Here is a 57671-nt window from a genome sequence, read left to right on the forward strand (position 1 = left end):
CTCCCCCCGCCATAAAAACCGTGTCAGCCGTAGGACCACCTATAAGTTCCCCACTAGCCCGACGAATAGCGAGAACTAATGCTCCTGTTTGCCCGCGCAATCTTGCCTGTCCTAGACTTTGACCAACAAAAGGACAGCTTGTCGGGTCAAGAACAAATTCTTCCATATAAAGCTGTCGATCTGTTCCAGAGAGCATACCATCGACAAAGTCCATCACTTGAGGTCTAAGGGCAGCAGCAGCCATCCGCTTTCCACCTGTAATGTAAGGAGAAACCACAGCATCTGCACCAGCACGCTGTAACTTTTGTAATGCCTCTTCGTTACTGGCTCTTGCGATCGCCCGAATACGTGGATTTAATGTTTTAGCTGACAGAACTACATACAAATTTTCTGCATCTGAAGGTAGTGCCGCTACGATACAAATTGCCCTATCAATTCTAACTTTCAATAAAGTTTCATCGAAAGTAGCATCCCCTTGGTATACAATAAAACCTTGAGTTTGGGCTTTTTGTACGGATTCTAGACGGGAGTCAATCACAACAAAAGGGACACCCTCAGATGCAAACTCTATCGCAATTTGGCGACCTGTTCGACTAAATCCACAAATAATGTAGTGTTCAGATAAGGATTCCATTAAACGCCTCTGTCTTCTTAGCCGAATTCCTTGTTGAAAATAACCTTCAATGACAGCTTCTGTAAATCTATTAACAATGTAACCAATACTAATAACTCCCATTAAAATCAAGGCAATGGTAAACAACCTGCCTCGAGCTCCCAAGGGTTGGATTTCACCGTAACCAACAGTGGCCAAGGTAATGATAGTCATATAGGCTGCGTCTTCCCAAGACCAGCCTTCTATGAATTTGTACCATAAAGTGCCAACTAAAAAGACACCCGCAAGGGCGATCGTCCCTGCGGTTAACTCTTTTTGAATACGTTTGTACTTTTGCTCAAGGGTAGAATACACAATTTTTTAATATAAGTCACTCGTTTGAGAATATCTGAGAGCTAGCTTAAGATGGTGTGTGTACGAAGATTTTTTGCAGGATTCTCATAGAGAATAGCAATTCGCTGTAATATGAAGAATTTTCAGGAGGTGGCAGTGAGCGCACAAACTCTAGTTGACCAAGCGATAATATCATCTAGCCCCTTTGATACGGAAGGTTTTGATCGATCTGTGATGTCCACTTACGCACGGTTCCCTATTGCCTTAGAACGAGGCAATGGCAGTCGTGTTTGGGATACACAGGGGCGAGAGTATCTCGACTTTGTGGCTGGGATTGCCACTTGCACTCTAGGACACGCCCACCCGGCTATGGTGGAAGCAGTAACTCGACAAATACAAAAGATACACCACGTTTCTAATTTGTACTACATCCCAGAACAGGGAGAGTTGGCAAAGTGGTTAATTGAACATTCTTGCGCGGATCGTGTCTTCTTTTGCAATTCGGGGGCTGAAGCTAACGAAGCGGCGATTAAACTGGCGCGGAAATACGCTCATACAGTGCAGCAAATTGAAAAACCTATCATTTTGACAGCACAAGCAAGTTTCCACGGCAGGACTTTAGCAACAGTGACTGCCACAGGGCAACCTAAGTATCAAAGAAACTTTGAACCTTTAATGCCTTGTTTCCACTATGTACCTTATAACGATCTCAATGCGGTAGAAGTCGCTATTAGCGAACTTGATGAAGGGGATTACCGCGTATCGGCAATTTTATTAGAGCCATTGCAGGGAGAAGGGGGTGTTAGACCAGGAGATATTGCTTACTTCCAAAAGCTGCGAGAGATTTGTGATGAAATCGGCATTTTGCTGATTTTCGATGAAGTCCAAGTTGGAATGGGGCGTACTGGTGAGTTTTGGGGATACGAATATCTTGGTGTTGAGCCAGATATTTTCACCAGTGCCAAAGGCTTGGGCGGTGGTATTCCGATTGGGGCAATGATGTGTAAATCATCCTGCGATGTTTTCCAACCAGGAGAGCATGCCAGCACTTTTGGTGGAAATCCTTTTGCTTGTGGTGTCGCCCTCGCGGTTTGCCAAACGTTGGAACAAGAAAATATCGTGCAGAATGTGAGAGAGAGGGGCGAACAATTGCGTGCTGGTTTAAGAGCGATCGCAGCTAAATACCCGAATCAAATTATAGATGTGAGGGGCTGGGGTCTAATCGACGGTATGGAATTGAGCGCAGATATTTCCACGACTGCTGCTGATGTTGTCAAAGCTACAATAGATGAAGGCTTGTTGCTTGTGCCTGCAGGTCCTAAGGTCGTGCGGTTTGTTCCACCTTTGATTGTGACTGAGGCGGAAATCAACACGGCATTGCAAGCTGTTGATAAAGCGATGGCGACAGTGACAAGATAACTTTTTTTAGCTCTTTGTCAACAATAAACCCAAGTCAAGAAACTCCTCCTTGCCTTGGGTTAAGTTTGTCACAATAGCACCGAAATCACTTATATAAATGCTGTCGCAGTACAAAAAGAAAGTAAACAAAGGCAAGTTTTTATGTTGGCTGTAGAATTTCAAGCAAACATCCAGAATGGTTTAGTTGAGGTTCCCGAACGTTACAGACAGGAATTGGAAAACTATAAAAATGTAAGAGTTATTATTCTTGTCGATGAAACACAACCTCAAGTTGATATGATTGATTATCTGCTAGAGCATCCTATTAAAGTAGATAATCAAACTCCTTTGAAGCGAGACGAAATTTATGACCGTAAGTAGACCTCAGCCAGTCTATTTTATAGATACAAATGTATGGTTTTACGCTCTAACAACTGCTTCAGATGACGAAGATTCACGAAAATCTGAAGTAGCAAAATCTTTACTTCAATTACCAAACATAGTACTAAGCACGCAGGTAATTAATGAAGTCTGTACAAATTTGTTGAAAAAAGCACGTATCCCTGAACAGGAAATATCCAATTTAATTACCAGCTTTTATAGAAAATATAGAGTAGTTAACTTTTATTGCGAGCCTTTATTAGAAGCGTCTAATTTACGCACTCAATATTATTTCTCCTTCTGGGACAGCCTACTTGTTGCAAGTGCTTTAGATGCAGGAGCACATATTCTTTATTCTGAAGATATGCAAGACGGTCTATTAGTATTTGGAAAGCTGCAAATAGTTAATCCCTTCAAGTTATAGTCTTTCTGAAACACTCATCCATGCTCTCTGTGCTCCTCTCCTCTGTGTTCTCTAGACCTGCTAGGGACGAAGGCGAAGTACTCTTCATGTATCTACTGGGTGTTGCCCGTAAAATGGTAGCGCTTCTGACCAATTGGGACGTATACCTTTTTGCCAATCTAAATATGCCAGTTGCAACACGCTTGTTACAGTTGCGGCTAACCCAGATGTTGCTTCAACAAGTTGATACCTGGTGTTCCAGTTGGCTAACTTTTCTTGCCATACCTCTGGTGCGATCGCAATATCTGGTAGGAGAACATCTAGCCCAGAAGCATTGGGACTGGGTTGATAGATCCCAGCAAAAACTTGACCCCGTTGGGCTGGCATCTGTACGGCAATAACAGGTTCCTTTAAACTTTCCGATCCTTCTGCCTGCGGGGATAAAATCTGTAACCATGCTACAGCTGCCAAATTGGAAACAGCAAATACGGGAATGCCCAACTGTTGACCCAAAGTACGAGCAGTCACAACCCCAATGCGAGTGCCTGTAAAACCGCCCGGTCCCTTAGCTACTGCAATAAACGCTAAGTCTGCCCAAGTTTGAGGCTTGATAAATTCAATTAAATACTGGTGTAAATGACTGGATAACTCACGGTCTAAATACCAGACATGAGAACGAGTGTCTCCAGCAAAGTTGCTGATGGCCAAGCCCAGTTCGCGGGTGGTAGTGTGGAGTGCTAGTCCGTATTTTGTTGGTGGCAGGTGTTGCAGTTGAATACTCAAGTTAAGTATAGATAAAGATCGGCTTTTGTCCCGTGCCGGGATTGTGTTAACTAAAATATTAATACAAAAATTTCTCTCAGTTTTATTGAACGAGCCGTATTTCTGCTGAGCGAAGTGTTTGATGACGACAACATACTCAACATCAGTCTATACCCGATCGCACTCCGGTTGTATTTTTAAAGCATGACAGCTTCACCATTAGATATTAGGTTACAAGATACTGACCACTGGGAGCAACGCAGCATAGCAATGAACAACCATTTATCCCCACGAGGGGTTTAATTTTTACAAAGTTGGTGCGATCGCAGAACTTTTCGGTCTACTGACAGTTGTTGATTGAAGTTAATCAAGATAGCATATACTCCGATTAACAACAGGAAATTTAAAATGATAATTTTTGTTCCAGGTCGTCTTTGTTTGTTCGGAGAACACAGCGATTGGGCAGGAGAATATCGCCGGATTAATCCTCAAATCGAAAAGGGCTACACCTTAATTGTTGGTACTAATCAAGGAATTTATGCCGATGTCAAACCTCATTCTACTGAGTTAATTATTCGTCCTTCTCTCAATGAAGGCAAGCGTTATGAACCGCTCAGATTACCAATGGAACCTAATACCCTCAAGTGCGTAGCAGCAAAGGGCGGGTTTTTTAGTTATGCTGCTGGTACAGCTTATCAATTTCTGACTCACTATGGTGTTGGCGGACTTGAAGTTGATAATTATTTAACCGACTTACCCATCCAAAAGGGATTATCTTCAAGTGCTGCTTTTTGCGTTCTCATGGCTCGTGCTTTTAATCGTCTGTATGACTTGAAGATGACAATTCGTGAAGAAATGGAGTTGGCATACCTGGGAGAAAGAAGCACCCCTAGTCTTTGTGGTCGTATGGATCAGGCTTGTGCTTATGGAAATCTCCCAATCTTGATGATATTTGATGGGGAACAAATCGACCATTACGAGCTGAACGTTAGCAAAGATTTGTTTTTTTTGATTGTCGATCTCGGCGGTAGAAAAAACACACAAGAAATTCTCAGACGATTGAATGAGTGTTACCCTTTCGCTACTAATCAAATTCAGCAAAATGTCCAAAAATACTTGGGTTCTATTAGTGCGGAAATTACCTGCTCAGCAGTTGAAGCAATACAATTTGGAGATGCCCAACTTCTTGGAGCTTTAATGACAAAAGCCCAAACTGAATTCGATCGCCACGTAGTTCCGGCTTGTCCTTCTCAATTAACTGCAAAGAAACTGCATCTCCTTCTCCATCACGAGCCTCTGAGTCCTTATATCTTCGGAGGAAAAGGCGTGGGTTCTCAGGGTGATGGCACTGCACAACTGATTGTTAAAAATCAAGAGAGTCAAAGAAAAGCTATCGAAATTATTCAGCGCGATTTTCCTCAAATGCAAGCGTTACATTTAACTATTTCAAGACTGTCCTTATGATTGACTTAACCAAAAATAAACCGCATTAAGCGTGACTGCTGATTTTTAATTTAATGTATATCAATCAACAAAAAGAGCAATTTATCATTACTTATAACCTTGCATTTTTATTATACTAGCAAACACGCAGGTTTAGGCAGTTAGTATAGTGCAATCTGCCATACTTGTCCCTAGCCTCAAGTACAGTTTTAAACTAGCCAAAAGACAAGTTGTGAACTCTCATCATTCCCAATTTATACGGAGGAACGCCATAAGAGTCAAGCATCCCTTTGAGACCATACTGTGTAAAGCAGCACATTCTTATACTGTCCCACAGAACCGAGACTGCGTTATCTATATGAGAGCGATCGCCTGAATTCCCATTGGCATCTCCACAAGTTCTTCATTTTCTGACTGTACTTTGAATAGTGTGAACCGCCAATGAGGAACCAGCAATGAATTTTGTTTTTGATTTTATCTATCGCTTGATTGGTCTAGAAACTGAAGATTCCTACTTAAACGATTCCTACAAGTAATTCGCTTTTTGACGGATTCATATATGTAATTTTTAAATTAAATCTAGCCAACTGAATATTGTACTCTGGTGAGTGATGCTCTGTATTTTGCAGGGCATTTTTTATTTTGCAGTAGAAGCACCCCAAGTTGCGATCGCACTTTTCATTTTACATGATGTGACGAATTGCGCGTAGCGCTTGACTCTTCACTGCTAGGGAGCGCTCCAACAGAATCCCAAAACCGAAAAACTTTTATCTGTCTGAAGATATATTTTTATGTTTTTCTTGTTGTATTTTTAGATTTTGATTATCCTTTATGGGAAAATAATTCTCATGAATTTAGGCGGTGTCCATTTCATAAAGCAAATTGCAATGTAAAAGGGAACGACGGGGAACAAGAACTGCATATAGTGGGGGCGAGTAACCCCCAAAGACCGCTAACCACGCTCTTGAGTGTCCCACTCAATATAGTATGGCGTTGCGCTCCTATCTTAGCTACAAGGGAACAGGAAACAGGTTGTTTCTTCCTGTTCAAAGTTCTCTGTTAAGATTTGCCTTCTTGTTAATGTTCCACATTTTTTGGGAATTTACCTGAACATACAAAATATTGTTTAAGGAAAAAATTTCATGACAACTATCAACGGAACCAATAACGACGATTGGATCATCTACCAAGCTTCTGAGAACCCGATCGCCTATGGTTATGATGACAATGACTCTGTTTGGAATAGTGGCGGTAGTAATGATTCTTTGTACAGTGGCGATGGCAATGATACATTTTTAAATTGGTACGGCAATAACTACCTTCCTGGTGGTAATCGTATTGATTATCTTGTTGACGGGTTTGCTAACGCCATCCTTGATGGCGGTGCTCTTTCAGATACTTTTGGTGATGTAGGCAATAATTACCTTCTTGGTGGTGATAATCCGATTGACGATCTTGTTGAAAGGTTTAGGTTTGGTAACGCCATCCTTGATGGCGGTGCTCTTTCAGATACTTTTGGTAATGTAGGCAATAATTATCTTCCTGCTGGTGGCTTGGTTGCAGATGGCAGCTAGGAATTTAACTGGGCTAGTTGACTCAACATAACAAGCGTGATAGATTTCATCTTCAAAAAACGTGTGGACAAGGTGCAACCAAAGCAAAACCTCTCAGTAACGAGTGCTGGAGGTTTGGGTTGCAATTCTTGTTTGGTGGCGATCGCTCTTTTTTCCCTTGTGGAACAGACACAGAGATCCTGCCCGATACGCTCGTTTTTACGTTACAGAAGTGCGATCTGGCGAGCAATTACGGTTTAGTCCCGCTATCAAACATGAGTGCTCGCTACAGATAAGCTTCTGTTAGACTGTGCAACACCGCACAGAAAAGTTTTCGTTGGTTAAGAAAGTCACCAGATATCTTCTCAAAAATAAAAAACTCCCTGAGAATGAGAACTGGTGGCCAATACCAACGGAGGGTGCGATGTTTGAGGGGTCTTTGAGTGGGCGCTGGTTCTGTAGATTGGGGATTGCTGTGTGGAGTGCGATAGTTTTGTCACCAAATTGTGCGTTAGGTCAAATTATCCCAGATGGGACTTTATCCAACAACACTATAGTCACACCAGATGCCAGCACTTTCAACATCACTGGCGGCACCCAAGCCGACGGTAATTTGTTCCATAGTTTCAAAGACTTTTCCGTTCCTACTGGAGGCACTGCTTTTTTTAATAATGGTACTGAAATTGCGAACATTATCAGCAGGGTAACAGGTGGGTCAATTTCTAATATTAATGGGTTAATTCGTAGCAACGGTACAGCTAACCTGTTTTTGCTCAACCCAAGTGGGATGATTTTTGGTCTGAATGCCAGTTTGAATGTTGGTGGTTCATTTTTGGCAACTACAGCTAATGCAATTCAATTTGGCGAGCGAGGTTTTTTCAGTGCCTCCAATCCAGAAACACCAACACAATTATTGGCGATCAATCCATCAGCATTACTCTTCAACCAAATCACAGCACCTATCCAAAATCAATCAATAGCACGAGCAGGACGTGACCCTGCAGGATTTAATGCATTTGGTCTACGTGTCCCAGATGGTAAGAGTCTACTGCTAGTTGGCGGCAACATTAGCATGGATGGTGGTCAACTGAATGCTTATGGTGGAAGAGTTGAGTTGGGAGGATTAGCAACACCAGGAACAGTAGCGCTCTCGGTAGATGGTAACAATTTGGTAGCTCTGGGCTTCCCTACTCAAAGTACTAGAGCAGATGTATCTTTGACTAATAGAGCAGGTGTATATGTAGAAGCAGCTGGTGGTGGGAGTATTGCAGTCAATGCCCGTAATATAGAGCTTTCAGGAGAAAGTCAACTGACTGCCGGCATAGGGCAAGGGTTGGGATCGGTTGGCGCTGTTGCGGGAGATATTACACTCAATGCCACAGGGGAAATAAAAGTGGTAAACAGCGCTCTATTCAATGTTGTGCAAACCCGAGCAGTGGGCAATGGGGGAAACATCAATGTCAGCACTGACTCACTCTCGCTAACTGATGGTGCTCAACTATTTGCTAGCACCTACGGACAGGGAAATACAGGCAATGCGAGCGTTGATGCAAGTGGTAGTGTCTCTTTTACTAATAGTAGCGCGGCTTTCAGCACAGTAGAATCGACAGGAGTTGGTAAAGGAGGGGACATCAAAATTAGCGCTGAAAGTTTGTCTGTTACCAATGGCGCTCAACTTGTTGCCAACAGCCGTGGAAAAGGTGATGCAGGCAATGTGATTATTGATGCGCGTGGCAGTGTCTTTTTTGATGGCACTTCTAGCAATGGTAAATTGCCTAGCGCGGCTTTCAGCAGTGTCTCCTCGACAGGAGTTGGTAAAGGAGGGGACATCAAAATTAGCGCTGGAAGTCTGTCTGTTACCAATGGTGCTCGACTATCTGCCAGCACCTATGGACAGGGAAATGCAGGCAGTGTAATTATTGATGCGAATGGCAAAGTCTCTTTTGATGGCACTTCTGGCGATGGTGAATCTCCCAGCGCTGCTTTCAGCACTGTCTTCTCGACAGGAGTTGGTAAAGGAGGGAACATCAAAATTAGCGCTGAAAGTCTATCTGTTACCAATGGCGCTCAACTTCAAGCCAATACCCAAGGAAAAGGTGATGCAGGCAGTGTGATAATTGATGCTCGTAGCAGCGTCTCTTTTGAGAGTAGAAGTAGAAATGGTAGATTTACTGCTTTAAGTGGTATAGGAGAGACTGGAGTTGGAAAAGCTGGGGATATTCGCATTACTACAGATCAACTATTTCTTACTAATGGTGCTTACTTAAGTGCTGGTACCTCAGGAAAAGGAGATGGGGGCAATGTCATAATTAATGCTCGCAAAGTTTCTTTTGATAGTGGAAGTAGTGTCAGAAACAATGTAGAACCAACAGGTGACGGAAAAGGTGGAAACATCAAAATAACTACAGATGAACTATCTCTTACTAACGGTGCTTTTTTAAGTGCTACCAGTGCAGGGAAAGGGAATGGAGGAAGTGTGATAATTGATGCTCGCGCAGCTTCTTTTGATGGGATCGATGTATTTAGTGTTGTAGCTGAGACTGGAGTTGGAAAAGCTGGAGACATTCGCATTACCACAGATGAACTATCTCTTACTAATGGTGCTCAAGTACTTACATACACCTTCGGAAAAGGAGATGGAGGGAGTGTGATAATTAATGCTCGCAATGTTTCTTTTGATGGGCGTAGGGATAATCAATTACCTAGCGGTGCTTTCAGTGGTGTGGGCGAGACTGGAGTTGGAAAAGCTGGAGACATTCGCATTTCCACAGATGAACTATTTCTTACCAGTGGTGCTTCCCTAGGGGCTGATACCTCAGGAAAGGGGGAGGGAGGGAGCATAATAATAAATGCTCGCAAAGTTTCTTTTGATAGTAGTAGTGTCGCGAGCAATATAGAAAAAACTGGTGTTGGAAAAGGTGGAAGCATTCGCATTACTACAGACGAACTATCTGTTTCCAACAATGCTGGCTTAAGTGCTAGCACTTCAGGAAAAGGAGATGGAGGAGGTGTGATAATTGATGCTCGCAAAGTTTCTTTTAATGATAGTGTTGCGTTTAGCGTTGTGGGCGAGACTGGAGTTGGCAAAGCAGGAGACATTCGCATCACTACTGATTCACTTTCACTAACCAAATCTGGATTACTTGCCACCACTGGAGGAAAAGGGGATGGAGGGAGTGCGATCGTCAATGCCACTAGGAGCATTTCCTTGGATAATGTCAGTGCTATTAGTAGTGGAGTAATAGACACGGGACAAGGAAAGAGTGGGGATGTTTACATCACCACTGATTCGCTTTCCCTGAAAGACTCTAGCGTCACAACTAACTCCTTTGGAAAAGGAGATGCAGGCAATGTAATTATTGATGCTAGGAGCGTCTCCTTGGATAACAACAGAGGAATCTCCACTAGTATAGAAGAAAAAGCTCAAGGAAATGGTGGAAATATTCGTATTAACACTGATAAACTTTCACTTTCCAATGGTGCTCAAATTAGAGCCTATACTGCTGGTCAGGGGAATGCAGGAAATGTAATTATTAATGCTCAAAGCATTTCCTTGGATGGAACAAGTAGCGATGACTCTCCTAGTCTTATCTCCAGTAATGTAGAACAGACAGCACAAGGAAAGGGTGGAAACATTCGTATTACCACTGATTCGCTCTCACTGACCAATAGCGCTCAACTACTAGCTAGCACCAGTGGGCAAGGGGATGCGGGAAATATTCTAATCAACGCTACTTATTCCGTCAGTGTTTCTGAAGCTAATTCTATCAATGGACTTTCTAGTGGGTTCTTGACACAAACATCTGCCAATTCTAAAGGCAAGGGGGGCGATATCTCTGTAAACACCAATGTCTTTCGCTTATCAGATGGTGCCATATTAAACGCACAAACCAGAAATGATAGCAATGGCGGCAATATTGTAGTGGGTGCAAAACTAGTTGAGGTGAGCAATGGAGGACAAATTCTGACCACAACCTCTGGTAGTGGACGTGCAGGTAAGATTACGGTTAATGCTACTGACCAGGTAATTGTCACTGGGAAAAATGTAACTTTCGATACGCGACGTAATAACTTTAGCGACAAGGTTGTAAATGTAGGAGCAGCCAGTGGCTTATTTGTTCGTTCTCAAAGTTCAGGGGCAGCAGGTGACATTGAAGTTAACTCACCCCAGATTCGTTTAGACAATAGCGGAAGGTTTATTGCTGAATCTGCATTAGGTAATGGTGGTAATATCAATCTCTTTGTCAGCGACTTACTGCTACTACGCCGTGGAAGTCAAATCTCTGCCACTGCGGGGACTGCACGGCAAGGTGGGGATGGTGGTAACATCAACATCAACTCAAAATATATCATCGCGATTCCAGAAGAAAATAGTGATATCACCGCAAATGCTTTTCAAGGTAGAGGTGGTAACGTCCAAATCAATTCTCAAGGTATCTTTGGGATAGAGTCACGTCCACGGCAAACTGAGAACAGCGATATTACAGCCAGTTCTGAATCAGGCGTTGCAGGTGTTATAAATCTTATTACACCTGACAACAGCGCTCTTCAAAATAGCCTCAGCGAGTTACCGCAAAACTCTATTGATACTAACGCCCTCATCGCCAATAGTTGCATTGCCCGCACTCGCTCAAATGAAGGCACATTCACTATCACAGGTTCTGGTGGTTTACCTCACAGCCCTGGAAATCCATCCATTTCACTCTATTCCACGGGAGATGTAAGGCAAGTCGTACCTAACACCTCAACTTCTTGGAAACAAGGTGACCCCATTGTCGAACCAACAGGAGTTTACCGACTGGCTGACGGACGATTGGTCATGAGTCGAGAGTGCCTTTGATTTAAGATGCTGAGAATTCATCACATTAGTCATCAGATCAGTAGCCGATCGCAGTTGAAACTATATCCAACCAGACATCGTTCAGTCATCGCTCATTGATGACCTCAGTCGCATTGTATCGCGAGCGCGATACAATGCCTCTCTTTCCGTTGCTCTTCGTTCTCAATCAGTAATTGCATGTTTATACATAATATATTCCGTTAAATTTTTACCAAAACTTTAAATAAAAACTCTTACATCCATCTAAAGATAGATCTAAAATCAGTCTAAAGAGATAAATTTTGAGGAAAAAACTGATTTTTAGCCTAACGATGCCTTGAAATGTTTCTGGTTGAAATTTTAAAAGGCGTCAAAAAAATTTTATTAAGTAAGAGATATGGAAATTAGACTCGTAAAAACAGAGGAAGAGAAAGAAGCTGTATACCGTTTTCGCTATCAAATATATATTGAAGAAATGAGATTCAAGCAATTCTATGCAGATCGCGACCGTCAAACTATTCGCGAGCCTCTTGATGAATTTGGATACATCTTTATTGCTTTACAGGAAAATAAAGTTGTAGGTACAGTTCGCGTAAATTATGCTAATTTATCAGACCTTGGATACTACCTTGGGTTGTTTGACATGGAATCTGTTGGACATTTTCATCCGCAACGTACCTCTATAACGACAAAACTAATTGTCAGTTCAGAGTTTAGGTCAACAACCTTAGCTGTTCGTCTGGTTTTAGCAGCATACCAACAAGCCATTAAAGACAGGATCAAATACGACTTTATAGAATGTAAACCAAATTTAGTTAATTTCTTTCTTAGAATTGGCTATAAACTTCACAAAGAGCAGATAAATCATCCTGATCGTGGTAAGTGTATTTCGATGATTCTCAATCTTGAAGATTTTGAACATTTTGAGAGGATAGGCTCACCTTTTCTGCGTGTTCTGGTTAAACAAAACTAGGGTTTACCCTGGTGGAGTAGTAACATTCTCCTCTAAAGTTCGATCGCTTGTGAAATTGCACTCGCAGGCAACTCCTAGAGCGATCGCTCTTAGGCAAAGACTCAGCATAGTGCAATCTGCTATGCTTTGTCCCTAACCCTAAGTACAGTTTTAAACTATCAAAAAGACGAGTCGTAAACTCTCTTCAATGCTGACAGTGGGCAATCGCATCTCTATACTTATATCAAACATTACAAATTATTGAAGTGAAGTCATCAAATATCAGGGTCTTTTGTACGCTACAGATAGTGCTAGTCTCTTATAAAGTCGTCCAACTTTCGGTAACAAGTAAATATGAATCAAGAAAAAGGGGATGCTTCTGAACTATTTTATTCTTTTTTCTCGTCAATTAAACCACGCCAGCATAAAAACACGTCTGGTCAAGATGAGTGGCAGTCTCATGTTTTACCTCATGGTGCGATTGAAGAACTAGCACCAAGTCTTTGGCACGTGACCGGGACTTTGCCTAGTTCGACTATAGTTCCGCGTGAAATGGTGCTTTATAGATTTGCAGAAGATAGCCTACTGATTCACAGCGCGATCGCCTTAAATGAACCAGAAATGGCAAAACTTGAGTCATTAGGTACGCCTAAAATCCTGATTGTACCTAACCGCATCCACAGACTTGATGCTAATGTATATAAACAACGCTATCCTCAGTTAATAGTTGTTTGTCCTGCTGCAGCAAAACCGCATGTCGAACAAGTGGTGGCAGTCGATGGAATTGCAGAGGAAGTTTTACCTACATATGGAATTATTTGTCACGAACCTATTGGTATCCGCCCTCAAGAACTTGTTTATGAACTGTCACTACCAACGGGGAAGGCACTAGTGTTTACAGATATTCTATTTAACTTAAACAGGTCATATTTTCAGCAACACTTACCCACGGGAGAATTTTTACTTCAGTGGCTAGGAACAAGTGTCATTGGATCGAGTGGATTTTTCGGTATCACTGGCTTAGGTAAACGGTTTTTTATGAAAGATCGCAATGCCTATCGCCAGTGGTTAGAAGCATTAGCTGATAGCATACCTGATTTGCAGGTAATTTCTGTTGCTCATGGTAGTCCAATAGTTGCTGATTGTAACAATCGATTGCGTGAGGCAGCAAAACGCCTGCTGTAGAAATTCTGATTTGATGTTTTCAATAAAGCTTTACTCATGCTAAAGTATACCTAAAACTACTCCTCCAAAAACTCGGCTACCACTGTCAGATCTTCCATCGCCCGGTTCAATCGATTGAGCATTGCCTCTGCTACTTGTGGTGAAGCATTAACTATTTCTAACTTTTTACGTAGATCGTAATCCAAGGCTTCTATCCACAGCGCCGCTTCTGTATGACGAATTGCTTTTAATAACCCCATATTGGTCAAAACAGCTAGCTGAAATCCTGTTTGGTCTTGTCCACCATAACCATAGTATCCATCTACAAGTTCCAATTTTTCTGGAGTGAATTCCTCATACTGGTCAAATGCAATGCCAGTAGGTTTTAGCTGGGGTTGTGGCAATGGAGGTTGGGAATTAGTCATAACTTAAGATGAAGAACGCTACACTGCCTATGTTTACATATAAGCGCGATAAGCTTCGCTTAACGGCTTCAGCCGTATCGCACTCCATGACGACATCCACTTGGAGCGCACAACTGCAGCAACAAAAAGTGGTATCTCCACGAGTTCTTCATTTTCTGACTGTACTTTGAATAGTGTGAACCGCCAATGAGGAACTAGCAATGAAGAAGGTTTTCGATTTTATCTCTCGCTTGATTGGTCTAGAAACTGAAGATTCCTACTTAAACGATTCCTATAAGTAATTCGCTTTTTAACGGATTCATTATATGTAATTTTTAAATTAAATCTAGCCAACTAAATATTGTACTCTGGTGAGTAATGCTCTGTATTTTGCAGAGCATTTTTTATCCCGATATGCGATCGCACTTCTGCTACAGAACTGACAAAGGAAAGCAATCGCTCTTCTCACCATCTCCACTTTCCCTTAGGAACAGACAAGGGACTTGGCGTGATGTGACCGTTTTTGCGCTTTAAAGCGTGCGATCGCATTAAACATAAGTGCTTGCTCTTACAGATAAGCTTCTGTAATACTGTGCAAGTTGCACAGAACAGTAAACGTTGATTAACCTCTTTTATTAATCTGGAGAAAAAAAATACTATACCTCTTTTGAACAACAGACATAATCAAGCTTTTGGCGATGCGGAAGCCACCACTTCGTGAACGCATCCCCTTAATTGTCATTTAACTCTCTTTGTTGCGAAAGTTCTTAATAATAAGGATTGTAGATTATTGTCCAACAAAAGTGATAAACGAGGGTTAAGAAAGTCACCAAATATCTTCTAAATAAGGTTCTTCCGTACTTAGTGGGCTAAATCATTAATTAATTTTGATAAGTTTGCTTTAAAACCAATGCTTACAGGTGGTTGTAGTCGAAATTTAAGTAATCTTACATAAAATACAGTGAAGAAGGGCTTTTATGTTTGCCCAGCAAGGGTTTTAAGCTATTTATCAAATGTTTAGCCCACTAAGTACGGAAGAGCCCGGTCATCGAAGGTTTTTTAACCCTGTACGAGTTTTTCTCCACTTGTTATCTGGATTGTGGGAAAAACGCGACATGGTAAACGACGAAACCTACCTCATCAACTCTGACGATGTTAGGGACAACTTGGAAGATTTGAGTGAGGAAGAACCGTCTTCACCTGATGAAGACCGTAACTAACTAACCCGATAGCTCCTAGAATACGCTCTAGGAGCTTTTCTCCTAGTATACCTTAAGATAAATTATGCAAAAATCAGAAACTCTCATTTATCCAGTTCATTATCGATTGGTTGTACGGCGGAATGACACTTGGCATTTCACTAAAGGTGACGTATTTGTTAATTTATTTAATGTTCCAATTCTTGAACAAAAAGATTTATTTGCTGTTTTCGGTACAACTATGAAAGAAGTTGCTAGCGAGCTTCGACGAATCAATAACGGACATCCCGGCTTTTACATAGCAGACATTAAAAACAAAAAGTACTATTACTGTGGTCCTCAATGGTCGGATGTCAAAGCTAAACTTCAAGAATTGGGAATTGGTAGACCAGACCCCATGGAAGCTTGAAAGCAAAGCGCGATACGGCCTCATCCGTTAAGCTTCGCTCCAGAACTGGAACAAGATACGCGATCGCTAATCGCTTTACAACTAATTGTAAAATTTTGTAAGAAACGGGAATACATACAACGTGCGGTGTAGGCGATCGCGCTTTGGTTTATGTGGATCTCTCTTCAGCTATTGTTCTTGTTGTTACGAATTGCACGCAAGAGTTCTCTTGGAGTTTAAGCGCTACGCAAATTATACTTAGTTTCTAATGTATCGTATTGCACGTCAAACAGTTCTGGAGGAATTTCGTGTGCTAAATATTTGTCTAATTCTCAAATTTTTTTTTCGCTGTCCATTTTCTCAAATCATTGCGTTTTCTTTAGGACAGGAGTCAAATGTTCTGGAAATCCAGCTAACCGAATCGCGCTGCATCCAAACTGGTAAGCAAACTCAATGGGTTCTCCAGCACCCAACGCCGCATAAAACCCAACTGCAAACTCAATTGCCACTTGATCTCCAATCTCTTTATTCATCCCAATAACGTAAGGGATGTGTTGGGCGATCGCACTTACAATGACCGTGTTGCTCGATTTGGCACAGCTGCACCGATTAATTCTAACCCTGGCTTGTTTGTTCTTGCTCAAGGTTCTGGAATCGCAGGAAATATTGAAGTCATCTCACCCCAAATTCGTTTAGATAACACTGGAACCATCAACGCCACATCTGCATCTGGTAATGGCGGTAATATCAATCTACGAGCCAGCGATTTACTAATTTTACGCCGTGGAAGTCAAATCTCTGCCACTGCGGGAACTGCACGGCAGGGTGGGGATGGTGGTAACATCGACATCAACTCGAAATATATCATCGCTGTTCCAGATGAAGATAGCGATATCACTGCGAATGCTTTTCAAGGTAGAGGTGGTAACGTCCAAATCAATTCTCAAGGTATCTTTGGGATTGAGTCGCGTCCACGGCAAACTGAGAACAGTGATATCACAGCCAGTTCCGAGCTAGGGATTGCGGGTGCGATCGCTCTCATTGCACCTGACAACAGCGCTATTGTGAATAGCCTGGGCGAGTTACCGCAAAATCCTATCGATACCAACGCCCTCATCGCCAACAGTTGCATTGCCCGCACTGGTAGACTTGAAAGTACATTCACTATCACAGGTTCTGGTGGTTTACCTCACAGCCCTGGAAATCCATCCGCTTCACTTTATCCTACAGGAGATGTACGGCAAGTCATATCTAACGCCTCAACTTCTTGGAAAAAAGGTGACCTCATTGTCGAACCAACAGGAGTGTACCGACTGGCTGACGGGCGATTGGTCATGAGTCGAGAGTGCCTTTGATTTAAGATGCTGAGAATTCATCACATTAGTCATTAGCTCAGTAGCCGATCGCAGTTTAAACTACATCCAACCAGACATCGTTCAGTCATCGCCAATTGATGACCTCAGTCGCTATGTGTAAGCGATCGCGATACAATGCCTCTCTTTCCGTTGCTCTTCGTTCTCAATCAGTAATTGCATATTTATACATAATATATTCCGTTAAATTTTTACGAAAAATTTAAATAACGGCTCTTACATCCATATAAAGATAGATCTAAAATCAGTCTAAAGAGAGAAATTATGAGGAAAAAACTGATTGTCCTAACGTCAATTTTAACTAAACCATTTAATTTGCCCCTAGGAAGAGACAAGAGACTAATTGTTGAGAGATAGACACAGCAAGCGTTTCTAGCCTCTATTTCCGTTTTTGCACGGATCTCGGCTCAACCTCGTTTTCGCTTCAATCGCACCAAAGCTTAAAATAACTCCAGCTGTTGCAACTACTACTTTTTGGCACAGGCAATTCATTTAACTTAACCTCTTAAAAATGGTTTGTTAGCAGTTTGCACACCTGAATGTCAGTAAGTTCAACCAGTTAGAACGTAAAGTGACTCCATAACTTATCGGCAGTCACTAGAGAATTTACGTAGAACCGGGAAAATTTCAAAATTTCTTAACATTGTCTTGAGTTTGAGCAAAAGCGACAGAATTTATTCTGATTACCGCCTTGAAGTTACTGAATATCGAAGTTTGGTCGTCTATGCGATACGGATGGATGCCGTTAGCGCTTACGCTATCGCACTCCATCCATTACGGCACCCATCAGGAGCGCACAACTGGCGCAACAAAAAGTGGTATTCTCCACAAGTTCTTCATTTTATGACTGTACTTTGAATAGTGTGAACCGCAGATCAGGAACTAGCTATGAAAAAGGTTTTTGACTTTATTTATCGTTTGATTGGTTTAGAGAATGAAGAATCTCGGTTGAGTGATTCTTACAAGTAGTTCGCTTATGGGTGCAGATGACAAAGATCGCCACGCTCCAAATGGATGTATTAACTATACCGAATAGGTCATCTTCAGAGAAAAATTACAAGTATGATATTAAACTCAATCAAAAGATATGTAATTAAAATACAAACTGAAGAGAAAAACAAAAATACTAAGGACGTTATGAGTTACAATATCACAGAACTGGAATTTGCAAATATGTTTAAAGCTTTGACAGAAGAGCGATTGATTACAGTGATTGGGGATCGGGTTATTTCAAGCTCAATAGTAACCCTTGAGGGAAACATTGTAACGAATGTGGGAACAGATTCCAGCATTGCAAACCCAACTACTAGAAAACTGTGCCAATACTCTGCTCTTAGTATCGCAGAGGTGAGAGCAATTGCCTCTGATTTCATCTCCTTATGTTCTTTATGGTCGATGATTTTTGTGGTGTGGTTGTTATTCAGCACACCCTGTGTATTAATTATCTATTATTTCCTTCACCTGTGAGCGCTACTAACAGGATGAAAAAATGATGCGATCGCATTTGTAAACCCTGCAAAAGAACTATAATCTTTAGAAACGATAGACACATCTAAGCCTAATTTTTTTGCATTGGCTGCTGTGTAAGGTCCAAAACAAGCTATAGTGCAATTTTCATAATCGCTTTTTGAATTAAACATTTTTAAAAACCCCATAATTTCAGCTGTGCTGCTAAAAGCGATCGCATCTATTTTGCCCTGACGAACTAAACTTAATTCAACATCGTAAACAGTTTTTTCCAAACAGCGAGTCATGTAAGTTGGGACGCGAGTCACATTCATCCCCAACTGTTTCAACCCTGCAACAAAATTTGGAACTACATCAGGTTCTGGTACGCCCAATACTTCAGGAACTGGTACAAGTACTGTTTGTTTGGCAATATTAGAAATCTTAGCTAGCTCAGCAATAATTCCTGCTGGGCTAGGTTCTTTTGGGACTATATCAACTTTGAATCCAAAAGCAGCTAATTTTTCCGAATCTATGCCAATTGCACACAAACGACACTTTGCCAATATCAATGGGTTGATTTGTAACTCATCCAAACGTTGTAAAAATGCCTCAATACCATTTCTACTAGTAAAAGCAATCCAATCGAATTGCTCAATTTTTTGTAATGCACTATCTAATTCAGTAAAATTTTCCAGAGGACAAGTTTCTATAGTTGGCATGAGCAATGGCAAAGCACCTTGGTTAGCAAGCTGGTTAGATAATCTCAGAGCGTAGTTCCGAGGTGCAGTGACAAGAATTCGCTTCCCGTGTAAGGGAAGTTGAGCAGATGATGTTAGCAAGATAACCTCTAAAAAAATATGAAGTATAAACGATAAAGGATAAAATAAATCAGAGATGGTCTATTTCGGATACAGTGTAGAGATTGACCTTACCTTCACACTTTATCCTCGATCCCTCTTCTGTTTTAGCACTTATTTTTTGAGTGTTGTAGAGAGATTCTTGATGTTTTTTAATATTAGGGTGTGTTTGTTTCATCAATAAGGTTAACAACGACTATAATTTAGAGACATATTATTTAATTTATAAGCCCTAAGTATTTTTATCTTTTGGAAGATAATCAGGAGAGCCATTTTGCCGCATCCCATTCAACTTGCTCAACCACCACTAGAGTTCATTCCACCGCACTACAACCCACTTGTACGCTATATGATGCAAGTGATTTTGCCTGTTGTGTTGCGCTTAAGGTTGCGACCCTGGTTACCAACTGGTATCGCCCAAGTTGAAACTGTGAATGTTGAGGTGTTAGCCAATCTCTACCAAAAATTTCAGGCTGGCAAAATCCGCTTTTTAATCGCCTTTCGCCATCCTGAAGTAGATGACCCTCTGTGTATGTTTCATCTAGTATCCAAAGCTGTATCAGAAATTGCTCGTAAAAAAGGGATTTCGCTGCAATCTCCAATCCATTCTCACTTTATTTACGAACGGGGAATGACTTTATGGGCGGGAAATTGGTTGGGTTGGCTGTTTTCTGGATTGGGGGGCTTACCAATCCATCGTGGTAAGCGATTGGACAGAATTGGAATGAAGACAGCACGGGATTTATTTGCTAATGGTAAAATTCCCATTTCTGTCGCTCCTGAAGGAGGAACCAACGGACACAGTGAAATTGTCAGCCCTTTAGAACCGGGTGTTGCTCACATGGGCTTTTGGTGCGTGGAAGACTTGCTCAAAGCCAATCGGACTGAAGAAGTTTTTATCGTGCCAATTTACAATCAATACAGCTATATCAATCCGTCATGGAAAAAACTAGATTGGCTTTTAGGAAAGTTAGAAGCTGATTGCGGTTTACCAGTGCAGCAAATGAGCCAAGCAACTCTCGTTGACCGAGAAAAATTTTTTTATGAGCGGCTGTTTCATCTGGGTGAACATATTCTTTCCCAAATGGAAAAATTTTACGATCGCTTTAACCATCAAAGCACTGCGATCGCCCTTGGCGCAAGCTGTACCCAGCTTATCGCAACACCAACCGATCCATCTGCTAGCCGCAATCAGATACTGGAAAATCGTCTTCAAACATTGTTAGATAGATCTTTAAAAGCAGCCGAGCAGTTTTTTGGTCTTAGCAGTGAAGGCGCGGTAATTGACCGATGTCGTCGATTGGAAGCAGCATCTTGGGATGATATTTACCGCAAGGATTTGCCCGATCTGCAGACACTATCACCCTTAGAACGGGGGTTGGCAGATTGGATTGCGGAAGAAGCATCTTTGCGAGTACTGCATATGCGTTTGGCGGAGAGTTTTGTTGCAGTTACGGGAAGCTATGTTTTGGAAAAGCCTTCTTTTGAGAGATTTGCAGAAACTTCTCTGATTTTATTTGACCTCATTGCTCGCATAAAAGGAGAGAAAAGCCCTGCACGACCTCGACTTGGTTGGAGAAAATCTCGGATAACAGTGGGTGAACCTATTTCTGTAACAGAACGTTGGTCAAATTATCAGCAAAGCCGTCAAGCAGCTAGACAGGCGGTTATTGATTTGACGCAAGATTTACAAACGGCGTTGGAGAAGATGATTAAGCTGTAAGGTAGTTAATTATCTCATATTGACCGAGGGGGTATCTTGAAAACTCACAAAGTTCAACAAAGTTGTGGAATTAAGGGGCTTGTAACCCAACGGTTAATTATTAATTAGGGTCTGATTCATGTAGTATAATATTACCAATACGAATACGTTGGCTAGCTTTGTGGTTTGCCGGTGTCAAAATCTGATTCGCTTCTGCCAAGAGCAATTTTGCTGATATCTATAGCAGCACAAACAATACACTCCTTTTGCAAACGATCCATTACCTGCACCCGCAAACTAGATTTTCCCGTTTGCCTACAATTAAGTACATAACAAAATTCTCCTGCTTTTAGACTTTCATAAAGCTCTTGGTCTGCTTGTCTTTTAACGTAAGTCTGTGCGTTACTTGGTAGAGTACCTCCGACGTGATATTCATAATAAGATGGGCTAGGCAATATATTCATCTATCAGAAATTAATCAGAAGTAGGTTAGCTATGTCTGCGATTACGAACATCACCAAGGCTATTGGATTATTTGCGTAACACAGATGTAATAATGAGCGTCACAGTTGCACTTGCAATCAAACTGAAAGCAAGATTAACAACTTGAGTCGATGCTTTTTGATAAGTTTCAACTTTGTTGTTAGTCTCTCTCAATTCGGTGTTAGTCTCTTTCAACTCTTGCTCTATCTTACTCAACCGATGGTCAATATCTGCTAAGGTTATTTCATTATTGCTGGCTTGTGTCATAAGTATAAATTTACTACTACCCATAATATAGCAGTTCTAACATCATTCGTGAAGACTTAGATCCCCGACTTCTTCAAGAAGTCGGGGATCTAGAAGAGTTCCATCTCATTACTTTAGTCATGACTGATTCTTCTATAACCCAAGTTATATTATATCCGAACGAGAAGCGCTATCGTTACTATGATTCAGTCTCGCTGTAGACATTCCCAAAGTTTACCTTTTGGTATTGGGCAGTGTATCACTTACATTGCCATTCTCAGTTATTTGGGCTTGTGTACCGCTTGTGGTACTCTCAAAGCCGAGGATAATACTGCTCCAGAAACTCCCGCAACAAGCCCTAATGTGACCAATCGGGTGGTTGCGTTAGGAAAATTGATACCAGAAGGAGATGTGATTAAGATTTCGGTAGCAAATGCTCAAGACAGCCGCGTTAACCAAATATTTGTCAAGGAAGGCGACTTTGTTAAAGCCAATCAGGTCATCGCCACCCTTCAAGGAAGAGATAGAGCCGAACAACAACTGAGGGATGCTCAAGCCAATGTGACAGTCAAGCGATCGCAATTGCTCAAAATTCAGCAAGGGGACTTCAAGCAGGGCGACATTGTTGCTCAACGCGCAGCCATTGCAGAATTAGAAGCCCGCATCCGCACTGAAACCAAGCAGAAACAAGCCGCAGTTACCCAAGTAGAAGCCACCCTCCGCAATGCCAAACTGAAATACGAACGAAATCTTGCTTTATCCAAAGAAGGTGCTATCAGTCTATCTGACTTTGATAATGCGCGAGAGGAATTTGACAAAGCCAAAGCCACTCTTCTACAAAGTAAAGCAGAGCTAGAAAACACCACCACAACTTTACAAGCACAACTAGAAAAAGAACAAGCAAATTTAAAGAAATTGCAAGAAGTCCGCCCAGTTGATGTTGAAATAGCCAAAGCAGAGTTAGAGCAAGCCCTCATTCAAGTAGAACAGCGCAAAGCCGAATTAGACAATACCTTAGTTAGAGTTCCCATTGCAGGACAAATATTGAGAATCAACACCCGTGTAGGCGAACAGGTAAACACCCAAGAAGGAATTGCAGAACTTGGAAAGACAAACCAAATGTATGCGATCGCAGAGATATACGAAACAGATATTACCAGAGTTCGGTTGGGACATCAAGCAACAATCACAAGTGAATACGGCGGTTTCCAAGGCGAACTCAAAGGAAAAGTCGATCGCATTGGTTTGCAAATTGGCAAAACCCGCCTCAATCAAGACCAAACCAATCCCACAACAGATGTCAATGCTCGTGTCGTAGAAGTCAAAATCCGACTTAACCGAGAAGATAGCCCTAAAGTAGCCGCCTTAACAGGTATGCAAGTAAGAGTCAAAATTGATACAAAATAATACCATTTTGGATTTTGGATTTTAGATTTTGGATTGGTATGGAGCATGAGAAATTAGATAAGAGCTATCATTCATTCCCTCACTCCCTCACTCCCTCACTCCCTCACTCCCTCACTCCCTCACTCCCTCACTCCCTCAGCGCCCTCTGCGCCTCTGCGGTTTTTTATTTAAAAATCCTTACAAAAGCAAAAATATAATGAAACTTCCCCATCTTATAAAATCCCTACAAAAAAACATTGACTTCGAGACACCCCTAGCTTGGGCGCAATTATCCCATCAAAAAGTCCGCCTTGCTGTCGCCACAACAGGCGTTTGCTTCGCCAACATTTTAATGTTTACCCAGCTAGGACTCCTAGCAATGCTAACAGATGGAACCACAAAACTTCATGAAAGCCTGACAGGAGATTTATTGTTAGTTTCCTCATTCAGCCCAAGTTTATTGTTTAGGATATCCTTTCCCCGTGCTTACCTTTATCAAGCTGCTTCAGTCGATGGTGTCGTATCAGCAAGCCCAATTTATCTAGGGAGAGCAAATTGGGTAAACCCCAATCAATTATCTTCGCTACAAGCTAATGCTAGCAAACCCAAAAGCAGAGAACCGCGAATATTTGGCAATGAAGTTAGAATCATTGCCTTTAACCCAGCCCAACCTCCCGTATTGAGCATACCAGAAGTGAACCAACAGATAGCAAAATTAGCTGTTCCTGATGCTGTCTTGTTCGATCGCCTATCTCAATCCTCTCTTGGGGACATTCCAAAACGGCTGGAGAAAAGCGAAGAGGTAGCAACTCTCATGGACAATCGCCGCACTTTTGCCGTTGGGCTTTTTAGTATGGGCAGTACTATCAGTGATAAAGGTAATGTTATCATGAGTGATTGGACTTATGGTCAGCGTTTTGGACACAATAATCTCAAACAAATTAGGATTGGCGTTTTGACTTTAGAGAAGGGAGCAGATATTAAAACATTGCAAGAAAGACTGCGCGATCGCCTTCCTGATGATGTTGCTGTACTCACTCATGAGGAATTCATTCAAAGAGAGAGACAATTTCATGAATCGCAACCGGAGGGAATTATTTTAAAGTTTGGAACTATTGTAGGTTTTGTTGTTGGAGTTATCATTTTATATCAAGTTCTTTACGCTGACATTAACGACCATCTATCAGAATATGCCACCCTTAAAGCCATGGGATATTCAGATAAATCGCTCCTCATGGTAGTCCTTCAGGAAGCAATTATTCTTGGTTTGATGGGTTTTGTTCCTGGCTTTATTTCCTCACTAGGCATCTATCAATTGTTGGCAACACTGACTAGAATTCCATTAACAATGAAAGTCAGTGTTGCCTTGCAAGTTTTTATTTTGACTTTGATAATGTGTTCTATTTCTGGAGCAATTGCCACAAGTAAACTTCGTTCTGCCGATCCAGCAGATGTGTTTTAGCTCTCCTGCTCATTAAACACCCACTCAAACTTTTGTTTCAAGTCATTGTAGTAACTTGGCGGTAAAACTCCATCGTGCTGAAGTCTCCCAAGCACAATTCCTGGTGCTATACCGATTTCAGTCGCAAACTGCACGATCCCTGCTTTATTCCTTTGTCGATCTGATGCCAAAAAACGCTTTAACTCAGCCGGAGGAATGAGAATATCCGCAGCGAATTTATTTGCTTCCTGCTCATGTTCTTCTTCCTCAACACTTTGAACGCTTTTACCTTCAAGAAAAACATCGCGCTTGCCATGTAGCAAAATGTGTCCAGCCTCATGGAAAAACGAAAACCACAGATGATCGTCAGTCTTGTAGCGTAGGCTCAGTTGAATCAGCGCCTTATTAGGATTCAACCAACGAGTCGCAGCATAGGTTCGTGTCTTGGGAAGTTGCGGTACAAAAACTACAGCCACTCCAGCTTCAGCACACAACTGCACAAGTTCTTGTTGAAAAATTTCCAGTGGTTTTGCAGTTAGAGAGCGGATTTGTTGTAACACTGCTTTAAACTTGTTGGCATCGTAGCTGGTACAAGGAATCTCAGCAGCTTCAATTTCTCCGCGACGCAACCAAGCAGTAACGGCACCCAAGTCACTTTGGAACGCTTGCGATTTGCGGAAAAATACGTCAGTTCTACACCATATTGCCTCCCATTGTTCAGGGGAGGCGACGGCGAAAAAATTTAATACTTCTCCTAGTTGTTCAACCTTATCTTGATAGCACTGAATCCAGCCAAGCTTAATCATGGTTTTAACAGGAAATGCGTTGAGCCAAGCAACTTGCTTTTGTAGGCGCTCTTGTTCTTCTATCCTTGCTAAAGCTTCCCGATAATGTCGTTCGCGGTTATTCCAAAAACTAGCTGGAATTCCTAAAACCCGCTCTAACTGTAATGCTGTTTCCGGAGTAATTGCTGCTTTTCCATTAATGATTTCGTTAATCGTTTTTTTTGGTCTACCTGTTCTTTCTGCCAGTTCTGCCTGGGACATCCCACGTTCCTCAAGGACTTCTTGAAGAGTATCTCCGGGAGGAGAAGCGTAGTTTGGCATATACTGATTTTGAATGTTGTTACTCATGTGTATCTTCTACTCCGAGTATTCTCACGGCAGTGACTTTAGTCCAGTCGATACCACCATCTGATTTCGTAGGAATTGGCTCATCTGCTGGTTCAAATATCAGCCGATAGGGATGATCCAAATCCAACGATAACTGACCAGCGCGGTCATGAAGCAATTCGTGGCAACGTCCTGGAAAATTTCTCATCTCCTCAAGTACGTTGACAGCGCGTAAATCATAAAGTCGCTGCAGAATACGTTTTGCTCTATTAGTACCGTACTTTTTCTCAAGAAGCCTTTGGTCATTGCACTCTTTTTCGAGTTTTTTGTTTTTAAACGTTATGTCCATATTACCACAGCTTCTAAAAACTTGTTAACCCTAGAGGTTAACACATTTCTCAACCGTTAAGCTAATGTACAATTGGAAACATTGGAAACATTATCGAAACATCGAAAAATTTTGTTGACCCATCAGTAAGGGGGTGTCAGTATTGGTCACACAAAGGCGAATAAAAGGAAAACCGATGAAAAAAGTTACCAGAAATAGAGACAAAATTCTGGAGGCACTGCGAGAATGGTTTCGTATCCACGAACAGGCACCCACTCTAGAAGAGTTGTGTGTTGAATTGGAAATGCAACCCCGTCAGAAAGCCACGCTTCAACGTTGGTTGCAGACAATGCGAGGCATTGATGTGGAGTGGGACGATAATGTCGCCCGTAGTCTTCGCTTGCTAAACCCTGAGATGGAAATTGAAGTTAGACTACAGATACCCGTAACAGAAACATTGCGGTATCTCGCAACCGGATTAGCAGAGTGGGAAAAACGAGAATTTATGAACAGAGCGCATATCCCAAAAGCTCTTCGTCTCGGAATGTCCCAAATGTATTTAACGTCTTTACTGCAAGGAGATGAACAAGCTCCCGCGAATATCCCAGAATTTTTTGACTGGGCAAAAAATCCAGTCGCTGAATGGAAACCCGCAACAGAGATTAAACATCTTTCGTCGGAAGTCACCTTGATAGAAGACGGCTTGGTTTCCGACTTTGCCCTACAGTGGCAGGTTACAGGTTCTGACGTAGAAATGCAGGTACAGGAAAAAGTTCTGCAAGATGTTTGGGAATACTGCCGCGCAAACCAGCTAGAAGAGCAATACGTAGCTTTGCGGAAGCTGATTATCGAGTGCCCCGTTCTTCCTTATCCTGAATTCCGTCGCATCCTATCTTCAACTGAGCTGAGACCCCTGCGCGATTTTTTGCTGCAAATCTATGTCGATTTAGTCGATTTTGTAGAAGAAAAAACCTATTACTTCTGTCCGCGTTGCAAGTATGTTATGTATCAGTACAAAAATAGTTATATCTGCCGGAGCCACACCTGTGAACAAATCAGCGCTCAACGCCCTCTTGCTCCGTTACCGACTATTTCCAGAGATGATGCAGACACTTTAAAAGTTGTCAACCCTGGCGTACATCGCTATGGAACTCTTCCAGGACTTTGGGAACTAGAATTAGCACAAGCACTGACTCAGCGAGGCGTGCGCGTGACTCTTTGGCCCGAAATTGATGAATTTGATTTACTTGCCGAGTTTAGTAGAAAAGTCCGTTGGGCGATTGATGTTAAAGACTGGTCATACCTGGATGAAAAACGTTTGGACAAAGTAAAACAGAAATTACAGTGTCGTTCTGATTTTACAGAAACCTTTGTTGTTTTTCCGAATGAGCGAGAACAAGTGTTGCGAGTTAGAGTGCGACGGGAACAACTTGAGCCTACATTAGGTGGTTTGCGCCTACGGTTAATTAGTGAAATCATCGACCAAGCTGATAAGATTCTGAACAAGAACCAATATGCGTAATATTTCTAACTGGAGCAACGAATTATGTAAAGCTCTGCGTCAATCAGAGGACTTAAAAAATCATGTGCAACTTAATTTACGTGATGCTAACACCAAAGTACAGCAGCGAGAGATATCGCGTTTGGCTCGATTGATTGCTGATGTGGAATTGGGGATAACTTTACTGAGGGAGGTAGCTCCAGAAGATCCAGCGACTTCTGTATCAGCTTTGCTGTCGGGATATCGTTTTCCTGTTCCTGCACTTGCAAATGATGAAAATTGGCTACTGGTACAAAAAGCCCGCTTTTATCTTGTGCGTCGTAAGGGTAAGCAATGGGAACACTGTCTTTCTGAATACATTAACATCCCTGAGATGATTAGAATCTTCAAATTAACAGACAGCAGTGATGCCCCGCAATTGATTCCATGCAGCACCTATCCCAATCGCTTACAACTGTATCGCCGAAGCCTCTCCACAACTCCACCGCATCAAACACGAAAGGTTAAACTAGCCACTTCTGGATATTGGTATGCCAAGATTTTTCATAAGGGAAAATCCCCTATAGAGGTTCCTATCAATATTTCTGAAACTATTGCAAATCTCGCTCTTTCGCCACAAATATCTTTTCAACGTACACGCTCTCGGAGGAATCATTCTCACACAGTTAACTTAGAGGAGTTGCGACAAGATGCTCGGGAAATGGATGCAAAACTTCTCCAAGCAGGGTACGACTCAGAAAATTATGATGAGCGCCTCCGAGGAATTGCCCTACAACTATACAATAGCTTGACAAATGAATTTCAATCTGGTAAAAAGTTTCAACTAGAGCAACTACTCCACGTTGTTGGTTTATTGAACGTGGGCAAATCCACACTGCTGGAAGTTCTCATTTACCACTTTGCCAAACAGGGGTATCGCTGTGCATTGATTGTTAATGATGTTGTCACGGCTGTGCGCCTTGCATCCCTATTTTGGAGAGGGTTGGGGATTCCTGCGGCTCCTGTGTTAGGTAGCGATCGCTTTCAACAACTCGAGAAAGTCTATAAATCAATTTTGGTCACCAAAGGAGAGGAGATTGAAAAAGGAGCCAACCATCCAGCATGGCGATGGTTTAGCCCTGTTTGTCCCATACTCGCTTTGGTACAATCCGAGGAGAAATGGGAGTTTGGGAACGAACCATGTCACAATCTTTACCAAAAATCTAATATTCCTCAAGATCTCGAAGATGAAGATTTAGAAGAGTGGGCAGAAGATGACACGGAAGATAAATATACGTGTCCTTTATACTACAAATGTCCGCGTCATCAGCTAGAACGGGATATTGCTACAGCTAAGTTATGGGTATTAACCCCAGCTAGTTTCATTCATACCCGCGTTCCCCGTCAATTATTTGCTGAAAAATTTACTTTTGCTGAAGCTGTTTACCAAGAGTGTGAATTTCTCTTTGTTGATGAAGCCGATCGGGTACAAGTGCAGTTAGATGAAGCTTTTGCGCCTGATGAAGTGTTGTTAGACAACTCAGAAAACTCATTTTTGAATAAGTTGGGACTAAATCTGGCACCTATTTACAATTCAAACCGTGTCAGTATGACGGCGTCGTGGTTTGAAGCGTGGACTAATGCCCAATATGATGCTCAAAAAGCCATTAACCGAATTTGTCCCCTTGTCTATAAAAAAGCAAAACTTGTTGAATGGCTCGGACACGATCCTTTTACTGGTCATTCTCTGTTTGCTCGCATCATCGGTGAACTTGTTAACCAATCGCAAGGAGAAACCCAGATAAAAAAATCTAAGCAAACTCGCAGTCAACGCAACAAAGCCCAACAGTCAAAAGTTTTAGCTGGGTTAACTTCTGTTGCACAACGGAAACAGCAACAACAATACGTCGAGGAACTTGGGGAATTTCTGCAAGCACCTCTTAGTCGCAGTCGGGGAAAAGAACTAGCAAACATAGCTTTAAGCTTACTCAGCACCGAAAGTGAAAGCTGGGTATTACAAGAAGTGGGCGAATGGTGGTTGCGATGGCTGCAAACACACAATTTACCAATACCAGATGAGATTCAGTTTGAGGAACTCAAACTCAAGACTCACTTTGCGATTCTTGTCACAGTATTGCACAATAGATTGGTCTTTTTAGTTGATAACTTAAGCACAATTTATCGCTTTATCGACTTACATGACACAAGCCTCGCGCTTGTATATCGCCCATCTCGGGATTACTTACCTGTTATACCATCTGCTCCTGTTGGCAATATTTTGGGCTTCAGGTATACACGCGATCGTGCCAACAAAGGTGGTAAGTTAGAGTACTTTCGCTACGTCGGTGTAGGTCGCTACTTGCTCCTTAATTTTCCTACACTTTTTGCTGTTGACGATTGGGATGGACCGCATACAGTACTCATTTCCGGCACCAGTTACGCTCCAGGAAGCCCAGCTTATCATATTCGGGAACAACCTAAGGTATTGTTAGAACCAGCTGCCCGCGCTGCTGGTGATGCAGGAATAGGCAAAAGCGAATTTTTCTTCAGTCCTCAACGTAATCCAGTCAAAGAGTATATAGCTTTGTCTGGATTACCACCAACTGCTAGAAAAAAAGCAGCTGGGGAGATGGTGAAAGCCATTTGTTACAAACCCGGACAAGCAAAAAGCTTTCTTGATGAGTTATTGGAGACTTTAGAAAAAAAGGAACAGGAAGACTGGGAAAAATGGGGAAACAGAAAGCGCCTTTTGCTCCTTACGAACAGTTACGACGAAGCGGAGTTAGTTGAAACCATTTTAAAACCGCTCTACTACCGCGTCGAAAACATTGATGACATTGCTGTCCTGCGTCGTGACAATGCCCCGGCTGAGTTGAGAGGTATCCGTCGGAATCAAATTCGGGAACTGAAAGAACTCCCAACACGGATTGTGATTGCACCTTTGATGGCGTTGGAACGGGGTCACAATATTCTCAACGATAGGCGGATTGCAGCATTTGGGGCGGCAGTGTTCCTCTGCCGACCTATGCCTGTCCCCGATGATTGGCAAACGACTGTTCAGCAACTTAATGACTGGGCGTTGCAAAATGCTTCCAATCCCAGTCTTTATGATGCGCTGCTGACCTCTGGTGAACCTCTAACCTTAACAAAAGTCGAAGACAAATTTTACCAAGCAGCGATCGCGGAAATGATTGAATTGAACTGTCGGGGAATGTCCTTTAAGCAGTTGACTCCAAAAGAGCGTTCTGTTCTTTGCTGGACTCAATTGGTAAGTATTTGGCAAGTTATTGGTCGCTTAGTACGTGGTGGAGTCCCCTGCATAATCCATTTTCTAGATACAAAATTTGCGCCGCAATCAGCTGAAGATGAACAAGATAACGAATACACCTCCCTTTTGGTTGGCATTCTTAAGGAACTGCAAAACGCAGTAAACCCACAAGGAAAATCTCCTTGGGAAACTACTCTGGCAACATCGCTCTACGGAGCATTTTTAAATGCACTTAAACAAACAAAAAAATTAGATTATGAGCAAAGTTAGCAATATTCTCCCTGGAGCTTGGGAACCAAAGCAAGATGATGTGAAGTACGAAATTTTTTCTCTCCACGTTCCTACCGCATGGCAGCAAGTCGCTCAATCTTTAGCTTCCAAGCGTGCTAATGGGGGCTTTTCAAAATATTCGTCTGTTCCAGTTTCCTCTGTTGACCGCATTATTACCGCTAGCTTCCCCCAAATTATCAAAACCCAACGTTTTGGTTGGCAACGTCCTGGCATTCCTTGGTTGTTTGCAACCGAAACTGTTAATATCGCCTCGTTGCCAATGTTTGTTAAAGATTGGTTGCGAGAGGAATTTAGTTGGTGCTTGGGGGAAGAAGAGGTTGATTCTCGTCTTGAAAATCTCAATGATGATGATTGGTGTTGGGAAGAAGAACCAATTACCAATCCTTTCTGGTATCAACAAAACAGTGAATATAAAATTGATTTTCGTTTTCAGGTTTTACCAGATTATCTTGCTAAAGAATTCCTCAAAAACCCAACTGTCTGCTTCGATGGAAATGCTCAGTATCAACTCACGTTTTACCAAGTCGTAAGGCTCGACCAAGGAGCCGAACTTATGTCATGGCCTCCTTATCGGGTTCCACTCATTAAGGTTGTTAAAGAAGAAAATATCAACCAAGAACAAGTAATAGGCGAAGCATACATCTCGTTTGTTATTCAATTCAAACTACACACAGTTCCTTGGCGGAGTCAGCCGATGATTTACCATCAGCTTTCAATTCGACGTTGGATCGCTGAACCTTTAGAACGCCTCCCTTACCGAGGTGCTAGTGCATACATTGGCGATAATCGACGCTGGTTAGATGGCTTAGACCAACCATTTTGTTTTATTCCTCTAGCTATGAAGCGCCCAGGAAAGAAAGCACAATGGTCTAGAGCCATTAGCGAACTGTTGAAAATTAACGACTCCTCACTCCCTGAGCCTGAAGCTCTAGCACAACAACCAAAGTACAACTGGTCAGCATTTGGTGAGAATCCCATTGGTATACAAGTTGCGATCGCTTACGATACCCGACATCGCGGTGATGCTCCTTGTATACCTGGTGTGAGTCCATTGGACTTAGCTAGTTTGGATCGAGCTATTCAAGAACGTCTTCCTGTTCTTCGAGTAGGTGAAGCGGTCAGAATAGAACCCAAGCAACCAGATTTTTGGCAACTTACAAGCTCGCCTAAAACTCCGATGCTGCGTCCAGAAATCGTTACACCTGCTGTTTTTCGCTCCCCTGAAAATTCTCCAAACACGATACTGCTTCTATGGGAAACACAAGAATGCCGAGACGCGCTGATTAAAGAACTCTGCCGATTACTTTCTCTGTCAGCAAGCGAGCAAACTAAAACTTACACAACTATGACAGGAGTACAAGGCGAAGCGGCTATTTACAAAGGAAAGCATGGTTCAATTTGTATTAAAACTCAGCACGTCCAAGACTTAACCCAAAGACTTGATATCGATCCTTCGGATAAAAGCAAAAGCCGACAGCAAAAACGCATTCATTTAATGGATGAACGTATTAAACATATAGTTTCGTCCTTACCCAAACCAGAAGGACTAAGTGGAGCATTAATTGAAATTAGACCAAAGAAATCATACTTTCCACCAGAATCCGATCCCAAATTGGCATTACGAATTGGAGCAATGAAAGCTGGTTATGTTAATCAGCATCTTCATGCCGTGACAGCTCGTAAAAAGACTGGTGAAGAATATGTAACTCCATCTGCTGCCAATCGAGTGCAAAGAGCGGTATCGGACTTGCTCCGGCAATTTGGAATTTTGCCTGCTCCTTTAATCGCTTTTGACAAGGATGGCATAGAACCCAATGTATGGTTAACTTGTTTTTACGTTTTACGCCGCACGCGAAAAACAACAGCCAGTAACAAGGCTACCACAGTGGTGTTGATGGTACGAGTTAACCCTGTTGCAGGAATAGTACAACTGACCACCCCTTCTTTATTTCCCACATGGGTATCGTATCCAGAGGCAATGGAAAACCTAATTTATGAAAAATGGGATACTGATTCCTATGTTAATGGAACGACTACTGAAATTAATGATGAACAAAAGTCTAGTGATATCAAACAAGAGCAAAAGCTACTTAATCAATTTGTTGCTGATTGTTTAAAAGATTGTTTGAGTACCTCAATTGAAAAGGAGCAAAATCCCCGCGTACTCTTTATGGTGGAAGCACAAAACGCCCGCAAGATGTTGACATGGCTTCAGAACCCTGAATTTCTAGCCAATGTTTTACTTGAAGGACTTGATTTAACAGAACAAGAGAAAAATCGTTTGTGGGTGGTGCGATTGAGAGTGGCTAACAATAGTGAAGTTCCGGTTGCTATTGTCAAAGATTCTCCTGGTAGCAGAAGTAGTATCGGTGGTGTATTTCGCTGGCAAAATGTTTGTGACAGTGCTAAAAATACAGTCTATTTAAGTTTACGTAAACTCCTAAACACAGAGCAGGTTTTATTACGCCGATCGCAGTCTCGGCTGGATAATGGTAGCAGACCAGCTGGAAATCCTAAACTTTTAGAAATCGCTATTGTACATTATCCAGGAATTGAACGCGATCAACTAGCTGGTTTGGTTCATAGTCTTAGAAATCGCTGGCCTTATTTTGCAGATGATGTTTCTTTGCCGTTTCCTTTTCCCTTTGCTACATTAGCCAAAGAGTATGCGGTCAGCGCTAAGGATGAGGTGGAATTAGAAGATTTAGAGGAACTGGAAGACGTGGAGGAATTTCTTCAGTAACAGGTAGGGTAGTAGTTAGTCATTAGCCATGCAGACTGCCGAGTCGTGAAACTAGGGGTAGGTAGAGCTGAGCTTACCAACATCGAACGTGTGGATCGCCCTACCTACAAAAATAGCTAACAAAAGTACATATCGACATTGGTTTCATCTTCCAACATCGCAATTTGCTCAAGTGTCTCACTGCCTGCGATAATGTCCGTATGTCCCTCAAACTGCGTCCTGAAATTCTTCTTTTAGGCGCGATGACTGGGTATACTCATAGTGGCAGTAGGCACTTTCAATTTATGCAAATGTCGATTTTGAACAAACCGTGTCGCTAAAATTTGATGATAAACAGCCTCATAGCCATCTGTCATGTTTTGAACGTTAAAGCGGTTTTCAACATAGGTACGACAGGTGTAACGGTCTATCTCCGCGATTTTGCTGACAGCTTGAACGCACTCTTCTAAATTATTGCACAAAAAGCCTGTCCGCTCGTGGGCAATGACCTCTGGCGTAGACCCAATGTTCATTGCAATGACTGGTGTACCCGCTACCATTGATTCAATCATAACTAAGCCAAATGGCTCTCGCCAGGTAATGGGAAATAGAGTTGCGATCGCACGACCCATAAGTTCGTTTTTTTGATGGTGGTCGGCTTCACCCAAATACTGAATTTGCTTTCCATCAATCAGAGGCTGAACTTCTCTTTCAAAAAAGTTTCTATTAAACTCATCGACTTTACCTGCCATTTTCAATGGTAAACCCACCTGTTTGGCAATAGCAATTGCGAGATGCGGTCCCTTTTCTTGTGACATTCGACCTAGAAAAGCTAGATAAGGTGGGTTATCTGGAACGGGATAAAATTTATGGCTATTAACATCAATAGCATTGTAAACTGTTGCAGCATAATTGAGCTCTAAATTTGATTCTCGTTGCGAATTGGAAATACTAACGTATGGTTGAGAGCGTGCGTGTTGAAATAACTTTTCGTTATCAGGTGTAAAAATTCCATGTAATGTATGTATTGTAGGTGTTTTTACTAAATTTGCATAGCTTAATGCAGCGTAGCCCATGTGAGAGTGAATGATGTCGAACTCCTGTGCTTGCTCGTATACCCAACTCAGTTGTAAGGACTCATAAACACCGTATTCTTTTACCTTGGGATCGAGTCTTATAGCAACGGGATGAACGGATTGTAATTTAGCAAGAGTCAGAGAATCTCCTGATGCAAATAGCGTGACTTCATGTCCGCGTCGAACCAGTTCATCAGTCAGTAGCCCCACCACTAACTCAATCCCTCCGTAAGCTGGAGGTGGAACCCTTTCCCATAAAGGGGCGACTTGAGCAATCCGCATAATCAAACTCCCAAAACGTAGGCGGAGATAAGACAGGAAATTTTGCTGAACGCAAGTCTTATCAAGCAATTCTTGCTGCTTGATAAGTGAGTACAAGATTTCACAAGTTCGTAAGAGCGATCGCTTTTATTTCCTGACATTAGGCAATCAAGCGAGCGTGAATTTGCGAAATTTTGTAAAATTCAGTAAATCTTGAATATTGTAATATGAACTTTATTTTTTTTCATATACCCTTATCTACTCCTCAAAGAAAGAGACTCCACTAAGTCCTAAGAATGAAATTATTATTGGAACCTCTTCCTTAAAGATTATGCCATTAGAGGATGTTTGAAAAGTGGTTAGTTGTGATTTTAATCACATTAATTACCCTCCTTATAAAGGGTGGAAACAAGAAAAATCTAGTTCCCAGACCAATCCATCGGTCCGGGCTAGGGTGGGGTAAAAAATATTTGAGACATCAATCGTGACTTTTCAAACATCCTCTTAGGTAAAATTCTTTCTTTTCTTAGCGCTCTTTGCGTCTTAGCGGTTAATAATTTCCATAACTAAAAACAGGACAGCCATAGTAATTCATCCTATTTAATTTTTCAACTACAAGTAGGTAGGGCTAAAGCCCACCATTAGAGTTTTATAGTCAGTTAATTTAAGTAGTAGTTAGCCATTCTACTCACTATGGAACCAACTGTAGCTGCTTTAAATCTGAACTATGCTTTTGGTCAAGGGGCTTTGCGTAAACCCGTGCTGAGTGATGTGAACTTGGATATTTACCCAGGAGAGATTGTCATCCTCACCGGACCTTCTGGAAGCGGTAAGACGACATTACTCTCTCTTATAGGAGGACTGCGTACCGTACAAGAAGGTAGCTTGCAAGTCCTAGGTCAAGAATTACAAGGGATCGGTAAAAAACAGCTAACAAAAGTCCGCAATAACATTGGTTTTATCTTCCAACACCACAATTTGCTCAAGTGTCTCACCGCCTACGGTAATGTCCGTATGTCCCTCAAACTGCATCCAGAAATTCCTAAACGGGAGTACCGAGAAAAATCAGTTGCTACACTGCAAGCTGTTGGTTTAAGTGATAAAGTAGAGACGTAGCTAGTAACGGTTTCATGGAACAAGTCGGAATTAGTGTTAATTTTAAGATATCTAATACTATTTCTGAGTTTATGCCTTATATCAGTCCTAAAGACGCCGCAGAACTAACAGGCTTTCATCCAAAAACTCTAGCTAAGTGGGCAGACGCCGGGAAAATTGACTTTATCAAAGCTGAGAGTGGTTATCGCCGATACGATGTGACCTCCCTCAGAAAGATGATTGGGGAGGACGACCGAGCAGTCATCATATATGGACGAGTCTCAACGCATTCTCAAAAGGATGATTTGCAACGGCAGTTAGATTTTTTACGCTCGCGCTACCCTAAAGGAGAGATGATTTACGAAGTAGGTTCGGGGTTGAACTTTAAGCGGAAAAAGCTTTTATCGATATTAGAAAGAGTGATTAATCGCGAAGTAAAAGAAATAGTAGTAGCTTATTCAGATCGGTTGGTCAGGTTCGGTTTTGACCTTGTAGTTTGGCTTTGTGCTCAATTTGATTGTAAAGTTATTGTGTTGAATCAAGTCGTGCTTTCTCCTCAACAAGAGTTAGTGCAAGATCTGCTAGCAATCATGCATTGTTTTTCTGCAAGGCTTTACGGCTTGCGAAAGTATGAAAAACCGATCAGAAAAACTTTAGAAGTAGAAAAATTAGATGAAGATTCCATGAAGAATGATGTCTAAATCGGAAATGTCGGGGACATTTTTGTATACTAAAACAGTCAAGCGAAGGAGGTGATACAACGTGGGGCGAGTCAAAGGACATATTGAAGTTCAAAAGACAGTGATATTAAGAGCTAAAAGTGAAACTGCTTACAGGGAAGAAATAGTTAAACATATTATTACTACCAAACAATTGTACGCAGATACAACTGAGTTTTATGTTTTGGTATTTCTGGAGAATTTAGAGCTACTCAATTTAAAATCTGATGACTTGTATAGCGTTGTAGAGAAATTAACATTAATTACCAAACAAAGACCCTCCCCGGAAATTCCCTTGCAGATCAACACAGTTCAAGACATGCGTCGTTCTTGCATTAAAACCGCTTTTGGTATAGCAAAGTCTTGGGACTCGAACTATAAAAAATGGGAGTTACGTAGAGATAAGCATGAAGAAAAACAAGCCAAGAAATTAGCCATTTCTGAAGCTAAGGGCCAGAAATACACTCCGAAAAAGTTCACAGATAAACCACCGCTACCACCTCGTAATTATACAAACATTCATCCTACTTTCTATCGTGGGATGTACAAGGAGTTTGACGGTTCATCAATCATATTAAAACTGTGGACAGGCAACAGATGGGTTTTTATGAAGCAGCCTATCAACCTAGAAGGTAGAGAACTTCCTTATGGTTATGAATGGGGAAGTCCCACGCTGGTTTTAAAAGATAGGTTACATCTTCATGTTCCTGTGATTAAACAAGTCAAATCCAACGGGAAACTGGCTCAACAAGCATTGAACCCTGATGGATTAACAACTTGCAACGTAGATCTAAATCTTGATGGTGATATAGCTGTAGCAACAATTCTACACTCCGACGTTACGGGTAGCGTTACCGAGATTGCCACTCTCTTTGTTAAGGGTAATGATACTATCCAACATCGTAGGAAGCGTGAGTTAGGTTTAATTGCAGTAGCTAGTTCCAAGACAAATAAAGGTTTTGGAGTTAAAAAGATTGGTGATAATTCTCAACGCTTTGAGAAAATTAAGAATAGAGATAATTACGAATCTCATCGAATCTCTAAACGTATAGCTGACTTTGCTCATCAGTATGGAGCGACAGTAATTGTATTTGAGTGTTTAACTAATCTTCGACCCGATAGAGCGAAATTTAGCCGTCGTTCTAATCAAAAAAGAGCTTATTGGCTCTCGTCGAAAATTCGGAAACGAACCAAATACAAAGCTTTTCAGTCTTATGGAATTATCACGGCTCAAGTCTCACCAAAAGATACAAGCAGGCATTGTGCATTATGTAATGGCAACGAAGAAGAAGATTCGTTAGTTTCCAGAATAGAAGCTCAATTTAGTACTGATGTCGCCAGACTTTTTCAAATAATCATGAATAAATCATTGGAGAAAGTTGATTACAGTACGGGAGCGCCAAATTATATTTGTTCCGACACCGTTGAACATAGAGGCAATGCCGATCTGAACGCCGCCCGAAATATAGGTCTACGTTTTTTTGCGAGATATTACCAAAAGCCCAGGTTGAAAGTTGAAAAACAGGGTTTACTTGCTACCCAAGCAGCCAGAAAGGCATTTGGCATGGTAGCTGTGTAAGGGTTAGTGGTTCTACCCATGCGTTCTCGACGTGTTTGGATTACCCGTGCATATATAGTAGCAGCAAGCCTGCAAAGCTATTGACGAGGCATACCCATCGGGAGCGAGAAAAGGAGAGAGAAGTACTAAAAATTCCGATAACTTCCATCTCTCAGGATCACGCATACCCGGCAAATTTATCAGGAGGACAACAACAACGGGTTGCGATCGCCCGTGCTTTGGTTGCTCAACCTAAATTATTGCTTGCTGACGAACCCACTGCATCACTAGACAGCAAAACAGGGCGAGATGTAGTTGATATTATTCAACGCCTTGCTAAAGAAGAGGGATGTTCTGTTCTCCTTGTGACTCACGACAACCGCATCCTAGACATCGCCGATCGTATTGTTCGCATGGAGGATGGTAGAATAGATAGGGAGTAGGGAATAGGGAGTAGAGAGTAGGGGAGGAAATTTTGTCATCGGGACTGCCTTTTGGCTTTTCTCAACGATAAATATTTACGCCCACCTACTTAATAGTGGATAAATAAGACAGGATTCAAGAAGTGAAATTTGAGCTTGAAATATCTGATATAATGCTATCCACTCGCTTTTTTCGTTTCTTTTGCCACCTGAACAGGAAAACACTCAGACAAGTCGTTGTGGAAACTGGCAAACAACGATTGCTCGGTCTATCAGCAGAAATGGCTTACAACAACCTCTTGGCACTGTTTCCCAGCCTTGTGGGAATTTTAGCTGCAATTGGGATGTTGGCAATTTCTCAAGAACAAGTTGACTTTTTACCACGCCAAGTCCTAAGCATTGCACCCCAACCAGTCTTAATCTTAATTGAAGAATTTATTAGTACAATCAAACTCCCTCAAGGTGAAAAAGTAGTTTACATAAGTTGTGCTGTTGCACTCTGGGTTGCTTCTGGTGCTATCAACACAGCTATGAGTGCTTTAGACCAAATTTACCAGATCCCATTTAAGCAGCGACGCCCTTTTTGGTTAGCTAAAATTATTGCTCTCGGTCTCACACTTGGTACGATTTCCTTAGTCATATCTGCCTCATTTCTGGCATTTATAAGCGATTTGCTGATTAAGTTTGCACTGGAGATCGGTCAAATTCCAGCATCTGGTATTCTATCAGCGTGGAAACTTTTTGGTTGGGTTTTAACACTCATAATGTTAGCTGTTGCCTTTAGTTTAGTCTACCGATTTGGTCCGAGTCGATGGCGAAAAGGAACCCCTTTGCTACCAGGCGCAATTATTAGTGCATTGCTATGGGAAACTGTTTCCAGATTATTTCGTATTTATATCAATCATTTCAGTGATTACAATGTTACATATGGAACCCTAAGCGCGGGAATTGTGTTGCTTCTTTGGCTGAATTTAAGTTCCTTATGTATGCTGCTTGGAGCACAGTTGAACGTGACTGTTGGCAAAGCTATGAGTAAGGATAATGCGGTTGGTTAAGCTTGCTTCCGTAGCCTTTCTAAGTTCTGTTTATGCAATTCAGGAAAGTTTTCTAAATCTTCTATTGATTGTGGGGCAGGAAAGATTACGGTATCTTCAGAAGTAAATCTATCTAAATAAGTTTGAAAGGCTTCATCATCTTCTCTATGGTCGAGAATATATTGACGCAATTCAGCACGGGGCATTGTTTGAAAATCAGGTTTAATCATAAAGTTTCCTTTCATTTCGAGTAGCGGGACGAGCAGAAATTGTGCGGTTGCGCTTACCCCCGAATGACCCGCTGTATCCTTCGATACCTCGGGGATCTGACCAACTGGGGCTGCTAGATCCCCAACTTCTTAGAGGATACAGCTGGCGAATGATGGGTTTGACCCCTCACCCCAACGATTTTATAGGCGTTTCGAGACGATACTCGGAATGCGATCGCGTCCTGAAATAGCGCTGAAATAGCTTATTTCTCGTCATTGGGGGGTGTCACCCCCTAATCGCCAGCTGTATCCTTAGAGAAGTCGGGGACTTAATTAACTACCGTATTTTACAGAGCAACCATAGGGCTGAGTCGTAGAATTTGCTACAGCTTTTCCTTGTAAAACGCTATTGACAGCATCCGATACATAGTTTTTAGACGATTTGACATCAGCACTATTAGTACTGGGCTTGTCGTCGATCGCACCTGCATATTGCAACACCCCTTTCTTATCTATAACAAACATATGGGGTGTCGTCCGGGCTTGATAAAGACGCCCAATTTGACCATTCGGATCTAAAAGTACGGCTGTCGGACTAGCATTACGAGTCTTTGTTTGTTCATTGGCTTCTTGTGGAGTCAGGTATCCTTGTTGTCCTTGTGCTGACGAGATCACAGATAACCAAACTACACCTTTACTGGTAGCATCTTTTTGAAGTTGCTGCATATTGTTGCTCTCGTAGTGCTTGCGGACAAAAGGACATTGATGGTTTGTCCATTCCAACACAACAGTTTTCCCCTTAAAGTCGCTCAGTTTGTGACTCTTGCCATTACTATCAGTTGCAGTAAACTCTGGTGCGGGTGAACCAACACGCACGGGAGTTGCTGCTTCAGCCGCATTTTGTAAGACCGTAGGACTTTTCTGACTCACTGTGGGAGAATTTTGGCAACCTGTCAACGCCAGGGTAAAAGCAAAGAAGCTAGCTGTAATGAGTTTTTTCATGTTTTTTGTTAGTTGTTAGTGGTTTAGAAACCATTCCCCATTCCCCATCTACAAACTTTTTACCTTTTCTTGTACCTGTTGTGGAGAGAGAATTTGAGGTAAAATCTGTGGTGTATCGGAATTAGCTGGATACAGTAAATATAAAGGCACACCACTGCGTCCAAAAGCTGCTAGAGCTTGAGTAATTTCAGTGTCGCGGTTTGTCCAATCGGCTTTGAGAAGAGCGACATTTTTCTCTTGAAAAGCAGCGATCGTATCAGATTGGTTAAGGGCGACGCGTTCATTGACTAAACAAGTAATACACCAAGCTGCAGAAAAGTTGACAAAGACTGGTTTCCCAGACTGGCGTAACTCAGCTAATTTTTGAGCATTATAAGGTTGCCAATTGAGAGAACTAGAAGTGGCTTGTTGAGTATTAGAGTTAGCAACATTAGGAGCTATGCTACTTGGTAATTGTGCCAAAGTCAGGGCAAATCCCAATACTATGAATGCTGCAATACTAGCAAAGCGTCGCGTCCAACCAGAAATCATGTAGGTTTTTTGATGCAACCAAGCAGCAAAACCTATAAGTACCAACCCAAATAAGGCTGCGGCTAAACCAGTGCTTCCTGTTTGCTGCGCCAATACCCAAACCAACCAAGCTGTTGCAGCATACATTGGAAATGCAAGAAACTGAGCAAATGTCTCCATCCATGCACCAGGTTTGGGTAAAACTTTTTGCAAACCAGGAAGAAAACTGATGAGTAGGTACGGAAACGCTAAACCCAAACCTAATAGTAGAAAAATAACTATGGCTACTATTGGTGTCTGTGTCAGTGCAACTCCAATAGCTGTCGCCATGAATGGTGCTGTACAAGGTGTCGCGACAACTGTTGCAAAAACTCCTGTGAAAAATTCACCCCACAAACCGTTACGTGCTGCTAAATCTTGTCCCATACCCATTAGGGAAGCGCCAAAGATAAACACCCCTGACAAACTTAAGCCGACAGCAAACATTAAATACGCCAACAAAGTGACAAACACGGGTGATTGTAGCTGGAATCCCCACCCAATTTGCTGTCCCAAACTACGCAGTACGATCAGTATTGTGGCTAGGGCTGTAAAACTGATGAGCACACCTGCTGTAAATACAAGTCCCCTCAAGCGAACTTCTTGTTTGCTAAAGTTTGATTTTTGAACAATATTTAATGCCTTTAGTGATAGTACGGGGAAAACGCAAGGCATGAGGTTGAGGGCAATTCCACCAAGCAATGCCAATCCCAAAACCTTCCATAATGCTGGGGAAGTGGGTTGTGGAGTTGTTGCTGTTTCTATTTGGGTTGCGATACCGCCTGAGCCGTTCAACCCTGGGCTTATCGCAAATGCTTGATTGGCAATTTGTCCGTCTAAGACTTCTTGCAGAACGATGACACCACTGACTTGTTTGACATCACTGCGATTTCCCCGTTCTAATTGGACAGTTAAGCCATCTTTATCGAAGCTTGCTTTTTGGGGAGATGCATTATTGATAATACCATCTTCATTAGGGAAGAATACGACTTCCTTAATCTGATTTGCTTGCAATTGCCGTGCATTCACCCTGAGGATCAAAGTTTCCCCATTGATACGAGCAGTACTTTGCCACGGCGAGTCTTGAGGTAAAGCCGCCCGCGTTTTCTCAAAAACCTTCGCCCACTTGGTGTTAGGAATAGGTGTTGCTTTCGCTATTTCTAAATTAAGATTCAGCGTCGCATTTTCTGGAATACACTCTTGTTCGCATACCAGCCAGTCAGCTTTAGCACTGAGTTGAATCGGCTTATCGGTATTGATATTTGCTGGAGTCGTAATTTGACTCAACAGCATGACCTCATTTTTATAGCCAAAATTCATCAACCCACTCGTAGGTAGTCTCTCAGGATAGGGATACACCAGTTCCCCTGCTGAAAATCCTGATGGTAATGTCCAAGCAATACTGGGCGCTGCACCAGAGTCCCCTGGATTTTTCCAATAAGTATGCCACCCTTGCTTGATTTGGAAATGCAACCCCACCCAAAACGGTTTTCCTGGTTGGATGCTATTGACTTCACTCACCAATTGTGCTTGTACGCGCTCGGTTTTCACCGGATTTGCCCAAGCAGTTAAAGGTAGGAGCGTGAGAAAACTGAGGATGAGCGTAATGATTTTTATAGCTATTTGTGTTGGTTCAGGCATATACTAAAGCCCAATCTGTACTAACAAATTTTGCTGACGTTTGCTGAATGGTACAACATCTCTAGTTGAAAAATTACATATGAATATGTACTCCAATGTCCGAAATGGGCAGAAATGCTATGAACATGGTTCATCATACTTAACAAGTAAGGTCATATATTATACAAATATTTTCATGTTTCTTAACTAGAAGTTTAGTAGATAATTATGACAACATAATGACAGTCAGTAAATTTCTCCAAGATACATATTTAAAATAAGAATTTTTGGAATTATCTGCCGATAACACAGCGGAATTTATGCATCTAATTTTTACAAGGTTTATGAGAATGCCGCTCCGTGTAGTTCTGGTAGTCCCTTTTGTAGTGCAAATCTTTGCTTCTGTGGGGCTAACAGCATTCTTCTCCTTAAAAAATGGGCAGAAAGCTATTGATGAGATTGCTCTTCATTTGAGAAATAAAATAGCAAATCGGATTCATCATTACATTACTGATTACATGGAGCAACCCCAACTCGTCACTCAAATTAACGCCAATGCCATTCGTTTGGGTGGGTTGAATTTGAAAGATAGCAAAAGTGTAGAACGTCATTTTTGGTACCAAATGCGATTGTTCAAATCTCTAAGTCCGATCGCAATTGGAAGTGTACAGGGAGAAATTTACTCGGTAGATCGTTTGAATGATGGTTCGCTGGTCATCAGAAGCAAAAATCGCTCAACGGGTGGTCAGTACCATACGTATACCACTGATAGCGAAGGTAATCGCACTCAATTAATTCAAGTTAGCACAACCTTCGATCCCCGCACTCGTCCTTGGTATACAAAAGCTGTGAAAGCAGGGAAAACGACTTGGACGGAAATTTACCCGTATTTTTCTTCATTAGGTCTAGCAATCAGTGCTACTCGACCTCTTTATGGACAGAAAGGTACCTTGTTGGGTGTCACAAATGCAACCTTATCTCTCTCCCAACTCAGTAAGTTTTTGCATAGTTTAAAAATCGGGCGTTCGGGAAAGACATTTATTATTGAGCGTTCTGGAAACTTGGTAGCCAGTTCAACAACTGAAAAACTTTTTATACTTCATCGCCAGGAAGGAGGGGAAAAGCGCAAACGTCTGACAGCTCTGGCTAGTAGCGATCGCGTCACTCGTTTGACAGCACAGTATTTGCAAGCAAAATTTAGTAATTTTAATAACATTCACTTCACCCACCACATCGACTTTAAAATTGACGGTAAGCGACAATTCATACATATAATGCCATTTACAGACGGCTGCGGACTAGATTGGGTCATTGTCGTAGTGATTCCAGAAGCTGACTTTATGGAACATATCGAAGCAAATACACGAACCACTATTTTGCTGTGTTTGGGAACATTGATAGTGACTACAGTGACAGGCGTGCTAACTTCTCATTGGATTACCCAACCAATCACCCGCTTGAGCTTGGCTTCCAAGGAAATTGCTTATGGAAAATTAGATCGGACTGTTACAGTAGAGGGTATTCAAGAACTAAGAGTTCTTGCTGAAGCTTATAACCAAATGGCTACTCAATTACAAGCGTCATTTGCTGAACTATTAAAGACTAACAACCAATTGTCGCATAACGCATTTCACGATGCACTGACAGGTCTACCAAACCGAGCGTTGTTTATGGAGCGCTTAACATATGCACTTGAGCTAGCTAAACGGCAAGAAAACTATTTATTTGCTGTGCTATTTATCGACCTAGATCGGTTTAAAGTGATTAATGACAGTCTTGGACATATCATGGGAGACCAATTCCTACTGATTATTGCTAGCAGGCTGAAGGTGTGTCTACGTCCCACGGATACTTCTGCGCGATTTGGAGGAGATGAATTTACAATTCTACTCGAGTACATCCAAGACGCATCAGACGCTATCAAAGTCGCCGAACGGATTCAACAGGAACTGGTATTACCTATTGAACTTGACGGACAAGAAGTATTCGCGACGGCAAGTATTGGCATTGCTTTAAATTCAACAGTAGATTATAATCAACCAGAAGACCTGCTCAGAGATGCCGATACGGCAATGTACCGAGCCAAAGCACTAGGCAGAGCACGCTATGAGCTATTCAACTCCGATATGTATGCTGATGCTCTAGCCAGATTGCAATTAGAAGCTGATTTGCGCCGCGCAATTGAACGTCAAGAATTTCGAGTTTATTATCAACCGATTGTTTCGCTCTCAAGTGGCTATATTTTGGGTTTTGAAGCTCTGCTGCGCTGGCAACACCCAGAACGAGGTTTGCTTAATCCGACAGATTTTATTCCTTTAGCAGAAGAAACTGGACTAATTATCGAGATTGGTTACTGGACATTGCATGAAGCGTGTCGCCAAATGCAAGCTTGGCAACTGAGCAAACATCCTAACTTACTGGAGAAAATTATTGTTAATCTCTCTCTTAAACAATTTTCTCGCTCGGATTTGACTCAACAGATTAAACAAGTTCTACAAGCAACTGGTCTTAGCTCTAGCAGTCTAATTGTAGAGATTACTGAAAGCGTCATTATGGAAAACGGCGATGAGACTACTGCGACTCTCTCACAACTTCGAGAGTTGGGCGTTGGAATATCAATTGATGACTTTGGCACAGGTCACTCTTCATTGGGACGTCTTTCTAGCTTTCCAATTAGTTTGTTGAAGATTGATAAATCTTTTGTTAGCCCTGTAGATGCTAATAGCAGAAATTTAGAAATTATTGAGATCATTGTCACGTTGGCACATAAACTAGGTGTACATGTCACCGCCGAAGGTGTAGAGACAAAAGAGCAATTGGCTATGTTAAGAAAGTTGAACTGTGAATATGGTCAAGGATATTTTTTCTCCAAACCATTGAAGAGTTCAAATGCGACAGCATTACTTGTGGCAAATCCTCACTGGTGATGGGGTTGCTTACTCTGTGTTTAGAAGTGGTGAAAATGAGATCTCTATTTACGTCTTTTTGTATTGGCGTATTCGAAATGTATAAGATTTTTTAATAAAAGTTTTTGGTCTAGCAATAGAGAGAGGGAAGTTAACACTTCTCTCATCCCCAATCGTTAGTTAAGTACGCATGCGTCTCTTATACCGCTTGGATCTTGCCACTGCTTGAGCTTTACGCTTATTTTTTTCCAAGGGTGTTTCAAAGTGACGATTTTTCTTCAAATCTGGGAGAATTCCTGCTTTGGAAACTTCTCGCTTAAATCGGCGTAAAGCTGACTCAATCCCTTCATTTTCGCCCACAATTATTTGGGTCATTCTATCTCCTACTTCATTTTGGATGGTGGAAAGCAATGTAATATCATAATTATAAGGACAAAAAAGGGCAGACTCTTTGCCCGCCCAAGTGACCTTAGAGTTTAACAGACTTTTGTCTCAAATCTCTAGTATCGGCGAGAGTATCCACCACCATTATTTCCCCGTCTACCACCACCACCAAATGAACCTCTGTTATCTTCCTTGGGCTTGGCTTTATTCACCTTGAGATTACGACCCATCCATTCAGCCCCATCTAGGGACTCAATCGCAGCAGCTTCTTCTGCCTCTGTTCCCATTTCCACAAAAGCGAACCCGCGAACACGACCTGTTTCCCTATCTGTAGGCAACTGAACGCTCTTAACCGTTCCATACTCAGCAAAAACCTGTCTGAGGTCATCTTGTTCTACCTCATAGGATAAGTTACCAACATAAATCGACATTAGACTATCTCCAGAATCAGAAGGTGTAGAGATTTTAGATTCGGAGATACGCTTGCCATAGTATTAAAAACAAAGTGCATAACCGAATAGAACCCTAGAAATACAGGATAGCATAACTTTACAAGTAAGTTACTCAATATTTGCGAAATTTATCAAAACGACTTAAGTAGCAATCATGTAAAAATGAGCAATGGGCAATGGGCAATGGGCAATGGGTAATGAACTATTTCTTACCATGGCCCCATACCGAGTGTTTATCATAGTTTTAATTGTTATCCAAGTGACAAATGAGCCATCTTTCTATATGTTTGGTAAATAGGATTGACAGTTAGTTATTCTGTTTTCTAATTCTTTAGAATATAGGATTTCACAGCTTATCTATAAAGTCCAAAAACCTACTGCTAAGCGTTTATCCTAATGTTATGTTTTTCCAGCTACGGCAGAAAAATATGTACGAAACTTTTATAGTACTGTCAAATTGAGTAATGTCCCTTATTATAGCAAGTTAGAATAATTGTTGTTAGGCGATCGCAATCCTCAGATTTTTGGAGCGATGACGTAAAAATTATAACATTACAGACACTGAAATTTCAAAAGGGTATTTTCTATATATTTGGAAAGTAAATCTTAACCAACCAAATATAATATGTTGGGTACCTCTAGCCTCGATCCTCTATTAATTTATGGCTCATCAAGAAAATACATCTTTACCAGGTTGGTCTCTAGACAAGCGAGATCCGCAATTTATTGAGTCATTAATGCCAGTGTGGGAATGGTTTTATCGGTATTACTTCCGCGTGAAAACCGATGGCTGGCATCATATCCCAGTACAAGAAAAGGTATTGCTAGTAGGCTCCCACAACGGTGGAATGGCTTCTCCCGATTTACACATGATGGCGTATGATTGGTTCCGCCGATTTGGAACTCAACGTTTAGTGTATGGTTTAATGCACGCATATGCTTGGAAGCTCGGCTCATACACCTCCGAACTAGCTGAAAAAGCTGGGGCAATTATAGCTCATCCTAAAATGGCGATCGCTGCCTTAGACAGAAATGCCAGTGTTTTAGTTTATCCAGGAGGACAGTACGATATGTTTCGTCCTCACAGCCAGCGATATAAAATTCATTTTGCCAACAATAAAGGTTTTATCAAACTGGCTTTACAAAAAGAAGTTCCAATTATTCCCGTTATATCTGTAGGTGCTCATGATACTTTGATTATTCTAGGAGATTTCTATCATGTAGTACAACAGTTAAACCAGTGGGGATTACCATGGTTGTTGGATATAGATCCAAAAGTGTTTCCCATATACTTGGGTTTGCCTTGGGGTTTATCTGTTGGTCCTTTACCTAATTTTCCTTTACCCGTAGAAATTCACACTCGTATCTGTCCGCCAATCATGTTTGAGAAATATGGCAAAGAAGCTGCTAAGGATCGCAATTATGTAGCTGAATGTTATCATTTAGTTCACACCCAAATGCAGCAAGACTTGGATCGTCTGGTAAAGGATGTACAGATGGAGAAAGAAGATAAGGGGAATTAGATGAAGGAAGTAGCCCTAACGGAAATATTTCAAGTGCTTTTTGTGAAATTTAAGTTGTCGCTCCCTGAAACTTTCAAGGCAGAATAAAAGAATAGCAACTTTTTAACCAAAAAATGTAAGGCTATGAACAAGTTTACAAGTATCTTGGAAGAATAAGCGTGAGATTTTTTGGGTGTGTATCATGACTATAGAAGAATTTAAGCAGCTATTGGAGCAAGAGCGAAAATGCCCGGAGTTTCTACCAAAACCTTTACAAGCCCTTTGGTATGACAAAAAAGGCGACTGGAATAAGGCGCATGAAATAGTACAAGATGCTAATGATGCAGATAGTGCGTGGATTCACGCTTACTTGCACCGTAAAGAGCGGGATCTCAGTAATGCTCGTTATTGGTATAGACGGAGCAATCAACCAGAATCAAAAGAAAGTCTAACCCAAGAGTGGGAACAAATAGCTTGTTGTTTGCTAGTGAGGGTGAAAATAACATGGATGCAAATGAACTGAAGCAGCGTTATGCAGCAGGGGAGAGAGATTTTCCCACAGCCAAGCTCAGCGAGGCTAAGTTGATAGAAGCTAATCTAGTTGGAGTCAATTTATTTGCAGCAGACTTAACTGCGGCTAACCTCGCGAAAGCCAAGTTATGGGGAGCAAACTTAGGAGGAGCCAACTTAGCTAAAGCAAACTTAACGCGAGCTAACCTAAGCGGTGCAAACCTACATGAAGCTAATCTCAGGGGAGCTAGGTTAAATCATGCCAAACTGTATGGAGCTAATCTAAGTGGAGCTTGCTACGACGACAGTACTCGCTTTTCTAGAGGTTTTGACCCTGTTAGTAAAAACATGAAAAAGCTATAATTTTGATGTTAACGCTAGTAGTTCAAGCACAATAAGAGGTAAGTTGTGGAATAATCTCATGACAGACATTAGCGGTACTTGGCTTGGAACATATTGGCAGCAAGAAATTCCCACTCGTTTTGAAATGACACTTATTCAAGGTGGTAACACTGTGACTGGGAATATTTTGGATGACAGTTCTTTAGGAGAAGCTCAGTTAACGGGTGAGGTGATTGGGCGTCGTATCAGTTTTAACAAACGCTACCTCACCACCTCAACCGAAGCAGTGACTTATGTTGGCACAATTTCAGAAAATGAAGATTATATGCAAGGACAGTGGAGCATAAAACTGTGGGATTTTGGACCTTGGGAAGCTAAACGTAGTGGCGAATCACTGTTAGCAGACTTACAAACACGTTTGGAAAAACGGGTTTCTCTTACTATATAGTTGATTTATATTAGTTTCTTGGCAATAAATGCCGTATGATTTGACGGCAAATTATACTCCCCATAATTTGGCATTGTTTGAACTTCAAAGCCTACCTGACTAAGTTTTCTGGTAACATATTCAGTCTCATATAATTGCTGACGGTGTACTTCATCATCCCGTCGGTAGTGTTCTCCCACCTGGCGAAAGGTGATAATTCGACGAGTTAATATTTTTTGCTCTCGATCTTCTTCCTTTTCAACCAGTACAATCCAATCTTTTCCTTCGATAAAGTTTTTAGTTGTGGTTTCTTGTGTAACTTGTCCTGGTTCTGCAATGTCAAAGATGAAGACACCTCCTGGAATTAACGCATTATATATGCGACTGAAGAGATAAGGGAGTCTTTTGCGATCGCTGTTTGGATCGAACAGATAATTAAGGCATTCACTAATGGAAGTCACAGCATGACATGGTGGAATTTCGGTTTGAAATAGCGAACCAACTTGAAATTTTGCCTCTGGAACTCTTCTTCGTGCAATATCAATCATTGATTCAGAAATATCTACTCCAAAAACCTGATAATTAGCTCTCACAAACTCTTGTGCAGATAATCCACTTCCACAACCTAAGTCTACTATTAAACCTTCCTGAATGTTGTTTTCTTTTAAAATTTTCAATATCCCAGGTGCGGATTTTAGAGCATAATCACTGAAACCAACATCGTGAATAAATGCAAGGTCTTCTTTGTACCACATCTTGAAATCCAACCTCAAAATAGTAATTCACCGCGCAAAACCGTGACTGCTTGTCCAGCTAAATAAACGCGATCGCCTCCTTCATACCGAACCTTTAATATTCCACCACGGCTGGATGCTTGATATGCCAAAAACTCATTTTTTTGTAAGCGATCGCGCCAAAAAGGAGCAAGACAACAATGGGCTGCACCTGTCACGGGGTCTTCATTAATTCCCAAGCTTGGTGCAAAAAAGCGAGAAACAAAATCATACTCTGAATCTGTATTTGTTGAACTAGTTACAATAATATCAGCAACAGGTAAAGTTTTCAGTAAGTCAAAATTTGGCTGTAATTGTCTGACTAATTCTTCAGACTCTACCTCTACTAAATAACCCAAAGAATTTTTCAAAACTGTTTTTAAAGGAACACCCAAAGCTTCTCCTAATTCTGAAGGAGCAGTAGTGACTTCAGAATGATTGACAGGAAAATCAAGTTCAATCCAACTGCCCAACTTTTTAGCAATTAATACCCCACTTTTGGTATAAAACCGAGCAATTTCATCTGGTAATAAATGAGCTTCCGACCAAAGGACATGAGAGCTTGCTAAAGTTGCATGACCGCATAACGGAACTTCTGTTGTGGGCGTAAACCAACGCAAATGGAAACCGTCTTCTTTCCTTACCAAAAATGCGGTTTCAGATAAATTCATTTCCTGCGCAACTTTTTGCATCCAGTCCTCAGATTGAGGTGCGGGTAAAACACAGACAGCTGCCGGGTTACCAGCAAAAGGTGTGTGAGTGAACGCATCGACTTGAGTAATTGCTTGTCCCATAGGTTTGTTCTAACAGCTATGATTTTACCGTCAAGTAATCTAATTGTGAGTTACAATAATAATATTATGATGTAGTACTTCACAAGTTCAAAGCAGTAAATTTTAAATTTTTAAGACTGAGATTTGATGAATAATGCATGAGGTTTGGTAGAAAGAGAGATGGTAAAACAAATCGCGCAAAATCCTTTTCCGGGAATGAATCCATATCTGGAACAGCCAGAATTGTGGCATCAAGTCCACAACCGAGCGATTGTGGCAGTTGCAGATGAAATTACCCCTCAAATTGCTCCCAAATACCGAGTTGCCATTGAAGAGCGGGTTTACACCAGCATTGCAGACTCGGTACTTGTTGGAATTGCTGATGTGGCTGTCTCTTATAAGGGGATAGTCAGTACTGAGACAACACGCACGACTACCAAATTAGCCGAACCAGTCAAAATAAAAGTCCCAATACCAGAACAAGTAACGGAACGATTCTTAGAGGTCAAATTGACCCAAACAGGTGAGGTTGTCTCTGTCATAGAAATTCTCTCACCTAAAAATAAACGTTCTAAGGAAGGTCGAGAAGCTTATGAAAGCAAACGACAGAAAATCCTGAGTTCAGCAACTAGTTTAGTAGAAATTGACCTACTGCGGGGAGGAGAGCCTATGCCAATTTTGGCAAATCCAGGAATGGGCTACCGCATTTTGGTAAGTCGCGCTTCTTGCAGACCTGATGCAGACCTTTACGTATTTGGACTAAGAGACCCCATCCCTACATTTCCAGTCCCTTTACGCGAGCAAGATCCTGAGCCAGTGGTGGACTTGCAGAGATTGCTCAACGAGATATACGAACGAGCAAGATTCGATTTAGCGATCGATTATTCTCAACCAGTTAAACCACCACTTTCAGCCGAAGACGCTGTTTGGGTTTCAGAAATTTCATAACAGATCTTCAAACAAGGGATCGCCAAAATTCATGAATCGCAGTGAAGGCATTTCATCAAAAATACTGGGGGAAAAAGTAACCGTGTAATTCTGCCTTTTGTAATTCATCTGCCAAATCCCCTTACCTTTTCTCTCAAACTCCACGCCACTGGCTTTTAAAATTGTTGAGGATGTGAAAAACTGTTCGATAGTTTCTGGTGGTTCAAAAAAAGATTCCAACCCAGCAATAACTGCATCTTCAGCATCGTCTACATCAGTCATCTTCTGATTATTGAAGCAAAACAATCGGATTTGACCAAAGGTTTTACTCAACTTGCCGTTGAATTGATTGCGCTCGATCGCTGGATAGAAAGTGAGATCTCGATTTTGTACGGTGCGGTTTCGACTGGGGAAATTTGGCGATTTGGTTTTTACGATCGCGACTTACATCATGTGGTGGAATGTTTACCACTGCATCCAGTCCCGCAGGATTTGGAGTTTGTAACGCGGACGATTATTGGGATGAGTGCAGGGAGAAGCAAAGAAGATGCAGCCTTGAGGCTTAAACGACATAAGTAGAAGCCGTGATTTTCCACACCCAAGCGCGAGTTTTTATGAAAAAACCTGGATTTATTGAGCGTCACAACTTGTGGACAGAAGCCCAAAAAGAAGTATCTGAGCAAATCAAATCTATTGTTAAGGAACGCGACCTATTGTTGATTCGCACCGCTTGGGAAGATCAGCATGGCATTGTTCGTAGTAAGTCGTTGCTACCCCAAGCATTTTTCAACGCACTCTCAAACGGAATGCAAATCAGTACGGGGACATTCCTTTTTGATACTGGAGGCACCCTGGTGTTTAATCCCTTCGTTTCCGGTGGTAGCCTAGATATGCAAGAGATGACAGGTGCGCCAAATCTTGTAGCTGTTCCCGATCCTCATACCTTCCACATCTTGCCTTGGGCAAAACGCACTGGTTTTATCTTATGCGATCTGTATTTTCAAAATGGTAGAGTAATGCCCCTTTCGAGTCGAGGCATTTTGCGGCAATCCCTGGCAGAATTACATCAGAGAGGGTTAGAGTACATTGTCGGCTTGGAAGTTGAATGGTATCTGGCAAAGTTGGAAGATCCAATGTTGGACATCTCTCACGTTGGTACTCCTGGACACCCTGGTGAATCCCCTAAAGTTAGTGCTGTTGAGCATAGCTTCCAATACCTTTTGGAATCGCACAATCCAGAGATTCACGATTTGCTGCAAATTCTGGCAGAGAACTTTGTGGCAATGGGATTACCTTTAAGGAGTGTAGAAAACGAAGGGGGTCCCGGTCAATTTGAATTCACTTTTGACCCCATTCCAGCATTGCAAGCTGCGGATACGATGATAATCTTCCGCATGGCAACCAAGCAAATCTGCCGTCAACAAGGTTATCTGGCATCGTTTATGTCTCGTCCTGCTTTGAAAGGGTGTTCTTCTAACGGTTGGCATCTGCATCAATCGCTTGTAGACCGAACCACAGGCGAGAATGCTTTGATGTCACCCGACTCAACAGCACTGATGTCAGATCTAGGCAAACACTTCGTTGGGGGTCTTCTCAAACACGCCAATGCTGCTTCTGTTTTCACAACTCCTACAATTAACGGCTACAGACGGTATAAGCCTAATTCCTTAGCTCCTGACCGTGCAGGGTGGGGGCTGGAAAACCGAGGAGCAATGATTCGAGTACAAGGCGGCTTTGGCGATCCCACGACTCACATCGAAAACCGAGTAGGAGAACCTGCAGCCAATCCATACCTTTACATGGCATCGCAATTGATTTCTGGGTTCGATGGTGTAGATCTCAAACTTGACCCTGGTTCGCCGACACACGAACCGTTTACAGCAGAAAATCCTCTATTACCCAAAAGTTTGATAGAGGCGATCGCATATCTGAAGCAAAGCGAACTTTTCAACAGAAAAATGGGACAGCAGTTTATTAACTTTATGATAAAAATTAAAGAGAGCGAGATTAACCGCTTTTTGGCAGCTGTGGCTGAATTGGCTCCAGAGGAGTCTTTAAAGCAGGTGACTGACTGGGAACAAAGAGAATACTTTGAGTTGTTCTGAACTCAACAAAATTCCTCTGTTCGCAATACTGCTCGGATACGAATCTTTGTAGGTTGGGCAATGACAGCCCAAGATGCGGTAATCTCAAAACCAGCATCAATAAGAGATTTGGCTAAGACATCCCATGCACCGGAGTCTTTGTGGTTGAATTGCACTGTCATTACGCCGTCGTCGCGCAAGACGCGATGGTATTCAGCAAACGCCATCGCCATTTTTGCTTCATAGTCTTGGTTGGCGAGTTCTTCCGGGGATACTCCCATGTTACGAAAGGGTCCTGGATTTGTGATCGCTTCTCTGTCTTTGTCAGTAAGTTCATTAAAGAATAATTCGGGAAAGATATTTAATAAATTTGCTCTCAACCAAACATAGAAAAAGTCTGAAATTTCAGCATAACGAAGAGAATCATAGTAAGGTTGATCGGTAATAATAGCATCTACATAATTATCAGGAATATGAATTCAATTATCAGCTGAAGCCGGCTCTATTTGAAGACACTTTGAATTGTATTGTTCCATCCCCGGAAGTTTTGAGTAATTCAACACTAAAGTTTTTCCGGTTAATAACATTTGGTAAAATAAAAATGGTTGAAGTCAGAGCGAATTACGATAAATCATGGAAAGAAGCGTTAAACGAATATTTTGAAGACTTCTTAGCCTTCTTCTTTCCCTCAATACACAGAGCAATTGATTGGACACAAGCTCCGGAGTCACTCGATAAAGAACTGCACAGTATTACAGCTTCAGCAGAAACTTTAGATGGAGTGGCTGACAAGCTTTATAAAGTGGCGTTGCTAGATAAAAAAGAAGCGTGGATTCTCATCCATATAGAGATGCAAAGTTATTATGATGTTCAGTTTGAAAAGCGGATTTACACTTATAATTACCGTGCTGCTGAACTTTATGATAAGTTTGTTGTGAGTCTAGCAGTTTTAGGTGACGATAGTCCCACATGGCGACCTAACCGTTATGCTAAATCTATTTTAGATTGCTCATTGAGTCTCACATTTCCCACGGTCAAGCTCATGGATTATGAATCCCGTTGGCATGAGTTAGAATCAAGTAGGAATCCATTTGCCATCATCACGATGGCACACTTAAAAACTAAAGCAACCACCAGTAATTTGCTCCAGCGGGAAGAATGGAAATGGCAATTAATTCGCGGACTTTACGAGCAGGGTTTAACAAAACAGCAAATTGCTAAACTGTTTGACATAATAGATACAATGATGACATTGCCCGAACAGCTACAAACAACATTATTTGCCAAAATCGATCGCTTTGAGGAGGAAAGGAAAATGGCTTTGGTTAGTCCAACCGTACAACTGGCTAGGAAACAAGGTAGAGAAGAAGGTAGAGAAGAAGGTAGAGAAGAAGGCAAAATAATAGGTGAGCAAAAAGTTATCATACGACAACTCAATCGTCGTCTTGGTGAGATAGAAGCTCCATTAATTGAGCAAATTCGTCAATTACCTGTTCAACAGTTAGAAGAATTATCAGAAGCATTGCTGGATTTTTCTACTGTAGCCGATTTAGAACAATGGTTACAAGATAGACCATTAGTTATAGAATCATAAAAAGGATTGGGGGAGACGTTATTGGATTTTACTGAAGTTGGGAATTTGATAGCTTGCTTAGAGCAACAGTCACTCGATCGAGTTGGATCGTACTTTTCGTCAAAGAATACTAGCGATCGCCATTGCTTCTGACTCCCCCGCACCAAACCGTTGACTGTACTGTACTTTTTGATTTCATTATTTTTTCCGTTCAATCTTCACACCAAATTATTAAGCGTTCTTAATATTCCTCAAAAGTTCTAACTCAGAATTAATACCCAAATTAACAGGAATGCTTCTTGCAAGCAATTCATAGGAATGCTTCTTCCAAAGTAATTTCTAATAGTTCAGCTAACTTACTCAAGCTGATTTTACCTAATTGATATGCTTCCAATGCCATTTCTGTATACTCATTAGGCAATATTTTAATCATAGCTCACACGATCATCCATCAGAATAGATAAAAATTGAACTTATAAATTTAAAATAAAATATTGGTCGATTGACACTAAAATCCCCTAGAGTTAGATCCCACTTGTTGGGTTTATTAAAGCTAGTCAAATACTTGACTAACAAGTTAACCCAACACTAAATTTTTCCGAGTCAATCACATTTTGTAGGAGAAAAATGGTTGAAGTCAGAGCCAATTATGATAAATCATGGAAAGAAGCGTTAAACGAATATTTTGAAGACTTCTTAGCCTTCTTCTTTCCCTCAATACACAGAGCAATTGATTGGACACAAGCTCCGGAGTCACTCGATAAAGAACTGCACAGTATTACAGCTTCAGCAGAAACTTTAGATGGAGTGGCTGACAAGCTTTATAAAGTGGCGTTGCTAGATAAAAAAGAAGCGTGGATTCTCATCCATATAGAGATGCAAAGTTATTATGATGTTCAGTTTGAAAAGCGGATTTACACTTATAATTACCGTGCTGCTGAACTTTATGATAAGTTTGTTGTGAGTCTAGCAGTTTTAGGTGACGATAGTCCCACATGGCGACCTAACCGTTATGCTAAATCTATTTTAGATTGCTCATTGAGTCTCACATTTCCCACGGTCAAGCTCATGGATTATGAATCCCGTTGGCATGAGTTAGAATCAAGTAGGAATCCATTTGCCATCATCACGATGGCACACTTAAAAACTAAAGCAACCACCAGTAATTTGCTCCAACGGGAAGAATGGAAATGGCAATTAATTCGTGGACTTTACGAGCAGGGTTTAACAAAACAGCAAATTGCTAAACTGTTTGACATAATAGATACAATGATGACATTGCCCGAACAGCTACAAACAACATTATTTGCCAAAATCGATCGCTTTGAGGAGGAAAGGAAAATGGCTTTGGTTAGTCCAACCGTACAACTGGCTAGGAAACAAGGTAGAGAAGAAGGTAGAGAAGAAGGTAGAGAAGAAGGCAAAATAATAGGTGAGCAAAAAGTTATCATACGACAACTCAATCGTCGTCTTGGTGATATGGAAGCTCCATTAATTGAGCAAATTCGTCAATTACCTGTCCA

General features: G+C 41.6%; 51 protein-coding genes and 1 pseudogene (1 of these 52 running past the window's edge). 33 read left to right on the plus strand and 19 right to left on the minus strand.

The annotated features are described in order from the left end of the window. A pseudogene (locus tag WA1_RS26820) lies at nt 1–967 on the minus strand (potassium channel family protein); the annotation flags it as partial. A 135-nt stretch (nt 968–1102) separates the two neighbouring features. Between WA1_RS26820 and WA1_RS26825 the strand changes: the two are divergent. The 3 genes from WA1_RS26825 to WA1_RS26835 all read left to right on the plus strand — a co-directional run bounded on the left by WA1_RS26825 (nt 1103) and on the right by WA1_RS26835 (nt 3149). Next, nucleotides 1103–2365 carry an aspartate aminotransferase family protein gene (locus WA1_RS26825; protein WP_026135330.1) on the plus strand — a complete coding sequence of 421 codons (1263 nt, stop codon included), beginning with the start codon at nt 1103–1105 and terminating at the stop codon, nt 2363–2365. A gap of 141 nt (nt 2366–2506) precedes the next feature. Beyond that, nucleotides 2507–2725, plus strand: coding sequence for a hypothetical protein (locus tag WA1_RS26830; protein WP_017749567.1), 219 nt, complete (start codon nt 2507–2509; stop codon nt 2723–2725). After that, complete coding sequence (locus WA1_RS26835) at nt 2712–3149, plus strand: PIN domain-containing protein (RefSeq protein WP_017749568.1); 438 nt, start codon at nt 2712–2714, stop codon at nt 3147–3149. Before WA1_RS26830 ends, WA1_RS26835 begins: the two co-directional genes overlap by 14 nt. 84 nt (nt 3150–3233) lie before the next feature. On the opposite strand, the gene tsaB is transcribed toward WA1_RS26835, so the two are convergent. Beyond that, complete coding sequence (tsaB, locus tag WA1_RS26840) at nt 3234–3911, minus strand: tRNA (adenosine(37)-N6)-threonylcarbamoyltransferase complex dimerization subunit type 1 TsaB (protein ID WP_017749569.1); 678 nt, start codon at nt 3909–3911, stop codon at nt 3234–3236. Nucleotides 3912–4298: 387 nt separating this feature from the next. Here tsaB and WA1_RS26845 point away from each other — a divergent pair, with 387 nt between their 5' ends. The 5 genes from WA1_RS26845 (at nt 4299) to WA1_RS26865 (ending at nt 13842) form a co-directional block, all read left to right on the plus strand. After that, nucleotides 4299–5354 carry a mevalonate kinase family protein gene (locus tag WA1_RS26845; protein WP_017749570.1) on the plus strand — a complete coding sequence of 352 codons (1056 nt, stop codon included), beginning with the start codon at nt 4299–4301 and terminating at the stop codon, nt 5352–5354. Between the two features lie 1121 nt (nt 5355–6475). Beyond that, on the plus strand, nt 6476–6907 hold the full coding sequence (locus WA1_RS26850) for a calcium-binding protein (RefSeq protein WP_017749571.1): 432 nt from the start codon (nt 6476–6478) through the stop codon (nt 6905–6907). 403 nt (nt 6908–7310) lie between these two features. Continuing rightward, entirely contained in the window at nt 7311–11726 is a 4416-nt protein-coding gene (locus WA1_RS26855; RefSeq protein WP_148662775.1) for a two-partner secretion domain-containing protein, read from the plus strand. A 376-nt stretch (nt 11727–12102) separates the two neighbouring features. Beyond that, complete coding sequence (locus tag WA1_RS26860) at nt 12103–12678, plus strand: GNAT family N-acetyltransferase (protein ID WP_017749573.1); 576 nt, start codon at nt 12103–12105, stop codon at nt 12676–12678. Nucleotides 12679–13011: 333 nt separating this feature from the next. After that, nucleotides 13012–13842, plus strand: coding sequence for a hypothetical protein (locus WA1_RS26865; RefSeq protein WP_017749574.1), 831 nt, complete (start codon nt 13012–13014; stop codon nt 13840–13842). Between the two features lie 56 nt (nt 13843–13898). Here the strand turns inward: WA1_RS26865 and WA1_RS26870 are convergent, their stop codons facing one another. Then, nucleotides 13899–14246, minus strand: coding sequence for a hypothetical protein (locus WA1_RS26870; RefSeq protein ID WP_017749575.1), 348 nt, complete (start codon nt 14244–14246; stop codon nt 13899–13901). A gap of 992 nt (nt 14247–15238) precedes the next feature. On the opposite strand from WA1_RS26870, the gene WA1_RS26875 reads away from it, so the two are divergent. Together WA1_RS26875 and WA1_RS26880 are read left to right on the plus strand one after the other, a co-directional pair. Then, nucleotides 15239–15445, plus strand: coding sequence for a hypothetical protein (locus tag WA1_RS26875; protein ID WP_017749576.1), 207 nt, complete (start codon nt 15239–15241; stop codon nt 15443–15445). A gap of 64 nt (nt 15446–15509) precedes the next feature. Beyond that, nucleotides 15510–15833: a hypothetical protein gene (locus WA1_RS26880; RefSeq protein ID WP_017749577.1), complete on the plus strand. Its 324-nt coding sequence runs from the start codon at nt 15510–15512 to the stop codon at nt 15831–15833. 344 nt (nt 15834–16177) lie between these two features. Here the strand turns inward: WA1_RS26880 and WA1_RS55425 are convergent, their stop codons facing one another. Next, on the minus strand, nt 16178–16345 hold the full coding sequence (locus WA1_RS55425; RefSeq protein WP_017749578.1) for a hypothetical protein: 168 nt from the start codon (nt 16343–16345) through the stop codon (nt 16178–16180). A gap of 18 nt (nt 16346–16363) precedes the next feature. Here WA1_RS55425 and WA1_RS26885 point away from each other — a divergent pair, with 18 nt between their 5' ends. Then, complete coding sequence (locus WA1_RS26885) at nt 16364–17167, plus strand: S-layer family protein (protein ID WP_017749579.1); 804 nt, start codon at nt 16364–16366, stop codon at nt 17165–17167. A gap of 1080 nt (nt 17168–18247) precedes the next feature. Continuing rightward, the gene (locus tag WA1_RS26890) at nt 18248–18652 is read left to right on the plus strand and encodes a hypothetical protein (protein ID WP_017749580.1); all 405 of its coding nucleotides are present in this window, start codon (nt 18248–18250) and stop codon (nt 18650–18652) included. On the opposite strand, the gene WA1_RS26895 is transcribed toward WA1_RS26890, so the two are convergent. Further along, nucleotides 18643–19473 carry a uroporphyrinogen-III synthase gene (locus WA1_RS26895; RefSeq protein WP_017749581.1) on the minus strand — a complete coding sequence of 277 codons (831 nt, stop codon included), beginning with the start codon at nt 19471–19473 and terminating at the stop codon, nt 18643–18645. The two genes, WA1_RS26890 and WA1_RS26895, sit on opposite strands and share 10 nt — an antisense overlap. Before the next feature lie 292 nt (nt 19474–19765). Between WA1_RS26895 and WA1_RS26900 the strand changes: the two genes are divergently transcribed. After that, nucleotides 19766–21214 (plus strand): 1-acyl-sn-glycerol-3-phosphate acyltransferase, encoded by a 1449-nt coding sequence (locus WA1_RS26900; protein ID WP_017749582.1) that lies wholly within the window; start codon nt 19766–19768, stop codon nt 21212–21214. A gap of 152 nt (nt 21215–21366) precedes the next feature. Here WA1_RS26900 and WA1_RS26905 read toward each other — a convergent pair whose 3' ends face one another. Both WA1_RS26905 and WA1_RS26910 read right to left on the minus strand, forming a co-directional pair. Next, a complete protein-coding gene (locus WA1_RS26905) occupies nt 21367–21657 on the minus strand; it encodes a hypothetical protein (RefSeq protein WP_017749583.1) in 291 nt (96 codons plus the stop codon). 67 nt (nt 21658–21724) lie between these two features. Then, a complete protein-coding gene (locus WA1_RS26910) occupies nt 21725–21943 on the minus strand; it encodes a ssr2422 family thylakoid membrane protein (RefSeq protein ID WP_026135331.1) in 219 nt (72 codons plus the stop codon). A gap of 180 nt (nt 21944–22123) precedes the next feature. On the opposite strand from WA1_RS26910, the gene WA1_RS26915 reads away from it, so the two are divergent. Beyond that, nucleotides 22124–23329, plus strand: a complete 1206-nt coding sequence (locus WA1_RS26915) for an HlyD family efflux transporter periplasmic adaptor subunit (protein WP_017749585.1) — start codon at nt 22124–22126, stop codon at nt 23327–23329. Between the two features lie 196 nt (nt 23330–23525). Beyond that, complete coding sequence (gene devC / locus WA1_RS26920; protein WP_017749586.1) at nt 23526–24770, plus strand: ABC transporter permease DevC; 1245 nt, start codon at nt 23526–23528, stop codon at nt 24768–24770. Here the strand turns inward: devC and WA1_RS26925 are convergent. Beyond that, nucleotides 24767–25882, minus strand: a complete 1116-nt coding sequence (locus tag WA1_RS26925; RefSeq protein ID WP_017749587.1) for a HigA family addiction module antitoxin — start codon at nt 25880–25882, stop codon at nt 24767–24769. The two genes, devC and WA1_RS26925, sit on opposite strands and share 4 nt — an antisense overlap. Then, nucleotides 25875–26210 (minus strand): type II toxin-antitoxin system RelE/ParE family toxin, encoded by a 336-nt coding sequence (locus WA1_RS26930; RefSeq protein WP_017749588.1) that lies wholly within the window; start codon nt 26208–26210, stop codon nt 25875–25877. Before WA1_RS26930 ends, WA1_RS26925 begins: the two co-directional genes overlap by 8 nt. 175 nt (nt 26211–26385) lie before the next feature. On the opposite strand from WA1_RS26930, the gene WA1_RS26935 reads away from it, so the two are divergent. The 3 genes from WA1_RS26935 to WA1_RS26945 are packed head-to-tail and all read left to right on the plus strand — an operon-like array spanning nt 26386 to nt 33971. Beyond that, complete coding sequence (locus WA1_RS26935) at nt 26386–27711, plus strand: restriction endonuclease-related protein (protein WP_017749589.1); 1326 nt, start codon at nt 26386–26388, stop codon at nt 27709–27711. Further along, the gene (locus tag WA1_RS26940) at nt 27704–31207 is read left to right on the plus strand and encodes a pPIWI_RE_Z domain-containing protein (RefSeq protein WP_017749590.1); all 3504 of its coding nucleotides are present in this window, start codon (nt 27704–27706) and stop codon (nt 31205–31207) included. Before WA1_RS26935 ends, WA1_RS26940 begins: the two co-directional genes overlap by 8 nt. Further along, nucleotides 31194–33971 carry a pPIWI_RE module domain-containing protein gene (locus WA1_RS26945; RefSeq protein ID WP_017749591.1) on the plus strand — a complete coding sequence of 926 codons (2778 nt, stop codon included), beginning with the start codon at nt 31194–31196 and terminating at the stop codon, nt 33969–33971. The genes WA1_RS26940 and WA1_RS26945 overlap by 14 nt, the downstream gene beginning before the upstream one ends. A 233-nt stretch (nt 33972–34204) precedes the next feature. Here the strand turns inward: WA1_RS26945 and WA1_RS26950 are convergent, their stop codons facing one another. Beyond that, on the minus strand, nt 34205–35308 hold the full coding sequence (locus tag WA1_RS26950; protein WP_033336754.1) for a glycosyltransferase family 4 protein: 1104 nt from the start codon (nt 35306–35308) through the stop codon (nt 34205–34207). Nucleotides 35309–35980: 672 nt separating this feature from the next. Between WA1_RS26950 and WA1_RS26955 the strand changes: the two genes are divergently transcribed. From WA1_RS26955 to WA1_RS26975, 5 genes are all read left to right on the plus strand, one after another. Further along, a complete protein-coding gene (locus tag WA1_RS26955) occupies nt 35981–36403 on the plus strand; it encodes an ATP-binding cassette domain-containing protein (protein ID WP_066613036.1) in 423 nt (140 codons plus the stop codon). A gap of 14 nt (nt 36404–36417) precedes the next feature. Beyond that, the gene (locus WA1_RS26960; RefSeq protein WP_272819170.1) at nt 36418–37083 is read left to right on the plus strand and encodes an IS607 family transposase; all 666 of its coding nucleotides are present in this window, start codon (nt 36418–36420) and stop codon (nt 37081–37083) included. A 61-nt stretch (nt 37084–37144) separates the two neighbouring features. Further along, nucleotides 37145–38680, plus strand: a complete 1536-nt coding sequence (locus tag WA1_RS26965) for an IS200/IS605 family accessory protein TnpB-related protein (RefSeq protein WP_017750186.1) — start codon at nt 37145–37147, stop codon at nt 38678–38680. 80 nt (nt 38681–38760) lie between these two features. Beyond that, on the plus strand, nt 38761–39102 hold the full coding sequence (locus WA1_RS26970; protein ID WP_148662777.1) for an ATP-binding cassette domain-containing protein: 342 nt from the start codon (nt 38761–38763) through the stop codon (nt 39100–39102). A 122-nt stretch (nt 39103–39224) separates the two neighbouring features. Then, a complete protein-coding gene (locus WA1_RS26975) occupies nt 39225–40136 on the plus strand; it encodes a YihY/virulence factor BrkB family protein (RefSeq protein WP_272819237.1) in 912 nt (303 codons plus the stop codon). On the opposite strand, the gene WA1_RS26980 is transcribed toward WA1_RS26975, so the two are convergent. The 3 genes from WA1_RS26980 to WA1_RS26990 form a co-directional block, all read right to left on the minus strand. Beyond that, a complete protein-coding gene (locus WA1_RS26980) occupies nt 40133–40345 on the minus strand; it encodes a DUF6887 family protein (protein ID WP_017749931.1) in 213 nt (70 codons plus the stop codon). The genes WA1_RS26975 and WA1_RS26980 overlap by 4 nt on opposite strands. 312 nt (nt 40346–40657) lie before the next feature. Beyond that, nucleotides 40658–41326, minus strand: a complete 669-nt coding sequence (locus WA1_RS26985; RefSeq protein WP_017749932.1) for a thioredoxin family protein — start codon at nt 41324–41326, stop codon at nt 40658–40660. Between the two features lie 48 nt (nt 41327–41374). Continuing rightward, complete coding sequence (locus WA1_RS26990) at nt 41375–43516, minus strand: protein-disulfide reductase DsbD family protein (protein WP_017749933.1); 2142 nt, start codon at nt 43514–43516, stop codon at nt 41375–41377. A 329-nt stretch (nt 43517–43845) separates the two neighbouring features. On the opposite strand from WA1_RS26990, the gene WA1_RS26995 reads away from it, so the two are divergent. Next, nucleotides 43846–46422, plus strand: coding sequence for a bifunctional diguanylate cyclase/phosphodiesterase (locus WA1_RS26995; RefSeq protein WP_017749934.1), 2577 nt, complete (start codon nt 43846–43848; stop codon nt 46420–46422). Nucleotides 46423–46581: 159 nt separating this feature from the next. Here the strand turns inward: WA1_RS26995 and rpsU are convergent, their stop codons facing one another. Then, nucleotides 46582–46776, minus strand: coding sequence for a 30S ribosomal protein S21 (rpsU, locus tag WA1_RS27000; protein ID WP_017749935.1), 195 nt, complete (start codon nt 46774–46776; stop codon nt 46582–46584). Between the two features lie 125 nt (nt 46777–46901). Then, nucleotides 46902–47216, minus strand: coding sequence for an RNA recognition motif domain-containing protein (locus WA1_RS27005; protein ID WP_017749936.1), 315 nt, complete (start codon nt 47214–47216; stop codon nt 46902–46904). Between the two features lie 683 nt (nt 47217–47899). Here WA1_RS27005 and WA1_RS27010 point away from each other — a divergent pair. The 4 genes from WA1_RS27010 to WA1_RS27025 all read left to right on the plus strand — a co-directional run bounded on the left by WA1_RS27010 (nt 47900) and on the right by WA1_RS27025 (nt 50039). Then, nucleotides 47900–48760 (plus strand): lysophospholipid acyltransferase family protein, encoded by an 861-nt coding sequence (locus tag WA1_RS27010; protein WP_017749938.1) that lies wholly within the window; start codon nt 47900–47902, stop codon nt 48758–48760. A gap of 181 nt (nt 48761–48941) precedes the next feature. Next, nucleotides 48942–49262 carry a hypothetical protein gene (locus WA1_RS27015; RefSeq protein ID WP_017749939.1) on the plus strand — a complete coding sequence of 107 codons (321 nt, stop codon included), beginning with the start codon at nt 48942–48944 and terminating at the stop codon, nt 49260–49262. Next, nucleotides 49244–49612 carry a pentapeptide repeat-containing protein gene (locus WA1_RS27020; RefSeq protein ID WP_017749940.1) on the plus strand — a complete coding sequence of 123 codons (369 nt, stop codon included), beginning with the start codon at nt 49244–49246 and terminating at the stop codon, nt 49610–49612. Before WA1_RS27015 ends, WA1_RS27020 begins: the two co-directional genes overlap by 19 nt. A gap of 58 nt (nt 49613–49670) precedes the next feature. Further along, nucleotides 49671–50039 carry a hypothetical protein gene (locus WA1_RS27025; RefSeq protein ID WP_017749941.1) on the plus strand — a complete coding sequence of 123 codons (369 nt, stop codon included), beginning with the start codon at nt 49671–49673 and terminating at the stop codon, nt 50037–50039. Between the two features lie 5 nt (nt 50040–50044). Here the strand turns inward: WA1_RS27025 and WA1_RS27030 are convergent, their stop codons facing one another. Together WA1_RS27030 and WA1_RS27035 are read right to left on the minus strand one after the other, a co-directional pair. After that, complete coding sequence (locus WA1_RS27030; RefSeq protein ID WP_017749942.1) at nt 50045–50773, minus strand: class I SAM-dependent methyltransferase; 729 nt, start codon at nt 50771–50773, stop codon at nt 50045–50047. A gap of 14 nt (nt 50774–50787) precedes the next feature. Continuing rightward, nucleotides 50788–51585 carry a PhzF family phenazine biosynthesis protein gene (locus tag WA1_RS27035; RefSeq protein ID WP_017749943.1) on the minus strand — a complete coding sequence of 266 codons (798 nt, stop codon included), beginning with the start codon at nt 51583–51585 and terminating at the stop codon, nt 50788–50790. A 159-nt stretch (nt 51586–51744) separates the two neighbouring features. On the opposite strand from WA1_RS27035, the gene WA1_RS27040 reads away from it, so the two are divergent. Next, nucleotides 51745–52512 carry a DUF4058 family protein gene (locus WA1_RS27040; RefSeq protein WP_017749944.1) on the plus strand — a complete coding sequence of 256 codons (768 nt, stop codon included), beginning with the start codon at nt 51745–51747 and terminating at the stop codon, nt 52510–52512. Here WA1_RS27040 and WA1_RS27045 read toward each other — a convergent pair. Continuing rightward, a complete protein-coding gene (locus tag WA1_RS27045; RefSeq protein ID WP_017749945.1) occupies nt 52507–52773 on the minus strand; it encodes a hypothetical protein in 267 nt (88 codons plus the stop codon). The genes WA1_RS27040 and WA1_RS27045 overlap by 6 nt on opposite strands. Before the next feature lie 30 nt (nt 52774–52803). Between WA1_RS27045 and WA1_RS27050 the strand changes: the two genes are divergently transcribed. Together WA1_RS27050 and WA1_RS27055 are read left to right on the plus strand one after the other, a co-directional pair. After that, nucleotides 52804–53070, plus strand: a complete 267-nt coding sequence (locus tag WA1_RS27050) for a hypothetical protein (protein WP_017749946.1) — start codon at nt 52804–52806, stop codon at nt 53068–53070. A gap of 35 nt (nt 53071–53105) precedes the next feature. After that, nucleotides 53106–54596: a glutamine synthetase family protein gene (locus WA1_RS27055; RefSeq protein WP_017749947.1), complete on the plus strand. Its 1491-nt coding sequence runs from the start codon at nt 53106–53108 to the stop codon at nt 54594–54596. A 2-nt stretch (nt 54597–54598) separates the two neighbouring features. On the opposite strand, the gene WA1_RS60300 is transcribed toward WA1_RS27055, so the two are convergent. Further along, the gene (locus tag WA1_RS60300) at nt 54599–54856 is read right to left on the minus strand and encodes a hypothetical protein (protein ID WP_272819238.1); all 258 of its coding nucleotides are present in this window, start codon (nt 54854–54856) and stop codon (nt 54599–54601) included. A 320-nt stretch (nt 54857–55176) separates the two neighbouring features. Here WA1_RS60300 and WA1_RS27065 point away from each other — a divergent pair, with 320 nt between their 5' ends. Both WA1_RS27065 and WA1_RS27070 read left to right on the plus strand, forming a co-directional pair. Continuing rightward, a complete protein-coding gene (locus WA1_RS27065) occupies nt 55177–56169 on the plus strand; it encodes a DUF4351 domain-containing protein (RefSeq protein WP_017749949.1) in 993 nt (330 codons plus the stop codon). 606 nt (nt 56170–56775) lie between these two features. Further along, on the plus strand, nt 56776–57671 hold the 5' portion of the coding sequence (locus WA1_RS27070) for a DUF4351 domain-containing protein (protein WP_066613039.1). 97 nt of this gene lie beyond the right edge of the window; the window shows 896 of its 993 coding nt (coding positions 1–896); the start codon lies at nt 56776–56778; its stop codon lies beyond the right edge, outside the window.

The sequence above is a fragment of the Scytonema hofmannii PCC 7110 genome (assembly GCF_000346485.2).
Taxonomy (GTDB): Bacteria; Cyanobacteriota; Cyanobacteriia; order Cyanobacteriales; family Nostocaceae; genus Scytonema; species Scytonema hofmannii.

Excerpts from the sequence above, each read along its gene's own strand:
- WA1_RS26830 (WP_017749567.1), top strand. The coding sequence starts at position 2,507 with ATGTTGGCTGTAGAATTTCAAGCAAACATCCAGAATGGTTTAGTTGAG.
- WA1_RS26835 (WP_017749568.1), top strand. The coding sequence starts at position 2,712 with ATGACCGTAAGTAGACCTCAGCCAGTCTATTTTATAGATACAAATGTA.
- WA1_RS26845 (WP_017749570.1), top strand. The coding sequence starts at position 4,299 with ATGATAATTTTTGTTCCAGGTCGTCTTTGTTTGTTCGGAGAACACAGC.
- WA1_RS26850 (WP_017749571.1), top strand. The coding sequence starts at position 6,476 with ATGACAACTATCAACGGAACCAATAACGACGATTGGATCATCTACCAA.
- WA1_RS26855 (WP_148662775.1), top strand. The coding sequence starts at position 7,311 with ATGTTTGAGGGGTCTTTGAGTGGGCGCTGGTTCTGTAGATTGGGGATT.
- WA1_RS26860 (WP_017749573.1), top strand. The coding sequence starts at position 12,103 with ATGGAAATTAGACTCGTAAAAACAGAGGAAGAGAAAGAAGCTGTATAC.
- WA1_RS26865 (WP_017749574.1), top strand. The coding sequence starts at position 13,012 with ATGAATCAAGAAAAAGGGGATGCTTCTGAACTATTTTATTCTTTTTTC.
- WA1_RS26870 (WP_017749575.1), bottom strand. The coding sequence starts at position 14,246 with ATGACTAATTCCCAACCTCCATTGCCACAACCCCAGCTAAAACCTACT.
- WA1_RS26875 (WP_017749576.1), top strand. The coding sequence starts at position 15,239 with ATGTTTAGCCCACTAAGTACGGAAGAGCCCGGTCATCGAAGGTTTTTT.
- WA1_RS26880 (WP_017749577.1), top strand. The coding sequence starts at position 15,510 with ATGCAAAAATCAGAAACTCTCATTTATCCAGTTCATTATCGATTGGTT.
- WA1_RS55425 (WP_017749578.1), bottom strand. The coding sequence starts at position 16,345 with ATGAATAAAGAGATTGGAGATCAAGTGGCAATTGAGTTTGCAGTTGGG.
- WA1_RS26890 (WP_017749580.1), top strand. The coding sequence starts at position 18,248 with ATGATATTAAACTCAATCAAAAGATATGTAATTAAAATACAAACTGAA.
- WA1_RS26905 (WP_017749583.1), bottom strand. The coding sequence starts at position 21,657 with ATGAATATATTGCCTAGCCCATCTTATTATGAATATCACGTCGGAGGT.
- WA1_RS26910 (WP_026135331.1), bottom strand. The coding sequence starts at position 21,943 with ATGACACAAGCCAGCAATAATGAAATAACCTTAGCAGATATTGACCAT.
- WA1_RS26915 (WP_017749585.1), top strand. The coding sequence starts at position 22,124 with ATGATTCAGTCTCGCTGTAGACATTCCCAAAGTTTACCTTTTGGTATT.
- devC (WP_017749586.1), top strand. The coding sequence starts at position 23,526 with ATGAAACTTCCCCATCTTATAAAATCCCTACAAAAAAACATTGACTTC.
- WA1_RS26925 (WP_017749587.1), bottom strand. The coding sequence starts at position 25,882 with ATGAGTAACAACATTCAAAATCAGTATATGCCAAACTACGCTTCTCCT.
- WA1_RS26930 (WP_017749588.1), bottom strand. The coding sequence starts at position 26,210 with ATGGACATAACGTTTAAAAACAAAAAACTCGAAAAAGAGTGCAATGAC.
- WA1_RS26935 (WP_017749589.1), top strand. The coding sequence starts at position 26,386 with ATGAAAAAAGTTACCAGAAATAGAGACAAAATTCTGGAGGCACTGCGA.
- WA1_RS26940 (WP_017749590.1), top strand. The coding sequence starts at position 27,704 with ATGCGTAATATTTCTAACTGGAGCAACGAATTATGTAAAGCTCTGCGT.
- WA1_RS26945 (WP_017749591.1), top strand. The coding sequence starts at position 31,194 with ATGAGCAAAGTTAGCAATATTCTCCCTGGAGCTTGGGAACCAAAGCAA.
- WA1_RS26950 (WP_033336754.1), bottom strand. The coding sequence starts at position 35,308 with ATGCGGATTGCTCAAGTCGCCCCTTTATGGGAAAGGGTTCCACCTCCA.
- WA1_RS26955 (WP_066613036.1), top strand. The coding sequence starts at position 35,981 with ATGGAACCAACTGTAGCTGCTTTAAATCTGAACTATGCTTTTGGTCAA.
- WA1_RS26960 (WP_272819170.1), top strand. The coding sequence starts at position 36,418 with ATGGAACAAGTCGGAATTAGTGTTAATTTTAAGATATCTAATACTATT.
- WA1_RS26980 (WP_017749931.1), bottom strand. The coding sequence starts at position 40,345 with ATGATTAAACCTGATTTTCAAACAATGCCCCGTGCTGAATTGCGTCAA.
- WA1_RS26985 (WP_017749932.1), bottom strand. The coding sequence starts at position 41,326 with ATGAAAAAACTCATTACAGCTAGCTTCTTTGCTTTTACCCTGGCGTTG.
- WA1_RS26990 (WP_017749933.1), bottom strand. The coding sequence starts at position 43,516 with ATGCCTGAACCAACACAAATAGCTATAAAAATCATTACGCTCATCCTC.
- WA1_RS26995 (WP_017749934.1), top strand. The coding sequence starts at position 43,846 with ATGCCGCTCCGTGTAGTTCTGGTAGTCCCTTTTGTAGTGCAAATCTTT.
- rpsU (WP_017749935.1), bottom strand. The coding sequence starts at position 46,776 with ATGACCCAAATAATTGTGGGCGAAAATGAAGGGATTGAGTCAGCTTTA.
- WA1_RS27005 (WP_017749936.1), bottom strand. The coding sequence starts at position 47,216 with ATGTCGATTTATGTTGGTAACTTATCCTATGAGGTAGAACAAGATGAC.
- WA1_RS27010 (WP_017749938.1), top strand. The coding sequence starts at position 47,900 with ATGGCTCATCAAGAAAATACATCTTTACCAGGTTGGTCTCTAGACAAG.
- WA1_RS27015 (WP_017749939.1), top strand. The coding sequence starts at position 48,942 with ATGACTATAGAAGAATTTAAGCAGCTATTGGAGCAAGAGCGAAAATGC.
- WA1_RS27020 (WP_017749940.1), top strand. The coding sequence starts at position 49,244 with ATGGATGCAAATGAACTGAAGCAGCGTTATGCAGCAGGGGAGAGAGAT.
- WA1_RS27025 (WP_017749941.1), top strand. The coding sequence starts at position 49,671 with ATGACAGACATTAGCGGTACTTGGCTTGGAACATATTGGCAGCAAGAA.
- WA1_RS27030 (WP_017749942.1), bottom strand. The coding sequence starts at position 50,773 with ATGTGGTACAAAGAAGACCTTGCATTTATTCACGATGTTGGTTTCAGT.
- WA1_RS27035 (WP_017749943.1), bottom strand. The coding sequence starts at position 51,585 with ATGGGACAAGCAATTACTCAAGTCGATGCGTTCACTCACACACCTTTT.
- WA1_RS27040 (WP_017749944.1), top strand. The coding sequence starts at position 51,745 with ATGGTAAAACAAATCGCGCAAAATCCTTTTCCGGGAATGAATCCATAT.
- WA1_RS27045 (WP_017749945.1), bottom strand. The coding sequence starts at position 52,773 with ATGACTGATGTAGACGATGCTGAAGATGCAGTTATTGCTGGGTTGGAA.
- WA1_RS27055 (WP_017749947.1), top strand. The coding sequence starts at position 53,106 with ATGAAAAAACCTGGATTTATTGAGCGTCACAACTTGTGGACAGAAGCC.
- WA1_RS60300 (WP_272819238.1), bottom strand. The coding sequence starts at position 54,856 with ATGGGAGTATCCCCGGAAGAACTCGCCAACCAAGACTATGAAGCAAAA.
- WA1_RS27065 (WP_017749949.1), top strand. The coding sequence starts at position 55,177 with ATGGTTGAAGTCAGAGCGAATTACGATAAATCATGGAAAGAAGCGTTA.